Origin of the sequence: Streptomyces olivaceoviridis (assembly GCF_014650115.1) — a bacterium.
Classification (GTDB): domain Bacteria; phylum Actinomycetota; class Actinomycetes; order Streptomycetales; family Streptomycetaceae; genus Streptomyces; species Streptomyces olivaceoviridis.
On record NZ_BMUI01000001.1, the window covers coordinates 684,819 to 739,239 of the forward strand.

Here is a 54,421-nt window from a genome sequence, read left to right on the forward strand (position 1 = left end):
CGGCGCGGCCCGGCTGACCCAGAACTTCTCCCCGCGCCGCCGGCAGTCGCTGGACCCGGGTCTGCGGGAGATCTGCGCGCGGGGCGCCCGGACGAGCGCGCTGGAGTACCTGGCCGCGGTGGACGTCCGGATGGCCCTCGGCCGGCGGATGGGCCGCTTCCACGAGCGGTACGACCTGCTGGTGACGCCGACGCTGCCGCTGACGGCGTTCGAGGCGGGGCGGGAAGTGCCGAGGGGTTCGGTGTTCCGGCGCTGGACGGGCTGGACCCCGTTCACCTACCCGTTCAACCTGACCCAGCAGCCGGCGGCGACCGTGCCGGTGGGGGTGGACGGGGAGGGGCTGCCGGTGGGCATGCAACTCGTCGCCGCCCGGCACCGGGACGACCTGGTGCTGCGGGCCGCGCACGCGTTGTACGAAGCCGGCCTGCCCCTCTCGGGGAAGGGCCGTCCGGTGGGGGCCGTCGGCGAGGAGAAGTGACCGAGGCCGCCGGGGATCGGGGTGACCGTCGGGTTCTCCGGTGTGGGTTCCGTGGAGGCGGAGGGCGGGAAGAGGGCGCAGGTCTCGTCGCGCACGTACGTGACGTGGAGACCTCGCAGGTCAGGGGCGCGCGGTCGGTCGAAATGCCTGCCGTCGGCCGGCAAAACCAGGGTGCATAGCCCGATTTCGGTTGGGTAGCCGCGCCGCCATGGCTCCACCACTTGGCAACGACGTACACACCATCCGGCCGGAACACAGACACACCCGGCGCTCGGTGCTCGCGGGTCTCGCCGCGCTGGGCGCGGCGGGCTGCACCCGCGTGGCGTCGGCGTCCGGGAAGAACGGCGGCGATCTGCTGGAGCGGCTGCGCGCGCAGGGTGTCGTACGGCTCGGGATCGCCGGGGAGATCCCGTTCGGGTACATCGACAAGAACGGCGAGCTGACCGGGGAGGCGCCGGAGCTGGCGAAGGCCGTCTTCGAGCGGCTCGGCGTGGACCGGGTGCAGCCGGTGCCGACGGAGTTCGGCTCGCTGATCCCCGGACTGAAGTCGCAGCAGTTCGACGTGGTGGCCGCGGGCATGTACGTCACCCCGGACCGCTGCGAACAGGTGATCTTCGCGGACCCCGACTACCGGATGCCGGACGCCTTCATCGTCCGCAAGGGCAACCCGCTGGGCCTGCGCACCTACGCCGACGCGCTGCGGAGGCACGCCAGGGCGGCCACCGGCACCGGGTACGCGCAGATCCAGCACGCGGTGGAGGCGGGCTACAAGGAGAACGACCTCGTCATCGTCCCGGACCAGGTCGCCGGGCTGAACGCGGTGGAGTCGGGGCGGGTCGACCTGTTCGCGGCCACGGCCGTCACCGCCCGGCTCGTCGCCCGGGGCTCCGCCAAGGCCGAGTCGACCGAGCCGTTCGTCGCGCTCGTCGACGGAAAACCGAAGGTGGACGGCGGCGCGTTCGCGTTCCGGCCGACGGAGACCCGGCTGCGCGACGCCTTCAACGCCGAGCTGCACAAGCTGCGCCGCAGCGGTGAGCTGTACCGGATCGTGCGGCCCTTCGGCTTCACCAAGGCCGAGATGACGACCCTGACCGCGAAGGAGTTGTGCGGCTGATGACTGCGGGACTCTGGGAACTCGTCCTCCGGGGCACCGGCACCACGGTGCAGTTGCTGGTGTACAGCGGGCTGCTCGCCGCCGCGGTGGCGTTCGTCGCCGGTGCCGCCCGCACCCACCGGTCGCGGCTCGTCCGCTTCGTCGCGGCGCTCTACACCGAGGTGTTCCGCGGCACGTCGGCGCTGGTGATGATCTTCTGGGTGTTCTTCGTGCTGCCGGTCGCGTTCGGCTGGCAGCTGGTGCCGATGTGGGCCGGCACGCTCGCGCTGGGCCTGACCTACGGCGCGTACGGCGCGGAGATCGTGCGCGGCGCCCTGGTGGCGGTGGACCCGGCCCAGCGGGAGGGCGGGATCGCGCTCGGCTTCTCGCCCTGGCAGCGGCTGCGGCTGATCCTGCTGCCGCAGGCGGTGCCGGAGATGATCCCGTCCTTCTCCAACCTGCTGGTCGAACTGCTCAAGGGCACCGCGCTGGTGTCCATCACGGGCATGGGCGACCTGGCCTTCAGCGGCAACCTGGTCCGCCTCGCCCTCCAGCAGAGCGGCCAGATCTACGCGTACCTGCTGCTGATCTACTTCGTGATCGCGTTCCTGCTCACCCGCGGGATGCGGGGTCTTGAGCGCCGGCTGAAGGCGGAGGTGGCCCGATGACCTGGGACTGGGGAGCGGTCGCCGACTTCCTGCCGTACTTCTGGAAGGGCCTGGTCGTCACCCTGGAGGCGCTGGCCCTGGGGTCGCTGATCTCGTTCGCGCTGGGCCTGGTGTGGACGCTGCTGCTGCGGACGCCGACCCGGTGGGTGCGCTGGCCGGTGGGGGTCTTCACGGAGTTCGTGCGGGACACCCCGCTGCTGGTGCAGCTGTTCTTCCTGTTCTACGTGCTGCCCGAGACGGGCGTGACCCTGTCCCCGCTGACCACCGGGGTCCTCGGGCTCGGGCTGCACTACTCGACGTACACGATGCAGGTCTACCGGGCCGGCATCGAGGCGGTGCCGGCGGGCCAGTGGGAGGCCGCGACGGCGCTCAGCCTGCCGGTGCGGCGCACCTGGGCGGCGGTGATCCTGCCGCAGGCCGTCCGCCGGGTGGTGCCGCCGCTCGGCAACTACGTCATCGCGATGCTGAAGGACACGCCGATGCTGATGACCATCGGCGTGCTGGAGATGCTGGGCCGGGCACGGCTCGTCTCCCAGCAGCACTTCCAGTTCACCGAGCCCCTGACGGTGATCGGGATCGCCTTCATCGTCGTCTCCTACCTGGCCTCCCTTTGTCTGCGCACCCTGGAGCGACGCCTTGTCCGTTGAGACCCGCAAGCAGCCGGCCGTGACCGGCACCCTGCCGACCGAGCTGATCCGCCTGGAGGGCGTGACCAAGCGGTTCGGGGACAACACCGTCCTCGACGGCCTGGACCTGTCCGTGGACGCGGGCCGGCACGTCACCCTGATCGGCCCGTCCGGCTCCGGCAAGACCACGATCCTCAGACTGCTGATGACCCTCGCCAAGCCGGACGAGGGCACGATCACCGTGGACGGGCAGCGGCTGTTCCCGGCGCCGGAGAGGCAGGTCCGGGAGGTCCGCAAGAAGATCGGGATGGTGTTCCAGCAGTTCAACCTGTTCCCGAACATGTCGGTGCTGCGGAACCTGACCGAGGCGCCGGTCCGGGTGCTCGGCCTGTCCAAGGACGAGGCCGAGGCGCGGGCCCGGGAGCTGCTGGACCTGGTGGGCCTGGCCGACAAGTGCGACGCGAAGCCGACCCGGCTGTCGGGCGGTCAGCAGCAGCGGGTGGCGATCGCCCGGGCGCTGGCGATGCGGCCCCGGGTGCTGCTGCTGGACGAGGTGACCTCCGCGCTCGACCCGGAGCTGGTCGCGGGTGTGCTCGACCTGCTCCGGGACATCGCGCGCAGCACGGACATCACGATGCTGTGCGTGACGCACGAGATGGGTTTCGCCCGGGACATCTCCGACCAGGTCCTGATGTTCGACGCGGGCCGGGTCATCGAGGCGGGGCCGCCGGAGAAGATCTTCGGCGACCCGGAGCGGGAGCGCACCCGGGAATTCGTCAGCGCGGTGTTGTGAAACGCGGCCCTGGGCGCGCGGGGGCGCGGGGAAGAGCCGAGGTCCGCTCGCCGGGGAATGACCATGGCATATGCCAGCGGGTTGTCGTCCCGGTTGGCGGCACGGACAAGCGGGGCGCAATCTGGCAACCCCCTCTCCCCCGTGCCGCTTTGACGGCTATCGTGGACACGATCCGCCGACCCGGGTCGTGGCCGAGGGGGAACGACATGAGGATCGAGCCGACCGCCCCGTACCACTCCGCCCAGGACGCGCTGCGCGTGCTGGAGACCGTGGCCCGGCACCCCGCCGGCGCCACCGACACCGAGCTGGCCCGCCGCACCGGCCTCGGCACCGAGCGGCTCACCGCCCTGCTGCGCATGCTGCGCCGCGAGGGCTACGTCGAGCAGATCGCCGACGGGGCGTACGTCACCGGTGACACCCTGCGCCGGATCACCTCGGCGCACGACCGGGAGCGGGCCCTGCGCGAGAAGCTCCAGCTCACCCTGGACCGGCTGCGCGACTCGGTCGGCGCGGCCGTCTACCTCAGCCGGTACCTGGACGGCGAGGTCCGGGTCACCCAGTACGCCGCCGGACCGGCCGCCCCGGCGGTCAACGAGTGGGTGGACTTCCGCTACTCGGCCCATGCCACCGCCGCGGGCAAGAGTCTGCTGACCCAGCTGGACCACAACGCCCGCCGCGATCACCTCTCCCGGCACAAGATGGCCCGCCTCACCTCGCGCACCATCACGAGCGACAAGCTGCTGCTGTCCCGGCTGGAGTCGCAGCCGCCGACGGTGCCGGTGCTCGATCTCCAGGAGTACGCGGTCGGCACGGTCTGCGCGGCCGTACCGCTCACCGCGGGCTCCACGGTCGGCTGTCTGGCCGTCTCGCTCCCGCTGGAGCACGCGCACCGGCTGAAGCGGGCGGCGGAGACGCTGAACCGGAACGCGGCTCCGGTGGTCCTGTCGCTGACGATCTGAGGAACACATGGGTGGTCACGACCACCGCCCGGGACCAGGTAGTATTTTCTGTGTCGCCAGCCGCGGAAACAAAACCCACGGCGGGCGGGAGTCATGCGCCGCTAGCTCAGTTGGTTAGAGCAGCTGACTCTTAATCAGCGGGTCCGGGGTTCGAGTCCCTGGCGGCGCACAGATGAGGGGCCCTTCGCGGAAGCGAGGGGCCCTTCGGCGTCCTCCCTGGTCAGTCGGCGGTACGAGTCCTCGCCCGGTGGGCGCCACCACACCGGGTCGGGGCACGTGAAGCCCTCCCTGCGCAGCCGGGCCCGCTCGATCTTGTTCGTGGCCGTCACCGGCATCCGCTGCACCACCCGCACGAACCGGGGAGCCATCTTCGTGCCGAGGTCCGGCTGGGCCCGCAGGAACGCGGCGAACCCCGCGGGGTCGAAGGTCCCGGCGATGGTCGCCATCACCTGGTCCCCGGTGACCGGGTCCGGGATGCCGTACACGGCGACGGCGTCCGCGCCCGGGTACCGGGCCACGATGTTCTCGATCATCGCGGCGGCCAGGTTCTCCCCGTCGACGCGGATCCGGTCGTCGGTGCGGCCGGCGAAGTACAGATGGCCGGCCGCGTCCCGGTAGAAGAGGTCGCCCGTCCAGTACGCCCCTCCCCGGCGCCGCTCGGCCTCGGCGGCAGGGTTGCGCCAGTAGCCCTCGAAGGGGTTCGGGCCGCGGTTGACCAGCTCGCCGATCGCCTCCTCCCCGTTCAGCAGCCGTCCGGCACCGTCGAAGGCGGCGGGCGGGCACTCCCGCCCGGTGACCGGGTCCAGCACCACCAGGCCGGGCCCGGCCGGACCGACCGCACCCGCCGGGGTCCCGGGCGCCCACCGGATCGCCGCCCCGCCCTCCGAGGAGCCGTACCCCTCCACCAGCGGCACCCCGAAGCGCCGCTCGAAGGCCGCCGCGTCCACCGCGCCCGCCTCCGTGCCGAAGCCGAGCCGCAGGGTGTGGTCGCGGTCGTCGGGGCGCGGCTCGGTGGCGAGGAGGTACTGGACGGCCCGGCCGACGTAGGTGAAGTAGGTCACGCGGTAGCGGCGTACGTCGGGCAGGAAGCCGGAGGCGGAGAAGCGGCGGCGCAGCGCCACCCCGGCGCCGGCGGCCAGCGCGGGCGCCCAGTCCGCGATCACCGCGTTGCCGTGGAACATCGGCATGCAGAGGTAGTGCACGTCGTCCGCGCGGACGTCGAACTGGCGGACCAGGGCCTGCCCGGCCGCCGCCAGCCGCCCCTGGGAGCAGAGCGCGGCCTTGGGGGCGCCGGTGGAGCCGGAGGTGAAGTACAGCAGGAGCCGGTCGGCCGGGGACGCCCGGGAGGGGTCGGGTGCGGCACCGGCGTAGGGCGCGAGGAGGGCGGCGTACTCCGGGGTGTCCGTGACGAGCAGCCGTACTCCGGGCAGGTCGAGCCCGGCCAGCAGCGGCAGGTGGGCCCGCTCGGTGACCAGCAGCGCGCACTCGGTGTGCCGGATGTCCCGGGCCAGCTCGGGGCCGCGCCGGGTGGGGTTGATCCCGGCGACGGCCGCCGCCGCGAGGGCCGCGGCGCCGAGCCAGAGCGGGAACTCCTCGGTGTTGTCGAGCAGCACCCCGAGGTGCGGTACGGCACCGGGCGGGAGCAGGTCGGTCAGCAGCGCGGCCCGGGCGGCGGCACCGGCGGCCACCTCGTGGTGGGTCAGCATCCGCTCCTCGCACCACAGCCCCGGCCGGTGATCACCCCAGCGCGCCGCGACCAGCGCGGCGACCGTCGTGGACTCCATGGCGCGGCACGGTAACTGACATGGCGTCAGATGTGGAGGGCTACGGCAGCAGGCCGTCCGACTCGGCGAAGGCGACGTGGGCGAGGACGATGAGGCCGACGCAGAAGGAGCCGGCGACGCCGAGGAGGGCCAGCCCGAAGCCGGTGCCGACGGCGAGCCTGCCGGGCGTCGGCGGCAGCGCGGTGGCCCGCTGGGGAAGCTCCGGGAGATAGCGCACGGTCACGAAGTCGCCCTCCAGGACGGTCGCGGGACCGTCCTCCTCCTCGAAGCGGACGGTGCGGCCCTCGCGGGTGGTGAACTCGTAGACGTGGTGCACGGTCGTGCGCACGGAGGTGTCCCCGCCGCCCCCGCTGGTCGTGGTGAACATCCGCAGGCAGCGCGCCTCGGCGGTCAGCCCGTGCGTCCACGCCCTGCTCAGCCGTCGGGCACGGCGGACGAGCAGGTACGCGGCGAAGGCGAACCCCGCGATCATGAGGCTGGGCACGGCGTAGAACAAGAGCTCCATGAGATCCCCCGCGGTCAGGTACGCCGCCCCGCTCGGCCGGCGTGCGAGGAACGTACCCGGCGCGAGGCGCGGACCGCCTCAAGGGAAGCTCAGTATCAGAATCGGGACAATGTGATCCACTCGTGCGCGACGGGGACCGCGCAGCCCGCGAGCCGCTGCCGCGTCCATGGCGCCCGCCACCCGCCCGCACGGCCCCGGACCCGCGTGCGCCGGTGCCGGCGCACGCGGACCTTGCCCCGTGGGGGTCAGAAGGTGACGTCGGAGCAGGCGTAGAACGCGTTGCCCGTGTCGGCGATCGTCCACACCGCGAGGATGACGTGGTGTCCGCTCAGGCCGGTCGGCAGGGTGCCGCTGTGGCTGAGGGTGGCCGGCGGGCGCTGGCCGTTGTAGGGCACCGTCAGGAACGGGGTGAGGTTGAGGTCCGAGCGGGAGAGGTTGTGGTCCTGGTTCCAGCCCGGCTTGGTGACGTAGTACTTGAAGTCCGTCGTGGCGTGCATGGCGGTGAACTGCCAGCGGAACGTGTACGACTGGCCGCCCGTCACCTTGGTGGTGGGCCAGGCCGCGCCGGACGGCGTCCTGGGTGCGCTGAGCTGGGCGAACTGGCCCAGGCCCGCGTTGCAGAGCTGACCGTCGGCGGGGCCGCCGGCCGGGAAGCCCTTGGGGCCCTCGACGCTCTGCGGCTCCCACTGGATCTGGCCGCAGTTCGCCACGGTGCCGTTCTGGCAGAGCTTCTGCCTGCTGATGGGGAGGTCGGTGTAGCCGTGCCCGCTGGCGCCGCCGGTGGAGAGCGCGAACGCTCCGGCGGTCACCGCGCCCAGCACGACCGCGGACAACTTGGTCTTGGTGCGCATGCTGCCGCTCCTGGAGAACGTGGGGAGTTCGGTGAGCCGTGCAGATTAGGTCTAGACCAAGCCTCAGATTATTGCCGCGCGTTGAACATGTCCATACCAATCGCAGACCGGTCGCGCGCCCGCTCCGCACCGGCTCACCGCGCCCGCCCTACACCGGCTCTCCGCGCCCCGAGCAGAACGCCACCGTCAGGTCACGGACCAGCACCTTGCGTTCGTAGTCGTCCAGTTCGACCAGACCGCGCATGGTCAGCCGGGTCACCGTGTCCTCCACCGAGTCCACCACCGAGCTGAGCATGCCGGCCCGCTGCCGGGCGTCCAGCGCGGCGATCCGGCGCCGGTGCACCGCCCCGGCCACCTCGGGGGCGTACTCCACCCGGACCGGCCGCACCGAGAACACCTCCACGCCGACCGGCGCGGCCTCCGCCGCCACCAGCCGGGTCAGCGCGGCCCCGGCCGCCGTCGCCCCGCCCCGCGTCCCGCCCGCCGGCTCCACCGGCACCCGGGCCAGCGCGGCCTCCACGCACTCCCGCAGATACGTCTCGTGGTCGTCGATGGCGAGCAGGGCCCGCGCGGTGTCCCGCACCCGCCACACCACCAGCACCACCACCCGCAGCGCCAGCCCGTCGGGGTCCGCGGCCGGCATCGCCTCGCTGCGCCAGTGCCGCAGCCGCACGTCCACCCGGCGGCGCGGCACCAGCGGGTTCACCCACAGCAGCCCGGTGCGCCGGACCGTCCCCCGGTACCGCCCGAACAGCCCCAGCACCCAGGCCCGTCCGGTCCGTCCCCGGGCCAGCCCGCCGAAGCCGAACGCCCCGAGCAGCCCGGCCCCGGCGTACGCGGCCCACTGCGCGGGGCCGAGACCGCCGCCCGGGTCCGGCGGCAGGCCCAGCCCCCTCGCGGCGAGCGGCGGGAGCAGCCCCGCCCACCAGGTGGTGGCCAGGCAGCCGGTGACCCCGCAGACCCCGGCGACCACCCCGGCCGCCCCGGGCAGCACCCGCGCCGGGCGTTCCGCCAGCTCCGGGTCGACCTCCGGCAGCGGCCGTCCGCGCACCGGTGCCGGGCGCCTGAGGCGGGGCTGCTCACCGGTGCCCTGCCGGCGGGCCACCACGGCCGGCCGGAGCGGCACCTTCACCGGGTCGGGATCGTCCCGGAAGAGCAGGTGGACGGGGATCTCGGTGGTGGCCTCGTTGTGGATCAGGCGGGCCGGCCGGGTGCCGGGACCGGCGGTCGCGCCCTCCGACTGCCCCTCGGACTCGGGCGGCGTGTGGGATGCGGTCGTACTCATGCGTGCTCCAGCCTCCGCGCCAGACGCGTCATGAACAGGGGGGTGGGGGTGGGGGTGCCGGGCCGGTCAGGCGAACAGGCGGCGCCACGTCTCCGGGCCCGGGTAGCCGTCCGCCGCGCCGCCCCGCCAGCCCTGGGCGCGCTGGAACGCCTCGACGGCGCGCCGGTCCGCCTCGCCCCAGTGCGGCCCCGGGCCGAGGGCGTAGAACCGGCCGAACCCCTTCTTCACCAGCTGGGCGCCGAGCCGGGTGACGTGGTCGTTGCTCTGGCCGGGCCGGAAGTAGGTGCGGCCCGGGTAGCCGGGGACCCCGTGCGAGGCGGGTCCGGCGGCCGGGGACGCGATGTCCTTGCCCCGGCCCGTGCTCAGCAGCTCCCAGGTGCGCCGGCCGGGGATCCCTTCGGCGTCCGCGCCGGTCCAGCCCTGGGCCCGCTGGAACGCCTGGGTGGCCCGCCGGTCCGCCGCGTCCCAGACCGGCCCCGGCGCCTTGGTGTAGTAGGAGGCTCCGCCCCGGGCGATCAGCATCTCGCCGAGCAGGGTGACGTACTTGTTGTCGGCGCCGGGGCCGAAGTAGGCCGCGCCCGGGTAGGCCGCCACCGCCTTCGCTCCGGCCGCCGGCCCGGCGGCGGCCCCGGCCTTGGTCACCCCCTTGTAGCGGTAGGGGACGTACTTGTCGGCGTTGCTCCAGTACGGGTAGGGGGTGGTCTGGCTGCGGGTGCGCGGGGGCGTCTGCTCGTAGACCGTGTAGGAGGTGTGCGTGTGGTCCGTCCAGCCGCCGAAGATCACGACGTGGGAGCCCTTCTCGGGGTTGTCGGGGTTGTGGTAGAGCAGGATGTCGCCGGGTTGCAGCTCCTCCTTCTTGATCTTGACGCCGAACTCGCCGAGACTGCCGGTCCACTCGTTGTCCGGCAGCCCCCAGGCCATGGAGACATAGCCCGAGCAGTCCTGCCGGTAGCCGTCGGACCAGAAGTCGTACATGCTGTACGGCACCTTGGCGGCCACCCAGACCTTGGCCCGGTTGATGATCTGGGTCCGGGTGGTGGCGGGCGTCGGGACGCCGTCCGGCTCCGCGGGCTTGCCCGCCCGGCCGTGCAGGGGGGCCCTGGCGCCCTGCGGGGTGTCGGTCGCGCCGTCGCCGGGCAGGGCCTGGCGGTGCGGGGAGTGGCCGGGGGTGAGGGCGGCGGCGGGCGCGACCGTGCCGAGCGCGGCGGACGCGGCGGCCACGACGACGATCCCGCGGGCCGCCGTATGGCCGCGGGTGAGCAGGGTACGGGGGGCCGGCCGGCGTCCGTGGACGCAGCCGGGACAGTCACAGTCGCTCGCGGGGGGGATGTCCTCGAACAGCGGAGCGGTCATGCGATCTGCCTCACATTCGGGCGTGGTTTGTCCGCGAGTGTGCACGTTGATCAGTTTCCCAACTGGGTACGGAACGCGCATTTTGACGGTCCGAACGATGTACGCGGCTCCCCGCGCGGCTGCCGCGCCACCTCCCGGTGGTCGGAGGCACCCCTGGAGGTCGGGTAGAGTTTTCTCCGTCAGCAGGCGCCGCTAGCTCAGTTGGTTAGAGCAGCTGACTCTTAATCAGCGGGTCCGGGGTTCGAGTCCCTGGCGGCGCACCGACCGGAAGGCCCCTCGCGGAAGCGGGGGGCCTTTCGCATGCCCTCACCGCATGGCTTCGCCGTGTGCTCCCGCCGTATCCCCTCCGTCCGAATGGCCGGATACCCTCTGGCCATGGCAGCCCGGGACCTTCAGGAGCGGATCAAGAAGCTGATCGTGGACCAGCGGCTGCCCTCGGGCGCCCCGCTGCCCACCGAGCCCGAGCTGATGCGGCTCCTCGGGGCGAGCCGGAACTCCGTGCGGGAGGCCCTGAAGGCGCTCCAGGCGATGGGCATCGTGGAGATCCGGCACGGCTTCGGGACGTACGTCGGCTCCATGTCGTTCGCGCCGATGATCGAGGGGCTGGCCTTCCGCACCGTCGCCGGCCACTACCGCGGCGAGGACTCCCTGCTCCAGCTCCTGGAGCTGCGCGAGGCCGTCGAGACCGGGCTGGTCTCCCGGCTGGCCGGGCGGCTGCCGGAGGCGGACCTCGTGGAGCTGGACGCGCTCGTGGAGCGCATGGAACGGGAGGCCGCCGAGGGGACCGGGCTCGGCGAGACCGACCGCGCCTTTCACGCCACCCTCTACCGGGGACTCGACAACGTACTGCTCGGCGAGGTGCTGGAGGCGTTCTGGGACGCCTTCCACCGGGTGCAGCGGGACCTGGTGGACGTGCCGCAGGACCCCCGGGTCACCTGCCGCCAGCACCGGGAGATCCTGGACGCGGTGCGCTCCGGCGACTCCCTGCGGGCGGAGCGGGCCATAAGGGACCACTTCGGCAACATCCGCAGCCGGCTGTCCCCAGTGGCCGCGCCCCGACGGTGACGCCGTTCGGACGCTCGGCCGGCCGCCCCGGCGAGCCCGCGCCTCGGCGGTGACGCCGTCCGCGAATGCTCAGCCGGCCGCCCCGGCGAGCCCGCACCCCGACAGTGACCGCCGCGTGGACGCTCAACCGGTCCTCCCGGCGAGCCCTCGCCCAGCGCTGACCGCTCAGCCGGCCCTCCCGGCGAGCCCGCACCCGGCGCTGACCGCTCAGCCGGCCGCCCCGGTCAGCCCGCGCCCAGCCACGACCGCCATCCGAACCCTCAACCTGTCCTCCCGGCGAGCCCGCACCCCGACGGAGACCGCCGCACGAACGCTCAACCGGCCGCCCCGGCGAGCCCGCACCCGGCGCTGACCGCTCAGCCTGTCGTCCCGGTGAGATACGCCGAGACCACGACGTTCGCCGTGTAGCTGCGGCTGACGCGGTCGAAGGAGCCGCCGCAGGTGATCAGACGGAGTTCGGCGCGGCCCGGCTCGCGGGGGCCGTAGGCCAGCCGGGCGTCGAAGCCGTCCCGGGGCAGCACGCGGACGTCGTCGACGGTGAACTCGGCGACCTTGCCGTCCGCGCGGAACACCCGGACCCGCTCGCCGGGCCGGACGGCGCTGAGCCGGTAGAAGACGGCGGGCCGGGTCTCGGTGTCGACGTGCCCGACCAGCAGGGCCGCTCCGGCGGCACCGGGCCTGGGGCCGGCGCCGTACCAGCCGACCACGCCCGGCTGGTCGTAGGGCGGCGGGTCGATCGCGCCCCGCGCGTCCAGGCCGCGGGCCACCACCGGGGCCTGGACGCCCAGCCGGGGGATGTCGACGCGCTGGGGCACCGCGTCGGCCAGGGGTTTCGCCGCGCGCGGCAGCCGGGCGGGGTCGGAGGCACGGTCGAGGGCGAAGACATCACCCGTGGCGGGTCCGTCCGCGTCCCGCGGGACGCCGGTCACGCCACGCCCCCACAGCCACAGCCCGAAGAGCAGCAGCGCCCAGACCAGGCCGGTGACGAGCCGCCCGGTGCCGGTGGTGCGCCCGTGGTCGTCGGACATGGCGGCGCTCAGCGGGGGCCGCGGCTCCGGCGGGCGCGCAGCCCGACGGCGACCGCGGCGATCCCGGCGAGCGCCAGCCCGGTCGCCGCCTGGACGGCGTCGGGACCGGAGCCGCTGGTGGCCACCGTGGCGAAGTGGGTGGTTCCGCCGCCGCCCGCGGGGACCGGGGCGATCGGCGAGGGGGACTGGGCGGGCAGCCGGATGGGCTCCTCCGGCCGGCCGGCCGCACTGCCCGGTCGCGCGACCGTGACGCTGCCGGTGAGCACGGTGCCGGCGCAGGTGACCTTCACGGTGTAGGCGCCCGGCTCCAGGACGGACCGGACGCGGGTCTCGCCGCTCAGGCTGCCCTGGGCGCCGGTCAGCCGGGCGTCGGCGACGAAGGCGGACGAGGCGGCGCTGCCCTGTTCGCCCGAGCAGCCGCTGACCCGCAGGGTGACGTCGTCGCCCGGCGCCGGGCGCGCGGGGGCCACGGTGACCGCGCCGCCGTCCGCCGCGCGGGCCGACGGGGCGACCGCGGCCACGGCGGCGAGGGCGACCGCGGGGATAGCTGTACAGAACGTGAGGCGTAGTGAGCCCATCGTGAACCTCCAGTTATCAGGAGGCTCCCCCGCCCCGAGCGCCCCCGCATCCTCGGGAGGCGCCGGATTGCTCCGAACGGGTGAGGCCGTGTTTCGGCCGGCTCAGACCAGGTCGACCAGGTCCGCGATGGAGTCGACGACCTTGGACGGGCGGAACGGGTAGCGGTCCACGTCGGCGGGCTGGGTCACGCCGCTGAGCACCAGGAACGTACGCATCCCGGCCTCCAGGCCGGCGAGCACGTCGGTGTCCATCCGGTCGCCGATCATCGCCGAGGTCTCGGAGTGGGCGCCGATCGCGTTCAGCCCGGCCCGCATCATCAACGGGTTGGGCTTGCCGACGAAGTACGGCTTCTTGCCGGTCGCGGCGGTGATCAGGGCGGCGACCGAGCCGGTGGCGGGCAGGTCGCCCTGGGTGGACGGGCCGACGTTGTCGGGGTTGGTGGCGATGAACCGGGCGCCGTCGTTGATCAGCCGGACGGCCTTGGTCAGGGCCTCGAAGGAGTAGGTGCGGGTCTCGCCGAGGATCACGAAGTCGGGGTCGTGGTCGGTGAGGATGTAGCCGATGTCGTGCAGCGCGGTGGTGAGGCCGGCCTCGCCGATGACGTAGGCGCTGCCGCCGGGCCGCTGGTCGTTCAGGAACTGGGCGGTGGCGAGGGCCGACGTCCAGATGTTCTCCACCGGCACGTCCAGCCCCATCCGGCGCAGCCGGGCGTGCAGGTCACGGGCGGTGTAGATGGAGTTGTTGGTGAGCACCAGGAAGGGCCGGCCGGACTCGCGCAGCTTCTTCAGGAAGGCGTCGGCTCCCGGGATCGGGACGCCCTCGTGGATCAGGACGCCGTCCATGTCGGTGAGCCATGACTCTATGGGCTTGCGGTCTGCCATGCTGTGCGTCTCCTGGCGTACGTACGGTCGAGGAACGGGGCGCCGGAACCACGGCGTACCGACGCCCACAGCCTAGTCAGGACCGGCCGGTCCTGACCCCGTCGATCACCTGGTACCCACTGGTCAGCCGCCGACGACGGCCTCCCGGGCCTCGACGTACGACGCACGGTTCCTCTCGGCGGGACAGCTCCCGCGTCGGCGGGACGACCCCGCCCTCGGCGAGGGGGCGGGGCACGTCAGCGGCGACCGCGGGCCACGAGATGCGCGGTCGGCCCACGGCGACCAGCGCGGGGGGACGGCCCCGCCCTCCACGAGGGGCACCGCTCGCGTCAATGGCGGCCCCGGGCGACGAGGTGCGCGGTCGCGCCCACGACGACCAACGCGAGTGGGCCCCCCGCTCCTACGAGGGGCGCCACTCCCATGAGGGGCGCCACTCGCGTCAGCGGCGGCCCCGGACCACCACGTGCGCGGTCGCGCCCACGGCGACCAGCGCGGCGACCGCCGTGAGCAGACCGTGGACGAGTCCCGGACCGGTGCGGGCCAGCTCGCGCGCCCGCTCCCCGGCCGCCTCGTCCTGCGCGAGGGGCAACGAGGCGCCCGGGGCGTCGGTACCGGAGGTGCTGGACGCGGAGGGGCCGGCGGAGGCGGCGGGCGGTGTGCCGCCGCCGGACGGGGCTGCCGACAGGGCCCCGGTGTCCTCGCGCGCGCTGCCGGACGGCGCGGTCGGCAGGCCCTCGGCCGCCTGCGCGCCCGGCGTCTCCCGCACGCCGGCGGTCGCCCGCACCCCCTCCGACTCCGGGGAGTCCTTCTGCGCGGCCTCCTCGGCGTCCTCCAGGGAGCCGTCCGGGATGTCCTCCGCCTCCTCGCCGATCCCGAAGCGGTAGGCGTTGGACTGCCCGACCCAGTCGCCGTCCTGGCCCCGCCGCTGCACGACGGCCGCGTTGGCGGTGACCTGGCCGGATCGGGTGTCGGAGGTGAGCGCGAGCCGGACCCGGACGCTGACGGTCCGGCCGGGCGGCACGGTGAACCCACCGAACCCGGCGCCGTCCAGCACACCGACCAGCTCCTGCTCGTCGGTGCTCTCGAAGGTCACCGGCCGGGCCCGGGGGCCGTCGTAGAAGTCCAGCTGGGGCTGCCCCGGCCGCAGGGCGCGCTTGTCGTCGACGAGGACCACGACCGGGTGGATGCCGGCGCAGGTCCCGCGGGTGGTGTTGGTGAGGTCGATGTACCAGGTGCCGTATCCGCCGCCGGCCTCGTAGGAGGTGGGCCCGCCCCGGATCCGGGTGGCCAGCGGGAAGGCGTGCGCGTCGGCGGCGACGCACGAGGGGGTCGTACCGGCGGACACGGCGTGCGCCGACGCGGGGACGGCGGCGGGCACGACGACGGCGGCGGCTGCGGTGAGGCAGAGGGACAGGGACGTGCACAGTCGCATGAACACATGACCATGCCGGGTGCGGCGGGGTACCGACCGCGCCACTCCGGCGCCGGAGGCGAAGTCCGCCCGCCCGGCGCAGCGGTACCGCCCCGGACGGCCCTCCCGGTGCGGCGCCGTCGAGAGCCCTGCCGACGCCTGCGGATTGGCGGGCGGCGCCCAGCCGGTGGTGGGTCCGACAGCAGCCGGGTGCGCGGGTCACGGCGGCGGAGGAAGCACCGACACCGACACCCGCACCCGCACCGACGCCGGCACCCGCACCCGGCGGTGACGGACCCCGTCAGTCGTCCCCCCGCCCGAACAGCGGCGCCAGCAACAGCTGGGCGGCGCCCTCGGCGACGATCCGCTCTCCGCGCGGAGCGAGCCGTACCGGGACCGCGTCCCCGCCCGTGCCCTCCCGCCTGGCCCGGGCCCCGAGCACCTCGCCGACGCCGCTCACGTACGTCCCGGGGGCCCCGGCGACCGTCCGGCCCCCCAGCAGCACCACGTCGATGTCCAGCAGCCCGACCAGGTTCCCGGCCGCCACCCCCAGCACCCGCGCCGCCTCGGCCACCTCGCCCCGCGCCACGGCTCCGAGGCACAGCACCTCCACGCAGCCCCGGTTCCCGCACCCGCACAGCGGCCCGTCCAGCTGGATCACCTGGTGCCCGAACTCCCCGGCCCCGGTCCGCGCCCCGCGGTGCACGCTCCCGTCGATCACCAGTCCGGCCCCGAGCCCGGTGCCGAGGTGCAGATAGGCGAAGGACCGGCCCGCCGCGCCCTCCTCCCCCCCGACCGCCAGCCCGAGCGCGGCGGCGTTGGTGTCCTTGTCCACCACCACCGGCACCCCGAGCCGCTCCGCGAGCGCGTCCCGCAGCGGAAATCCGTCCCACTCGGGAAACCCGGTGACCCGGTGCAGGACCCCCCGCGCATGGTCCAAGGGGCCCGGCAGCGCGACGCCCACGCCCAGCAAGGAGCCCACCCCGGCAAGCCCCCCGCCACTGGCACCCGTACCCCCGCCACCGACATCCGCACCGGCCCCCGTACCAGCACAGGCACCGGCACCCAACCCCCCGACAACCCCCCGTACCGCCCCGCACACCGCCCCCAGCACAGCCTCGGCCCCCGCGCCCAGGTCCAGTTCCCCGCGCCGCTCCGCCACCACGGACCCGTCCAGATCGACCAGCGCCACCCGCAGTTCGTCGCGGTCGAGGTGGACGCCGACCGCGTGGCCCGCCTCCGGTACCAGCCGCAGCACGGTCCTCGGCTTGCCCCCGGTCGACGCCCGGCGCCCCGCCTCCGCCGCGAGCCCCTGCGCCCGCAGCCGCGCGGTGATCTTGCTGACGGCCTGCGGGGTCAGCCCGGTGCGCTCGGCCAGCTCCAGCCGGCTGATTCCCTCGGCCCCGGCGTCCCGCAGCAGCCCCAGCACCAACGCGGTGTTGTGACTGCGCAGCGCCCCCAGGTTCGCGCCCGCCACCCCGCCGCTCACCGGCCCCGCCGTCGTCGCCGTCCTCACCCGCTTCACACCCCCCATTGTCCTCACCGCTTGCACTTCCGCAACACTGTTGCCAAAGTGGAGGCATGACTGCTACCCCCCTCCGCGTCGGTCTGATCGGCTACGGCCTCGCCGGCTCGGTCTTCCACGCCCCGCTGATCGCCGCCACCGAGGGCCTCGCCCTGGACACCGTGGTCACCTCCCAGCCGGAGCGGCAGCAGCAGGCCCGCGCCGAGTTCCCGGACGTGCGGATCGCCGCCACCGCCGAGGAGCTGTTCGGCCGCGCGGACGAGCTGGACCTGATCGTCGTCGCCTCCCCGAACAAGACCCATGTCCCGCTGGCCACCGCCGCCCTCAAGGCGGGCCTGCCGGTGGTCGTGGACAAGCCGGTCGCCGGCACCGCGGCCGAGGCCCGCGAGCTGGCCGCCCTCGCCGAGGAGCGCGGCCTGCTGCTCTCCGTCTTCCAGAACCGCCGCTGGGACAATGACTTCCTGACCGTCCGGCGACTCCTCGCCGACGGCGGACTCGGCGACGCCTGGCGCTTCGAGTCCCGCTTCGAACGCTGGCGCCCCCAGCTCAAGGGCGGCTGGCGCGAGTCCGGCGACCCGGCAGAGATCGGAGGTCTGCTCTACGACCTCGGCAGCCACGTCGTCGACCAGGCCCTGGTCCTGTTCGGCCCGGTCACCGAGGTCTACGCCGAGTCGGACGTCCGCCGTCCCGGCGCCCAGGCCGACGACGACACCTTCATCGCCCTCACCCACGCGAGCGGCGTCCGCTCCCACCTCTACGTCTCGGCGACGACCGCCCAGCTCGGCCCCCGCTTCCGGGTGCTGGGCTCCCGAGCGGGCTACGTCAAGTACGGCCTGGACCCCCAGGAAGCGGCCCTGCGCGAGGGCAGCCGCCCCGGCAGCACCCCCGACTGGGGCGCCGAGGACGAGTCCCTGTGGGGCCGTGTCGGTTCCGGCGAGTCCCCGCTGACCGGCGGCGGCACCCCCGTACCGACCCTCCCCGGCGACTACCCCGCCTACTACGCCGCCGTCGCCGCCGCCCTGCGCGGCGACGGCCCCAACCCGGTGACCGCCCTGGAGGCGGCCGCCGCGCTCGACGTACTGGAAGCAGCCCACAGGTCCGCCCGCGACAAGGTGACGGTGACCCTCTGATGCAGCACCCGCAGATCACCCCGAGGACCACGCCCGAACTCACGCCGAGCCTGGAGGAGCTGGAGGCCCAGGAACGCCGGCTGGTCTTCCGGCGGTTCACCCACGACGACGCCTGGGCGCTCGGCTCCCTCCTGGTCGGGCTGGCCCGGGAGCGCCAGGCCCCGGTCGCCATCGACATCCACCGTGCCGGCCAGCAGCTCTTCCACGCCGCGCTGCCGGGCTCCACCCCGGACAACGACGCCTGGATCGCCCGCAAGCGCCGGGTGGTGGAGCGCTACGGCGCCGCCTCCTACCTGGTCGGCGCCCGCTTCCGCGCCAAGGGCACGACGTTCGAGGACTCCTCCCGTCTCGACCCGGACGTGTACGCGGCCCACGGCGGCTCCTTCCCGATCACGGTCGAGGGCGTCGGCGTGATCGGCGCGGTGACCGTCTCCGGACTGCCCCAGCTCCAGGACCACCGGTTGGTGGTGGAGGCGCTGGAGGAGTTCCTGGGCCGTTCGGCCGACTGAGCGAACGGCGGGAATCCCGCCGGGACGCCCTCCGGTTGGCAGTCAGAGAGGCCGTGGGATCACGGCGCGGACCACCACCGGAGGGCTCACATCCGATGACCGCTTCACTGCAGGAGACCGTCGGCCGCCACGGCGTCTGGAGCGTCGAGCTGCGCTCGGAGGACGCGTCCCGGCGCGGCGAACTGGACGAGGCCGCCGCCGAGCTGGAGGAACTCGGCTACGGCGCCGTCTGGCTGGGCGGCAGCAGCACCGTCGACCACGCGGCCCCGCTCATCGGCGCCACGCGACGCGTCGTCGTCGGCACCAGCATCCAGAGCGTCTGGCAGCGGGACGCCGCGACGACGGCGGCCGGCTTCGCCGAGGTGGAGGCGGCACATCCCGGCCGGTTCGTGCTGGGCCTCGGCGTGAGCCACGGCCCGCTGGTGAAGGACTACCGCCGCCCGTACGCGGCCATGGTCGGCTACCTCGACGAGCTGGACGCCGCGGGCGTGCCCGCCGACCGCCGTGTGCTCGCCGCGCTGGGCCCGAAGATGCTGGGGCTGTCCCGGGACCGCGCGGCCGGCGCGGTCCCCTACCTGGTCACGCCCGAGCACACCGCGCAGGCCCGGGAGATCCTGGGCGACGGACCGCTGCTGGCACCGGAGTTGAAGGTGGTCCTGGAGACCGACCCGGCCCGCGCCCGTGAGACGGCCCGCGCCTACCTGGCCCGCTACCTGCGGTTCCCCAACTACACCGGCAACTTCCTGCGCATGGGCTTCACCGAGGCCGACATCGCGGACGGCGGCAGCGACCGTCTCGTGGACGCGGTCTTCGCCTGGGGCGACGAGACCCGTATCCGCGAGCGCGTCACCGCCTTCCACGAGGCGGGCGCGGACCATGTGGCCCTCCAGGTGGTCCGGGCGGACGCGGGCGACTCCCTCCCGAGGAAGGAATGGCGCACCCTCGCTTCGCTGCTGGCGTGAACCGACCGAGCGCCGCGGCGTGAGCCCGCCGGTGTCGGAAGCGTGGGGCCGTGTCGCCGGCTCACGGCCCCACGGCCCTACGGCACACCACGGCCCCGCCACGCGGGCGCGACCGGCCCGAACCACCCGGCGCCGAGGGCGGATTCACGTCCCCGGCGCTCTCCAGCTCCCCAGCGGAGCGTCTACGCGTCCTTCAGTTCCTGCCGCTGCCGCCCGAGCCCCGCGATCTCCAGTTCCACCACGTCCCCGCCCCGGAGGTACGGCTTGGGCTCGGGCTGCCCCAGGGCCACCCCCGCCGGCGTCCCCGTGTTGATGACGTCACCGGGGTACAGCGTCATGAACCGGCTCAGGTACCGCACGACCTCTCCCACGGGGAAGATCTGCTCGGCCGTCGTACCGTCCTGCTTCAACTCCCCGTTCACCCAAAGCTTGAGCGACAGCCGCTGCGGGTCCGGGACCTCGTCGGCCGTCACCAGCCACGGCCCGAGCGGGTTGAACGTCTCGCAGTTCTTGCCCTTGTCCCAGGTCCCGCCCCGCTCGATCTGGAACTCCCGCTCGGAGACGTCGTGCGCGAGCGCGTACCCGGCGACGTGCGCGAGCGCCTCCTCGGCCGAGTCCAGGTAGCGGGCCGTACGGCCGATGACGACCGCGAGTTCGACCTCCCAGTCGGTCTTCGTCGAGCCCCGCGGCACCAGCACCGTGTCGTTCGGCCCGACGACCGTGTCCGGCGCCTTCATGAAGACCACCGGCTCGGCGGGCGGCTCGGCGCCCGTCTCGCGGGCGTGGTCGTGGTAGTTGAGCCCGATGCACACGATCTTGCCGATGCGGCCGAGCGGGGGCCCGATCCGCAGACCGGTGGCGTCCAGCGCGGGCAGTTCACCGGCCTCGGCCGCGGCCCGGATCCGGCCGAGCGCGGTGTCGTCGGCGAGGAGCGCGCCGTCGATGTCGTCCACGAGGCCCGACAGGTCCCGCAGGGTCCCGTCGGTGTCGAGCAGTGCGGGGCGCTCCGCCCCTGCCGTACCGACTCGCAGCAGCTTCATGGTCACCATCTCCCTCGATCGGCGGCGCCCGGCCGATGTGTGCAGCCATCGGAGGACTGGCCGATCCTCCAATCACGCCGTCCAGTCCACAAGACCCTGTTCACGTACTGGACTGTGACCAGGGACACAGGGTCGGCGTCGACCGGTCAGCGGGACAGCAGGGACTGTTCCGCCGCGCTCCAGGCCGTACTGGTGACGACGTACAGCGCGGCGGCGAGCGGGACGACCGCCACGGTGACGAGCGTGAAGAAGGACAGGAACGGTACGGCCCGGTTGACCGCGCCGAGCCCGGACACCTCGCCCCCGCCGCCGGCCGGTGCCGGCTGCTCGGCCAGTGTCCGCCGGGCGCGCCGGTAGTTGACGGTGGCGACGGCCGCGACGACGGCGAAGAGAGCGAGGTAGACCAGTCCGGCCGGGCCGAACACCCCGCCGTCCGCCAGCGCGTCGGTCCAGTGACCGCCGAGCGGGGCCGTGAGCAGCCGGTGGCCGAGCAGGCCGTTGGTCTCGCCGCCGATCGTGGTGCTGGAGAAGAGGTGGTAGAGGAGGAAGAACGCGGGCAGTTGGAGCACGCTGGGCAGGCAGCCGGAGAGCGGTGAGACCTTCTCCTCGGCGTGCAGGTCGAGGACCGCCCGCTGGAGTCGCCGCGGGTCCTTGGCGTGCTTCTCGCGCAGTGCGGCGATTCTCGGCTGGAGCGCGGCGCGGGCGCGCCGGCCGCGGGCGGCGGCCCGGGACAGCGGGTGGACGAGGAGCCGTACGAGCGCGGTGAACAGGACGATCGCGGCGGCTGCCGCGGAGGCGTGGAAGAGCGGGGCCAGCAGGTCGGCCAGGTGCTCGACCAGGCGGGCGAAAACGGACATGGGTGAGCCCTCCGGGGGTCTCGTCGTGCCGGGAGCGACCGGAAGCAGCCGGCCATGAGGAACCGGAGCGACGGGTCATCAGGGACCGGGAACAGCCGGTCCTGTGGGGAGATCGGCAGGACGACCCGCGCGGGGTCACGCGCTGACGTGTGTGCGGACGTGCCCTACGCGGCGGTCGCCGGACCGGCGTGTCCGGGGGCTCTGGGCCGCCGCCGGCCGGGCGCGTCGGGATCACGCTGGGGCAGGAAGGCCGTGCGGCGGGCCCGGTCGCGTATCGCCGTGCGGACGCGCGTGGGCGGTACGGCGGGCACGCTGCGCGCGGCCAGCAGGGCGCAGGCGGCGAGCGTGGCGGCCGTGGTGGCGGTCGCGGCGAGGGCGACGGCGGTGGTGAGGCCGCCGGTGCCGAGCAGCGCGGCCTGGAGCAGCAGCAGGTGCGCGAGGAGCAGCAGGAGGGCGAGGGGACGCGCGGCGGCGACACGACCGGACATCAGCACTCCCCCCTCCGCGCCACTCGTCTCGCGCGCACCACTGGTCAGTGTGCCGGTTGCGGCGGCTCGGTCTCCAGGGGCTCCAGCAGCCGCTTGGGCCGCAGCAGCGCCCTGCTGACGGGGTCCGCCGGCGCGGAGTCGAGTTCCGGCCCCGGCACCATGACAACGTCCGCGACCGGCACGAGAGTTCCGCACGCCGCGCACTTTCCGTACGGCTCGACCTCCCCGCCGCAGTCCGCGTGCAGGAAGAGCCGCAGCCGGTGGGCGTCGACGTGCTCGCGCCCCCAGCGGCCGAGGGCGCGCAGCACGGGCCACAGGGCGGCGCCGCGCTCGGTGACGACGTACTCGTCCCGGGGCGGGCTCTCCTGGTACCGGCGCTTTTCGAGGATCCCCTCCTCGGTGAGCGTGCGGAGCCGGGCCGAGAGGACGGCGCGCGGGATGCCGAGGTGGGCCAGGAAGTCGTTGTAGCGCCGGACGCCGTAGATCGCGTCGCGGACGACGAGCAGCGTCCATCGCTCGCCGACGACCTCCAGCGCGCGGGCGATCGAGCACTCCTGCGTCACATAGTCCTTGCCCAGTGCCATGCCCTCCACTGTAACCACCGGCCAGACATAGGTTCAATGAACGAACTTACGATGCTACGGTGGTCGAGAGGGGTCGGTTCACCGACCGAACCTAATGATCGGACCCCATGACCTCACGACAGGACAGGCCATGCCCCGGCTAGACTCCGCCACCTCCCCCGCCTCCCTGCGCCGGGCCAGTCCCCGGGACGCCCCCGCACGCCCCCGCGCCACCCTCGCGCTGACCAGCGCGGCCACCGCCGTCGCCCTCATGACGTACACGGCCCCGATGGTCACGCTGCCGGACACCGCAGCCGCCCTGCACACCCCGCTGTCCGCCCAGGCATGGCTGCTCAACGGCGCCCCCCTCGGTCTCGCCGCCCTCCTGCTGGTGGCCGGCAGCCTCGCCGACGACTACGGCCGCCGCCGGATCTTCCTCGCCGGCACCCTGGCCCTCGGCCTCACCACCGCACTCGGCGCCTTCACCACGTCGACCTGGCAGTTCACCCTGGCCCGCGTCGCCCAGGGCGCGGCCAGCGCGGCCCTGCTGGCCAGCGCCCTCGGCCTGATCGTGCACGCCTTCCCCAGCCCGCGCGGCCGGCTGCACGCCACCGGGGTGTGGGGCGCCTTCGTCAGCGGCGGCATCGCCGCGGGCCCGCTGCTCGCGGGCGCGCTGCCGACCTGGCGGGTGGCCTACGGCGTCCTGGGCGCCGCCGCCCTCGTCGTGGCCGCGCTCGGCACCCGGACGCTGGCCGAGTCACGCGCCCCGCGCGGCGGCCGGCCGGACGCCCTCGGCGCGCTCACCTTCGGCCTGGCGCTGGTGGCCCTGGTCGCCGCCCTGACACTGGGCCGGGACGGCTGGCTGCGCGCGCCGGTCGGGCTGCTGTTCGCCGCGGCCGTCGTCCTGGTCGCCGTGTTCGTCGTGGTGGAGCACCGGACCGGCACCCCGATGATCGACCTCGGGCTGCTGCGCCACGCCCCTTTCCTGGCCTCCTCGGCGGGCGGCCTGTTCACCGGCCTGGCCGTGATCGGCCTGTTCAGCTTCCTGCCGGCGCTGCTCCAGCAGTCGCTCGGGCTCTCCCCGTTGGCCACGGCCGGACTGTTCCTGCTCTGGTCCGGCCTGAGCTTCGTCGTCGCCCTCCAGGTCAAGCACCTGGCCGGCCGCGTCACCGCCCGCACCCAGCTGGCCCTGGGCTTCGCCCTGCACACGATCGCCATGGTCACGATGCTCGGCGCCGTCGGCGCCGGCTCCTGGACCCGGCTGCTGCCCGGCCTGATCGTCGGTGGCGTCGGCAGCGGCCTGCTCAACGGCGCGCTGCCGCTGCTCGCCGTCGATTCGGTGCCGCCGCAGCGGGCCGCGATGGGCTCCGGCGCCCAGCAGACCTTCCGCTACATCGGCTCCTGCGCCGGTGTGGCCCTGACCATCGCCATCGCCACGTCGGGCGGCAGCCTGGCCCGGGGCACGAACGTCGCCCTGCTGGTGTCGGCGGGGCTGGCGGTGGCGGGCGCGGTGAGCGTGCTGGCGCTGCGGGAACGGGCGTGAGGAGCGTGCTGGCGCTGCGGGAACGGGCGTGAGGAGGCGTGAGCGGGCGTGAGTGGGCGTGAGCCGGCGTGAGGACCTGCGAGCCAGGCGTGACCGGACGTGAGTGGACGCGAAGGACGCGAGCAGGCGTGAGCAGGTGTGGGTCGGGTCGGAGTGGGCCGGTTCGGAGTGGGCCGGTTCGGAGTGGGCCGGTTCGGAGTGGGCCCGGCGAACCGGTGCGCTTCGGCGGTCCCCGCTCACCTGGGCCGCATCGACACCAGCTTCCCCCAGACCACCAGCCGGTAGCGGGAGGTGAACTCCGGGGTGCAGGTGGTCAGGGTGATGTAGTAGCCGGGTTCGTCGTACCCGTACCCCGGCCGGACGAGCGAGCGCGGGACGGGCCGGACGACCGCGGAGTCCGTGGGCGAGGTGCGCGGCAGGATCCGGTCGACGTCGTAGGTGTACGTCGCCGTCCGCGTCTCCACCTCGATGGCGTCCCCGCGCCGCAGCCGGGGCAGGTACCGGAACGGCTCACCGTGCGTGTTCCGGTGCCCGGCGAGCGCGAAGTTACCGGCCCGGCCCGGCTGTGCCGTCCCGCGGTAGTGGCCGACGTACCCCTTGTTCAGCACGTCCGCCTTGCTCACGCCCTCGGCGACGGGGACGCGCAGACCCAGCCGGGGGATGGTGAGCACGGCGTACGCCTGGGAGCGCCGGGGCAGCGCCGCGGGGGTGTACGGGCGCCGGGGCCCGCGGGAGGCGCCCGCGGCCCCGGACTCCGCGGATCCCACGGCGGAAGGCGCACCGGAACCGCCGGGAGGACCGCCGTCACCGGCCGCCGTACCGCCGTCCGCGCTCGTCGTACCGTCGTCGCCGGCCGCCGTACCGCCGCGCCACTCCCGCTCCAGCGCCGCCACCTTCCGCTCGGCGCCGCGCCGGGCCTCCCGGTTGGTCCACCACATCTGGTGCGCGACCAGCAGCAGGAGGACCAGCCCGGCGGTCACGAGCACCTCGCCCCCGCCCCACAGCACCCGCCCGTACCGGGCGCGCCTGCGCCGATCGACGTGCCGTACGACCCGCACACCCGCCGCAGCCCGCATCCGCGCCCACCTCCACCGGAGCCGCCCGCACGATAGGCGCAGCGCCTCCAACTGGCCAGAGAGAGAAGGGCGGCAGCCCGGAGCCCGGCTTCTTCCACTGGTTTGAGAAAGGCTCGTCGCAACCCTCGACAACACCGTCCGGCGCCCCGATGCTTCCTGTGGCACGCCGGGGGGACGAGGAGGCGGCACCGCTTCCGGGAACGCGGTGCCGGAGCCGCACGGAGAGGCGGCGAACGGCCCATGATCCGACGCAGAACACTGCTGGCCGCCGCGGGCGGCGGTCTCCTCGGCGGCGTGCCGGCCACGGGCGGCGGTCTCCTCGGCGGCGTGCCGGCCACGGGTACGGCCCGGCGGACGCGGCGATCGCCGTCGACCCGTCCACGACCTACGGCACCTGGGAGGGCTGGGGCACCTCCCTGGCCTGGTGGGCGAACGCCTTCGGTGCGCGGGACGACTTCGCCGACATCTTCTTCACGACCAGGAACACGACGTACAACGGCACGTCCCTGCCCGGCCTGGGCCTGAACATCGCCCGCTACAACCTGGGCGCGTGCAGCCGGAACAGCGTGGACGGCGCCTCGATGGCCGTCTCCCCGAACATCCCCTCCTTCAAGCAGATCGAGGGCTACTGGCAGGACTGGACGAACGAGGACCCGGCGTCCGCGGCCTGGAAGTGGACGGCGGACGCCACCCGGCGGGCCATGCTCGTGAAGGCGACCCAGCGCGGCGCGGTCTCGGAACTCTTCGCCAACTCCCCGATGTGGTGGATGTGTTCCCACCACAACCCGTCCGGCGCGGCCGACGGCGGCAACAACCTCCAGTCCTGGAACCACCGCCGGCACGCCTCCCACCTCGCGTCGGTCGCCCTGTACGCGCGGCAGCACTGGGGCGTGGACTTCGCGACGGTGGAGCCCTTCAACGAGCCCTCCTCGTCCTGGTGGACGGCGACCGGCACGCAGGAGGGCTGCCACATCGACGCCGGCGCGCAGGCGTCCGTACTGCCGTACCTGCGCAGCGAGTTGGACAAGCGCGGCCTGACGGGCACGCGGATCTCCGCGTCGGACGAGACGAGCTACGACCTGGCGCGCACCACCTGGAACTCCCTGCCGGCCACCGCGAAGGGCTGTGTCGACCGGGTCGACGTCCACGGCTACCAGGGCTCCGGAGGCCGCCGCGACCTGCTCCACACGGACGTGGTCACCACGGCCGGCAAGGCCCTGTGGAACTCGGAGACCGGGGACGGCGACGCCACCGGCCTGACGACGGCGAGCAACCTCCTGTACGACTTCCGCCGGCTGCACCCCACCGCCTGGGTGTACTGGCAGGTGATGGACCCGAGCCCGGGCTGGGCGACGATCGCCTACGACCCGGGCGCCCTCCAGCCGGGCGCGGTGCAGACGAAGTACTACGTCCTGGCCCAGTTCACCCGCCACATCCGCCCCGGCATGACGATCCCGGACACCGGGGTGAGCCATGCGGCGGCGGCCCTGGACCGGCCGGCGAAACGCCTGGTGATCGTCGCCGCGAACACCTCGTCCTCGGCCCGGACCCTGACCTTCGACCTCTCCCGCTTCACCGCCGTGACCGGCGGCCCCGGCGGCCTGGTCCCCCGCTGGAACACGGTCACGACGGGCGGCGACCGGTACACGGCCCGCTCGGACACCCGCCTGAACGGCACGTCGGTGTCCGTCCCGTTCGCGGGGAAGTCGGTGCAGACGCTCCAGATCGACGGCGTCACCATGTGACGGTCATGGCAGGGAAGGGCGTCCCGGCAGCCGTCCGGATACGCGTACCGGCGGGACGGCCCCCTCCCCCGCGGCCCACCGCGCCTCACGTTTGTCACGTCCCGGCAGTACGGTGTCCCCCATGCGCCCCGACACGCCTGCCGAGTACGTCGACCACTCCGCCGAAGCGGCACGCCTGGAGCGGACCGCCGGCCTGTACCCCGAGGACGCCGAGACCCTTCTCCTGCGGGCGGCGGCCCACCTGGAGCTGTCCGGCGACCGCCCCGCGGCGACCGCGCTCTACGACCGCCTGCTGTCGTCCGCCGACGGGCTGGACAACCCCGCCCTGGTCCGCGCCCTGAAGGCGTCGAACCTGTGGGAGTACGGCCATGAGGCCGAGGCGAGGGCGATCATCGAGGGCATCCGCACGACGGCGCCCCGGGACCCGGCCCCGTGGGTGATCGTCGCGGAGGCCCTGGAGTCCCACGACGAGCTGGAGGCGGCGGCGGAGACGTTCGGCGAGGCCGCGGACCTCCTGCTGCCGCACTCGCCGGAGGAGCCCCCTCCCGCCACCCACCCCCTCCTCTACGGCCGCCACCGCGTCCGCCGCATGCTGGGCCTGCCGCACGACGACCGGGACACCCTCGCGGACACCCTGCACACGTCCCCGGTCTCCCTGGACGAACTCCACGACCCCAAACGCGTGTGGTCCCTGGGCTCGGACAACCCGGCGGAACTGGCGGCGGAGATCTCCCGCCTCCGCGCCGAGCTGGGCGCCTACCGCGAGGCCCTCTCCCGCCCGTTCCCGGTGGCGGTCCTCCACTGGCCGGCCCCGGAACTCTCCGAGCTCCTCTCGGCGTACCCCACCCTCTCCTCGGAGTACCCGTCCCACACCGACCACTTGTCGACCATAGAGTCCTCCCTGCGCGAGCTGTCCGCCTCGGGCACGCCCAACCTGGGCATCGTGACGGGCACGGTCCCGTCGTACGAGGCGTTCGCGGCGTCGGAGGGCACGTCCCCGACGGACCCCACACTGCTCCCCCAGTACGCGACGACGCTGGCGGCACGGGGGCGGGCGGTGGGGTGGCCGCCGGGGCGGGGGGCGTCGTGCTGGTGTGGGTCCGCTGAAGGCTACGCAAACTGCCATGGGAATGACGCCTAAGGCGCGCAAGGAACTGATCCGCTAGCACTGCCGAGAGGGTGGGGGTCTTTGTTCGCCCCACCCTGCCCAAATTCCAGCCCTGCTCAGATCACCCCATCACAGTTCAGGAAAAACTTCCTCGATGATCTGAACCAGTTTACGGACCCCTTCAGCGTCAAGCTGGATGCTCTGGCTGACCTTATTGAGAATTTGCCGTTCGGTAGATCCGTAAGTGTCAAGTTGAAGTACACGTCGACCCTCGACAACAAACGACCGAAATCCGCAGACTACCGGACCATGCAGTCTCTACACGTCAGCAGAGACCGACTGAAACTCGTTGATTAAAGCCATGAGAGTCCCTCCTACATACCACCTCGGCGATAGGAAACGAAATCCGCCGAAGGCTAATTTCTACTTCTTGGCCATCTGTTCGTCCAGATCGCGAAACCCTTCGAGGACAAGATTCACGACCTTTACTTCATTCTGCGGATCGGGTTGCACCTGCATTTTGGCTCCCTTATGCGCAGCATCCCCCCTGGCCGTAGCCCAAGTCTCCGTTGCACTCAGCCAGGCGGAATCGATCTCAACTTCCTGAATGCCAAGCGGAAGGAGCAAACGCAGGAGATTCTTTTCTTTTATCCCATGGTTTTGGTTTCTCGCATAGCGATGGAGATCAGTCCGGGCTGCGTCTACTCGCGCTTCCAGTGATGGGAATTTGGCGGGCTTTGCTGCGGCCTCGCTTAGAGATTCAGGTATGGCAGGCGCGGACTCCCGGTATGCCACAACCGCCAACAGGCTCGTAGATACTGACCCAGCAGCCTTCCAAATCGACACAGCCTGGTCGACGACTTCGATCACACGATCCTCTATAAAAGATTCGAATTCGGCGTGCGCAAGAACCCTGAACGCTCGTGTATGCTCATACACCGACTCTTCGTATGAGCCCGTGGGATCGAACTCCTTCGGCAGAAAGCACTGACGAAGCTCCTCTATACGCTTCGCCAACTCCTCGAATCGTGAAGACGCCATCTCGCCTCTATGGAATAAGTCGATTATCGCGCAGTTCCGGCACACGCAGCTTGGCCCCGATAGCCTCACCAAGCGCTTCGCCCCAGAGGGAAAGGCGTCGATGCGTCGCGAGGGGCGTCTTGGTCGTCGTTTGAATCGACTCAACAAATCGCTGATTAGTGTCACAGAGATTACGGAAAGCCCATTCCACGATTTCTGCGCGAGAGACAGCAGCGGATCGCACATTGGCGTCGGAGAAGTAGTAGGTCATGACATCGAACACAGCTCGATTGAAACGTCCTTCATATTTTCCGCCGGCCCAGCGGTAGAAGGAGTTATCGCCGAACACCTTAAAAGTTGCCTCGATAGAACGGTTACAGTTCTCTCCTACTTGCTTGATCCGTTCCTCTTCTTTCGACCATTGAGCATTGAGGACGTTGACGGTGTCATCGAGGAACTTTTTGAGATTTCCTGTGTACTCATCCAAGGTGAACTGGAACCCAAAGTACCGCAGAAGCACCTCGACATCCCTCATGCGAAAATCGGGTTTGTCGATTCGGAGGGCAGCCCGAAGCCGCTCACTGTCCGATGCGCAGTCGTCCAAGAAGTCCGTAAATGGGCCAGGGTGGAGAGCTTGCCGCAGCTCTTGCGGTGACAGCTTGACACTGCCAGTGTTCAAGCGGAGGAACACGAGATTAAGGAAGTCCTCATTGGGCCAACGGCGAACGACGACGGTTCGAATGGTCTCGTTGAGAAGTGAATTAAGGTCGTCTACATAACTATCGTCACTCTCCATCTTCTTAAGAGTGACGAGCCTGAGGTCTTCGCGAACCTCCAGTCCGGTGAGCGAGAAACCTTTGAAGTTCTCTTCTTCGGTCGACGCCGCAAAGGACGAACCGGCTGCAAACTGCCTTAGTGCCAGAAGTCGTTGCTTTCCATCCAAAACGATGAACTTGCCTCGCCGATTCTTGTCTTCAGCGAGGACAATTTGAGGAATAGGTAGACCGAGAATCAGAGATTCAATGAAGCGACTCTTTCTAGGCTTATTCCAGGCGTCTCGCCGTTGAAATCGAGGATTTAGCTGAATATTGCCACGTCGCAGCTGACTCAGAATAGTCTCAGCTGTCCAGTCTGTGTCTGTGACAACGGCCCGTGTGACCTCTTCAGAGGTGACTGACGCGGCAGCGTCCTCTTCTTCACCATCTACGTCGTCCCAGTCAAGCCCGTCGTCGTTTGCCACGCCGCTCCCCACTTCCCGGTTCGGAACCTGATGATACTTCAGCTTATCAACCGGACCAGTTTTACAGACTAGATCGCGGATCGGTACCGGCGGGCACCTTTTTACGCTGAGGCATGGACGCTCTGCGCTACATGTCTCATTAACTCCATATACACCATAAGTGGCGGATGGGTCCGGCTACCCTTCTCCCATGGTTCGCGCAGTCGTCTTCGACGGCGGGGAGTGCTTGGTAGACGAGGCTCGGAACCTGGGCGGACTGGCTGGGGCTGCCCGCGGCACACGTTCCATGCGATGTTCGACACTGTGATAGCTCGGGGGCGGGACTACAGGGACAACTTCCAGGAGTTCCGGCCGAGGTTCGACCTCTGCGAGGAGCGGGAGAAGAGAGCCCGTCGCGGAGCAGCTTGAGACTTTTGAGGAAGAGGACCTGTACACCGATGTGTGCCCGGCGCTCGCACGGCTCCGAGCGAGCGCCGGGGTGCGGCTCGGTACCTCCCAGAACCAAACCGTACACACGGGCGGATACTGCGTGAGCTGTTCTCAGCCTTGGACAGAGCGATGGGCGAGTGGTTCGCCCGCGCTCACCCGACGCTCCACCAGGTACAGGCCGAGGCAGTGCTGTGCGAGGAGTCGCCGAGGGCCCGCTCATGACCGTGCGCCTCTCAAAACTCGGGCAGACCTGGAGTTCTCACAGATAATCTTCCGCCACTGATCACCGCGGAGTGGCCGCCGTGTCAGTGCCGTCGCTGCGAGGGGCACGGTAAGGACCCCGCGCGCTGAGATCTCTCCCATGAACTCCTGCCTGTCAGGGCGGCGGTGGTCAGTCGTGGCCGTGATCAGTTGAGCAAGAGGTGTGTGACGCTCGCGCGGTTCGGCGACTACGCCTGGGCGCAGGGTGACAGCAAGTGCTGGAGGGGGAGCCGCTGTGGTTCACGACGGAGGAGTTCACCGTGGCCGGCATCCACCCTGCTTGGTTCGGCTGTCCGTCTGCCCCTCACAGCCCCGCTCATCCTTCGATGCCCGACAGGAATGACTTGCGCACGACCACAGCTATTTGTGGGCCGCCCCATAAGAACGTTTCGCCCAGGAGGCGCTACGGCGGCCTATCATCTCAAGCCACCACCCGCCAGATGTGAGCCTGAGTTGATCGAACGCCACCGGCAAGGCGGCGATCTTTCGCACCGTGGGTCTTTCCCCTGGAGACCACTTACTGACTGGTGAAACCGCGTTCCCTGGTGCGTGGCACGCGGGACGAGGCCAAAGACGCTGCCGGGTGGATCGCGGTGTGCGCGGCCGGATACGCGCCCCGGATTGCCTCCGCGTGGGAGCGGGACCTCTACCTTGGCCGGCCCTCGTATCTGTCGCTCGCGGTGGTGACCTGTTCTCCGAATCGTTCGAAGACTGAGCCGCCGTATCCAGTCCTGGAAGGAGAAACCATGTGATCAACGGCCGCAGCGAGCTTGACGTCGGTGGTTACTGTAGCGCGGCCGACAGGGTGAGAGGGGCGAGCGGGCGCCGCGTGTGGTGGGCGGCGCCCGGGGGCTCGTCGTTGTTATGCCATCGCCGCCAGATCCGCCCGCCCGAACAGCAACGCGTACCCCGGAGGGAGTTGGGCGAGGACTCGGGTCGTCAGGGGTTCGCCGATGTGGTCGGACAGGACGCTCAGGACCGAGCTGACGTCCCAGCGGGCCGTCGCGGGGGTCGAGCCCTCTATGCGGGTGGCCACCGACTCCACGAACTCGCGGGCCGTCAACGGGTGGGTCGCCGGGATCTGGGAGGCGATGACTCGGCCCGCCTCCCGGGGGAGGGCCTGGGCCAGGGCCACGCGCTCGTCGCCGGTGACGTGGCCGCCGAGGGCCGACAGGACGATGCGGGTGACTCGTTCCGCCTCCACCCTCGTCGGGTACTGACCCGCGTCACGCACCGCCTCGGTCAGCGCAAGCCAGTCGGCGTTCTCCGCCTCCTCCTTGGCGCGCGGGCGCAGGGACGGGGTGGGGATGGTGGTTCTGGGCTGCGGGGTCGTCACGGTCATCGTGCTGGCTCCTCCTCCGGGACGCTTCGGGGCACCGGATGCCCGGTACCCCGTAATGCAGCGGACATGGGCGGGAGTTCGGCCATGTGCGGCATGGAACCCACGGAATGCATGGGATGCATGGGATGCACGGGATGCATGGGATGCACGGGACGCATGGGATGCATGGGCCCCACGGACACATGGGCTGCTTGAGCTGTCTGGACTGCCTGGGCCCCCTGAACTGCCTGGGCCCCTGAACTGCCAGGGCCACCCGGCCCCCCTGCGCGTGACGTGCGTGTGCGTGCCCCGCCTGTCCTGCGCGGCATGCCGGTCACCCAGGTCATGCCGCGAGCGGCACGCGGGGCACGCGGTCGGGTGTCGTGGGCTGCGTCCGTGCCATGCGCGTCACACGGCCTGTGCGGCGCGGGCTCAGCCGCTGATCTCCTTGCGGTCGCCGCCCCCGCCGGTGATCTGGATGCGGCGCGGCTTGGCCTGTTCGGCCACCGGGATGCGCAAGGTCAGGACGCCGGCCTCGTACGAGGCGTCGATGCGGTCCGTGTCGAGCGTCTCGCCCAGGAACAGCTGGCGGGTGAACGTACCCGTGGGCCGTTCGGCGACCAGCATCTCCGCGTCCTCGGGAGCGGGGCTGCGGCGCTCCGCGCGGACGTTGAGGACGTTGCGCTCGACGTCGAGTTCGATCGTCTCCGGGTCGATGCCGGGGAGATCGAAGTGGACCAGGAACTCTTCTCCGGAACGGTAGGCGTCCATCGGCATCGCGGACGGACGGGGGTTCGCGCCGAAGAGCTGCTGCGTGAGCCGGTCGAAATCCCGGAACGGGTCCGTACGCATGAGCATCACGGGTCACTCCTTCCCTCAAGGACTGGGATGCGATGCCCTACGACTTCTTATATAACTCTCCGCCGAAAACTTGACAAGCTTCGACTCAGGTACGGCTCGGGTCCGACTCGGGTTGAGGGTTCGATCCGGGCTCCATACGCCCACCCACCTGCGCGTCGGCCTCGGGACGGCGTTAGCCTCGGGCCAGACCCAACGGCAGTGAAACGGACACGAGGAGGCCACCATGGCCCGAGTTCCCAGCGCGGTCGTCGCCGCCACCGGGCTCGTCGGCGGTTACGGCGTCGCCCGCTGGACCAAGAAGCGAGAGCTCGGCGGGGCCGTGCTGGCCGTCGCCGGCGCCGCGGCGGCCCAGCAGTGGCGCGCCCGGGCCGGCGGGAAGGCCGCGGGCGCGCTGAGCGCCGCCTACGTCGCCGCGTTCGCCGGCTCGCACCCCCTGGCCAAGAAGGTCGGCGCCTGGCCGTCCGTCCTCGGTGTCGCCGGTGCCGTCGCCCTCGCCTCCTGGGCCGTCGCCGACCGCAGGGCCTGACAGCGGCAGTAGCGAGTAAGCCGCAGTAGCGAGTAGCAGTAGCAGCACAACGGCTACGGCTACGGCGGCTGCTGCTGCTGCTGCTACGACACCCCCTCCCCCGCCCGGAACGCCCTCCGGTACGCCTGCGGGCTCGTCCCCACCACCCTCCGGAACCGTTCCCGGAACGCCGTCGGTGAGCCGAAGCCCGTCTGGACGGCGATGCGTTCGACCGGGTACGCAGTGGTCTCCAGCAGGTACTGGGCCCTGCGCACCCGCGCCCGGTGCAGCCACTGGAGGGGTGTCGTACCGGTCTGCTCCCGGAACCGGCGGTTGAGGGTACGGGCGCTGATGCCGGCCTCCGCCGCGATCCCGGCCAGCGTCAGATCCCGGTCGCAGTGGTCCTCCAGCCAGGCCAGCAGGGGCTCCAGGGTGGTGCCGGCCGGGGCCGGAGGCAGGTCGTGGACGATGAACTGGGCCTGTCCGCCCTCCCGTTCCAGCGGCATCACGGACATCCGGGCCGCGTGCGCGGCGACCGCCGAGCCGAAGTCCTTGCGGATCATGTGCAGGCACATGTCCAGGGCCGCCGCGGCGCCCGCGGACGTCAGGAACTGGCCGTTGTCGACGTACAGGACGTTCGGGTCGACCGTCACCGCCGGGTGGCGCCGGGCCAGGTCCGGGGCCGCGACCCAGTGCGTCGTCGCGCGCAGACCGTCCAGCAGGCCCGTCGCCGCCAAGAGGAACGCGCCCACGCAGATCGACGCGATCCGGGTGCCGTTCGCCGCCGCGGCGCGCAGGGCCTCGGCGACCCCGGGCGGCAGCGTGTACGGGGGCTGCGCCACCCCGGGCAGGATGATCGTGTCGGCCTCCGCCAGCGCCTCCAGGCCGTACGGCGCCCGGACCGTGAAGGCGCCCGCGCTCACCTCCTCCCCCACCGAGCAGACCCGCACCCGGTACGGCTCCCGGCCGTCGGGCAGCCGCGCCCAGCCGAAGGTGTCGATGGGTGCGGAGAGATCGAACGGGATGACGCCGTCCAGCGCCAGTACGGCCACCGTATGCATGGCAAGAAGGTAGCTGTACGACGGGTTCCCGCCAACCAGCCGTACGAAGGGTCCCGCCAACCAGCCATATGACGAGTTGCCGCCAACCGGCCCACCACGGGTTCCCCGCCGCCGGCCTGACCGGCGCCACCCAGGGATGAGCAGCGGAGAAGGGCGCGGGACCACCCGCTGGCCGGAATTCGTCGATCACTGGCAATCCCGCCACTTCTGCGGGATCCCGGCGCCCTCTACCGTCCCCCCGTGACCAAGTTCCTGCTCTCCGTCCACGTCATCGCCGCGATCCTCGCCATCGGACCCGTCGCCGTCGCCGCCAGCATGTTCCCGCCCGCCGCCCGCCGCGCCCTGGCCACCGGACCCGGCGACGACAGCGGCCACGGCGGCGACGACCCCGACCCCACCGGCACCCTGCGCCTGCTGCACCGCATCTGCCGCGTCTACGCCGTCGTCGGCGTCGTCGTCCCCGTCTTCGGGTTCGCCACCGCCAGCGAGATGGGGGTGCTCGGCAGCGCATGGCTGATCGTGTCGATCCTCCTCACCACCCTCGCCGCCCTCGTCCTCGCGGCGCTCGTGCTGCCCGCCCAGTCCGCGCTCCTCGACGGGAGCGCGGGGGCTGAGCGGGCCGCGCGGCTCGGCATGGTCACCGGGCTGTTCAACCTGCTGTGGGCCGCGGTGACCGTCCTGATGATCGTCCGGCCGGGCTCCACGACCGGCGCCTGACGGTCACGGCCTGCTCGCCGCCGGCGGTGCCGTGGGACCACGGCCCTGCGAACCCGGCGTGCCCCGGGACGGCCGGGTGCCCTGGGCCGCGGCCTTGGCCCGGCCGGCCACCGCCGTCAGCGGGCGGGCGACGTCCTCCAGGGAGCGGCGTTCGGCCCGTACCGCCAGGAACGCGGCGACCAGCCCGGCCGCGCACATCAGCGCCGCGCCGATACAGAAGGCGAGGACCGTGTCACCCACCCGGCCCGTGCCCGTCAGATCGGCGAACAGCAGCGGGCCGCTGATACCGCCGGCCGCGGTGCCGAGGGCGTAGAAGAACGCGATGGACATCGCCCGCGTCTCCATCGGGAAGATCTCCGACACCGTGAGGTAGGCGCTGGAGGCGCCCGCCGAGGCGAAGAACAGCACCGCGCACCAGCAGGCGGTCAGCGTGCCCGCGCTCAGCGAGCCCCGGTCGAACAGCCAGGCCGTACCGAAGAGCAGCAGGCCCGACAGCAGGTACGTCGAAGAGATCATCACGCGACGGCCGACCGTGTCGAAGAGCTTGCCCAGCAGCAGCGGGCCGCAGAAGTTGCCGACCGCGATCACCGCGAAGTAGTAGCCCGTGTGACCGGAGGGCACGTCGAAGAACGTGGTCAGGATCGCGCCGAAGCCGAAGGTGATCGCGTTGTACAGGAACGCCTGGCCGATGAAGAGGGAGAAGCCGAGCACCGCCCGCCTGCGGTAGCGGCCGAACACCGTGCGGGCGATCTCCAGGAAGGACACGCTCTTGCGCTGGTGGATCTCCAGCTCGCCCTCGGCCGCGGGGAGCGGCTCGCCCCGCTCCTCCTCCACCCGCCGTTCGATGCCGGAGACGATCTCCTCCGCCTCCCGGTCCCGGCCGTGGATCAGCAGCCACCGCGGACTCTCCGGGACGTGCCGCCGTACCAGCAGGATGACCAGGGCGAGGACGGTGCCGAGCGCGAAGGTCAGGCGCCAGCCGACGTCCTTCGCCAGCAGCCCGGTGTCGAGCGCGACGATCGACAGCAGGGAGCCGCCGACCGCGCCCAGCCAGAAGCTGCCGTTGATGATCAGGTCGACCCGGCCGCGGTAGTCCGCCGGGATCAGCTCGTCGATCGCGGAGTTGATCGCCGCGTACTCACCGCCGATGCCGAAGCCGGTCAGGAAGCGGAACAGGAAGAACCACCAGGCCTCCCAGGAGACGGCGGTGAGCGCCGTCGCCGCGAGGTACACCGCCAAGGTGATCATGAAGAGGTGCTTGCGGCCGAACCGGTCGGTCAGCCGACCCCAGAACAGGGCGCCCAGGCAGGCGCCCGCCACGTACAGCGCGGCGGCGACACCGGTGACCTGCCCGGAACTGATGTGCAGGCCGCTGCCGGGCTCCGACAGCCGACTGGCGATGTTGCCGACGACCGTGACCTCCAGGCCGTCCAGGATCCACACGGTTCCCAGGCCGATGACGATCGTCCAGTGCCAGCGGGACCAGGGCAGGCGGTCGAGTCGCGCGGGGATGTCGGTGGTGAGGGTCCGGCCGGTGCCGGCCTCGGCTGTGCTCATGGGCGCTCCCTCCACGTCGAAGGACGGGACTACCGGGTGCCCTGGCCTGCGCGGAACAGTCCGGTCAGGCCCCCAGCCAGCGCGAGAGGGTGTAGATCAGCAGTCCGGCCAGGGAGCCCACCACCGTGCCGTTGATACGGATGAACTGGAGGTCCCGGCCGATGTGCGCCTCGATCTTGCGGGTGGTGTGCTCGGGATCCCAGCCCGCCACCGTGTCCGTGATCAACGAGGTGATCTCCGCGCGGTACGTCGTCACGACGTGCACCGCGGCGCCCTCCACCCAGCTGTCGACCTTGTCCTGCACCTTCGGCTCGGTCGCCATCCGCGCGCCCAGCGACAGCAGCGCGGCCCGCACCCGCGTCCGCAGCTCGCTGCGCTCGTCCTCCGCCGCCGCCACGATCATCGACCGTACGGCCGTCCACACGGACGCGATCAGATCCTGCACCTCGCCCCGGCCCAGCACCTCGCCCTTGAGCCGCTCCACCCGCGCCCGGGTGTCCGTGTCGGACTGGAGATCGGAGGCGAAGTCGGTGAGGAAACGGTCCAGCGCGCCACGCGCCGGGTGCGACGGCATGTCCCGCATCTCCGTCACGAACCGCAACAGCTCCTTGTAGACCCGCTCACCCACCTTCCGGTCCACGAACCGCGGGGTCCAGCCCGGCGCACCACCCTCCACGGCCACCATCACATCGTCCCGGTGCAGCACCAGCCAGTCGTGCGCCCGGGCCACCACCAGGTCCACCACCCGGCGGTGCCCGCCGTCGGCGACGATCCTCTCCAGCGTCTTGCCGATACCCGGCGCGATCTCCTGCGCGTTGGCCCGCCGGGTGATCGCCTCGCCGACGACCGCCTGCACATCGGAGTCCCGCAGCACCGTCAGCGCACCCCGCAGGGCCGTCGCCAGCTCCGCCGTCACCCGGTCCGCGTGCTCCGGCTCGGCCAGCCAGGCCCCGAGCCGGCTGCCGATCCCGACCGCGTGCAGCCGCTGCCGTACGACGTCCTCGGAGAGGAAGTTCTCACCGACGAACTCTCCCAGCGAGACCCCCAGCTGATCCTTCTTCGTGGGGATGATCGCGGTGTGCGGGATGGGCAGCCCCAGCGGATGCCGGAAGAGGGCCGTGACCGCGAACCAGTCGGCGAGCGCGCCGACCATCCCCGCCTCGGCCGCCGCCGCCACATAGTCCGTCCACGCCCCGGCACCCGCGTTACCGGCCGTCTTCGCCAGCACGTAGACCACCGCGACGAACAGCAGCATGCCCGTCGCCGTGGCCTTCATCCGCCGCACCCCGCGCCGGCGCTCCTCATCGGCCGGGGTGAACGCCGTCATCGTCTTGTACGACACGACCCGCCCCGGTGTTCCCGTCTCGGTAGGTTCCATCAGCTCCACCCGTTCGGTGATCCCGCACACAATTGTCCCTTCCTGACCGACTCCCGGAACGAAACAGGAGTTCCCGGCGTCTGTCTGGAGGGGAGTAATGGCAGGGTCCTGTCACATCTCCCCGGCCCATGACCCATCATGGGCGAGCAAGATCGGAGCCTCGGGCTCCCATCTGTCGAGGAGAACAACACAAGCGTGACCAAGCGTCATGGTTATGCCGTCCTGAGCGCGCTCATCGCGCTGGTCGCGGCCCTGTCCGCCGCCATATACGTCACCGTCGCCGCCGACGACGGCACCCCGCGCGGCGCCCTCGGCGACAACCGCCCGCGCCACGACTCCCACGCCGCCCCCGCCTCCACCGGCACCTGGGTCGGCGCCTGGGCCACCGCCCCCGTCGGCGGCGAACCCGGCACCGAGACGGCCGGCCTCGCGGGCCGCTCCGTCCGCAACGTCGTCCACACCAGCGTCAGCGGTACGAGTGCCCGCGTCACGCTCTCCAACCTGTACGGCCAGTCCGCCCTCACCATCAGCCACGCCTCCCTCGCCCTCGCCCTCGGCGACGGCAGCGCCGCCGCCGACGCGGAAACGATGCGGCGCCTCACCTTCGACGGCGCCCCCGGCGTCGTCATCCCCGCCGGCGGCCAGACCGTCAGCGACGCCGTACACCTCACCCTCCCGCACGGCGCCGACGTCCTGATCACCACCTACTCCCCCACCCCCTCCGGGCCGGTCACCTACCACCCGCGCGCCCGGCAGATCTCCTACCTCGCCACCGGCGACCGCACCGAGGACACCACCGGCACCCCCTACACCGGACAGACCCCGTACTGGCGGTATGTGACCGCCCTCGACGTGCTCAGCAACGAGGCCACCGGCACCGTCGTCGCCTTCGGCGACTCCCTCACCGACGGCGTCACCTCCACCACCGGCGCCAACCACCGCTGGCCCGACATCCTCTCCGGCCGGCTCCGCAGCGCCCTGGAAAGCGGGCGGCAACTGCCCCGCTACGGCGTCGTCAACGAAGGCATCAGCGGCAACCAGGTCCTCGCCGACGGCCTCGGCCGGCCCGCCGAGAACCAGAGCGGCCTCGGCCGCTTCGGCCGCGACGCGCTCGACCGCCCGGGCGCCAAGGTCGTCGTCATCGACCTCGGCATCAACGACATCCTGCGCAACCCCCGGCTCGCCGACCCCGACCGCATCGTCACCGGCCTGCGCACCCTCGTCCGCCAGGCCCACGCCCGCGGCCTGGAGGTCGTCGGCGCCACCCTGATGCCGTTCCAGGGCCACCACGGATACACCCCCGCCCGGGAAGCCGTACGGCAGCAGGTCAACGCACGGATCCGGGCCGGCGCGGTCTACGACGCCGTCGTCGACTTCGACAAGGCCCTCCGGGACCCCTACGACCCGCGCCGGCTGCGCCCCGAGTACGACTCCGGCGACCACCTCCACCCGAGCGACCTGGGCTACCGCACCATGGCCGAGGTCTTCGACCTGCGCACCCTGAAGGGCGCGGGCCAGACGGAGCTGTGACCGGGCGGAGCTGTGACCGGGCGGCGAGGAATACTGGCGGGCATGACCCGCTTGATCCTCGCCACCCGCAACGCCGGAAAGATCACCGAGCTGAGGGCGATCCTCGCCGAAGCCGGACTCCCCCACGAACTCCTCGGCGCGGACGCCTTCCCGGACGTCCCCGACGTCAAGGAGACCGGCGTCACCTTCGCCGAGAACGCCCTGCTCAAGGCGCACGCCCTCGCCCAGGCCACCGGCCTGCCCGCCGTCGCCGACGACTCCGGCCTGTGCGTCGACGTCCTGAACGGCGCCCCCGGCATCTTCTCCGCCCGCTGGGCCGGCCGCCACGGCGACGACAAGGCCAACCTGGACCTGCTGCTGGCCCAGCTCTCGGACATCGCCGACGAGCACCGCGGCGCCCACTTCGCCTGCGCGGCGGCCCTCGCGCTGCCGGACGGCACCGAGCGGGTGGTGGAGGGACAGCTGCGCGGCACCCTGCGGCACGCCCCCGCCGGCACGAACGGCTTCGGCTACGACCCGATCCTCCAGCCGGACGGCGAGACACGGACGTGCGCCGAGCTGACCCCCGAGGAGAAGAACGCGATCAGCCACCGCGGCAAGGCGTTCCGGGCACTGGTGCCGGCGGTGCGGGAGCTGTTGGGCTGAGTTCGCGAAGAGGCCCGGCACCTTTGGAACGAAGGTGCCGGGCCTCTCCGCCGGCGTGCGCCCGGTCGGATTTGAACCGACAACACCAGGCTTCTAAGGCCTGTCTCTCTGCCGTTGGAGTACGAGCGCCTGCTGTGCCCCACCTTACTGGGCGGAAGTATGCCGTTGCCGACCACCTCGGCACCAGGTGCTCGTCGTCGCGTGGCAGTTGGGACAGAGCAGCCGGAGATTCTCACGCCGGTCGTCGCTCCAGTCACCGTTGATGTGGTCGACCTCCAGCGTCATCGGCTGCCCGCCCCACTCCGGGCCGACGCCGCACCCGGCGCACTCCTCCGGTACGCCCACCTCGCGGAGCGCACGGCGCAGCAGCTGGGTTCGCGTCCGGCGTCGACCGTCGTGCCTGACCAGGATGTCCTCGGGACGCCTGACGCGATCCGCGCGAGTCTTGCCACGTTTGTGCGCCTGCCCCAGGAAGTGCGCGGTCGAGATGCCCTCTTCGGCGACCCGCTGACGCAGGAGCGCGCGCTGCGTGCCGGTATCCGGCCGCCCGAGACGCCGTAGCGTCTCCGCGATGGAGATCGACTCGGCCACGGCCGTACGCAGTTCACCGGTAGCGGAGCCGCCCAGTCCGCCGGAGTCGGAGAAGCGGGAGATGTCGATGCCGAAGCACGCAAACCGCCGCGCGAGGTACCGGCGCAGTTTGCCGTAGGGACGAGTGCCGAAGAAGGCGATGACCTCGTCGAGGCTCGCACACCGCTCGGCGGCCTCCGCCAACCGCTCACGCGTGTACCGCACCCCGCTGCTCATACGGCGCCGCCCCGGGAACGGCCCTTGCCGCGTCCTCGGTAATGGTCCGTGACCGAGTGACAGTTGGGGCAGAGGAAGCGCAGGTTCTCGATCCGGTTGTTCCGCCAGTCGCCGTCGATGTGATCGACCTCCAGCCGGAGCGGACGGCCCCGCCACTGAGGCCCGGTACCGCAGCGAGCGCAGCGCTCCGGCAGGCCCAAGGCGGTCATCGCCCACCTGAGCCGGTCGCTGGGGATGCGCCGAGCCTGGCCGGCCGGTTGCTGGACGAGCAGGGCCTCCGGCGTCCTGGCGCGCCAGGGTTTCCCGCGCTGCGTCGGCAGCTGGAAGTGCGAGGTGTCGATCCCGTACGCCTTGATCCTGCGGCTGATGTGCGTGTGATGGCCGCCGACGATCTCCAGGCCGAGGTGGCGCAGCACCTCGCACATGTTCGTGGAGGCGGCCACGGCCCCCTCAAGCACTTCCCTTGTCCACTTCACTCCCTCCCGCTCGAAGTGCGAGACGTCCACTCCGAGCTTCTTCATCCGCCCGAGCAGATACCGCCGCCTCGCACTCCGCGGATCCACCCCCAGCCTCTCCAGCGCCTCCGACAACGTCCTCGCCCCGCGAGTCGCCGCCTCCAGGCGTTCCTTCGTGTAGGTGCCGGCCCCCACCGAGCCCCCTCCGTCCCGGGCGTCCGTTCGGTGCCCGTACGGAGTAACGAACCGGCTGTCGGACAGTCACGTCCGGGAGCACGGAAGACGGCCCGCACCGGGGGCTTCCGGGGCGGGCCGTTCGTGCGGTGGGCGGGTCAGATGCCCAGGTCCTTGATGATCTTTGCCACGTGGCCGGTGGCGCGGACGTTGTAGAGGGCCCGTTCGACCTTGCCCTCCTCGTCCACGACGATCGTGGAGCGGATGACGCCCAGGTACGTCTTGCCGTAGTTCTTCTTCTCGCCGTAGGCGCCGTAGACCTCGGTGACCTTCTTGTCCGGGTCGGCGAGGAGGGTGATCCTCAGGGACTCCTTGTCGCGGAACTTCGCCAGCTTCTCCGGGCTGTCGGGGGAGATGCCGATGACGTCGTAGCCGGCGCCGGCCAGCAGCTCCAGGTTGTCCGTGAAGTCGCAGGCCTGCTTGGTGCAGCCCGGGGTCAGGGCGGCCGGGTAGAAGTAGACGATGACCTTGCGGCCCTTGTGGTCCGAGAGGGACACCTCGGTGCCGTCGGCGTCGGGGAGGGTGAAGGCGGGGGCCACGTCCCCCGGCTGGAGTCGCTCGCTCATCGGGCCAGCCTAACCGGGGGGCCTTGCGGTGCGGCGCGGCCCGGAGCTGACAAACTGTTCGGAACAGCATCAGCAGATTTCGGAGGCCGTACGGTGGCGGACACGTCGGACACCAGAACCCCGGCGCAGATCGAGGCGGACATCAAGCGCCGCCGTGAAGTGCTGGCCGAGACGCTCGACGAGATCGGGGTGCGGGTGCATCCGAAGACCATCGTCGGCGATGCGAAGGCCAAGGCCATCGCCCATGTCGACCATACGGTCGGGCGGGCGTACGTGCAGGTCAACCGTGTCGTGAGCGAGGTACGGGCACAGCTCGTGAACGATCAGGGGGCACCGCGCCTGGAGCGGGTGGTGCCCGTCGCGCTCGTCGTCGTGGGGGTCGTGGGGCTGCTCGCCCTCGGGGCCCGGCGGCGCAGGGACTGACCGGGACAGGTAGGTTCGAGCCGTGAGCGCCAACAGAAACGAGCACAGCACCCCCCACCACGACAAGCTGCCCATCCGGATGCTGCACGACCGGGTTCTCGTGCGGCAGGAGACCGGTGAGGGCGAGCGGCGGTCGGGGGGCGGCATCCTGATTCCCGCCACCGCGGCGGTCGGGCGGCGGCTGGCCTGGGCCGAGGTCGTCGCCGTCGGTCAGAACGTACGGACGGTGGAGCCCGGCGACCGGGTCCTGTTCGACCCGGAGGACCGGGCGGAGGTCGAGGTGCGGGGCGTGGCGTACGTCCTCATGCGCGAGCGTGACCTGCACGCCGTCGCCGCGGACCGGTTCGAGGGGTCGGAGGACTCCACGGGGCTGTACCTGTAGGAACCTGTAGGAACGAAGAGCGAGAGGGCCGGTGACCATCGTCACCGGCCCTCTTTGCCGTGCTTTTGCTATGTTCGGAAGGAGCCCGACGAGACGCGTCGTACCGGGCGAAGGCAAAGACGACGCACCCCGAAGAAGAGTCACCGTGTCTCGGAGGTGCCTGTCATGGCCTGGGTCCTGCTCGTCGTCGCCGGTCTGCTGGAAGTGGGCTGGTCGATCGGGATGAAGTACAGCGAGGGGTTCACCCGGCCCCTCCCGAGTCTGTTCACCGGCGCCGGCATCGTCGCGAGCATGGTCCTGCTGTCGTACGCCGCGAAGTCCCTGCCCATCGGTACGGCCTACGGCGTGTGGGTGGGCATCGGCGCGGCCGGTGCGGCGGTGCTCGGCATGGTGGTGCTGGGTGAGCCGGTCACCGCCGCCCGGATCTTCTTCGTGTGCCTGCTGCTGGTCGCCGTGGTGGGGCTGAAGGCGACCAGCGGTCACTGAGGCGTCGGGGGCGCGCCGTCAGCGGTGGTGTCAGGCGTGGTGTCAGGTGCCGGGAAACCCTCCGGCGCCCGTGTCCGTGCCGGTGGTTCCGCCGCCGGGTGTGCCGCCGCCGGTGGTCCCGCCGCCGGTGGTGGCGCCCCCGTCGGTCGTGCCGCCGCCGTCCGTGGTCCCGCCGCCGGTGGTCGCCCCTCCGCCGGTCGTGTCGCCGCCGGTGGTGGCGCCCCCGTCCGTGGCCGTGCCGCCGTCGGTCGGGGTGCCGCCCGTGGTGCCGGTGCCGCCGTCGGTCGGGGTGCCGCCGCCCGTGGTGGCGCCGCCCGTCGGGGTGGCGGTCGCGCCGCCGGTGGTCGGGGTGGCGGTGGTGCCGCCGTCGTTCCGGCCGCCGTCGGTGCCGGGCTGGGCGGTGCTGGTGGCGGGCGGCTCCTGGACCTGGTCGGCGCCCTGCTGGAGCTCCAGGTCGAAGTCGCTCGCCGGCTTGCCCTGCAACGCGTCGCGCGTGTACTGCGCCCAGATCTGGGTGGGCGGGCCGCCACCGTTCATACGCGCCTGGCCGAGCGCCCCGTACAGCGGCTGGTGCTTGGCGGTCACCGGGTCCTGGCCCATGACGGAGACCACCGTGGCCAGGTCGGGGGTGTAGCCGGCGAACCAGGCGGCGGTGTCGCTCTCGGCGGTACCGGTCTTGCCGGCCGCCGGACGGCCCGCGGCCTGGGCGGCGGTCGCGGTGCCGTTCTCGACCACGCTCTGGAGGACCGAGGTCGTGGTGTCGGCGGCCTCCCGGCTGACGGCCTGCTTGACCGGCTGCTCGGGCAGCTTGACCTCGTCGGTGCCGTCCTTGGTGATCTTCTCGACCAGGGTGTACGTGCCGTGCTTGCCGTGGTTGGCGAGCGTGGCGTAGGCCTCCGCCATGTCCAGGACGCTGGCGGTGGCGGTGCCGAGGGCGATGGACGGGTACGGCTGGAGGTCCGGGGTGTCGGAGGGGACGCCCAGGTCGACCGCGGTCTGCTTGACCTTGGCGGGGGTGACGTCGACGGCCATCTGCGCGTACACCGCGTTCACCGACAGGTCGGTGGCCTTGCGGACGGTGATGGGGCCGTACGACTTCTGGTCCTCGTTCTCGGGGGCGTAGGCGCCGCCGTTCCAGCCCTGGACCGGGCGCTGGTTGGTGCCGTCGTAGACCGTGTTCGGGGTGATGGCGCGGCCGTCCTGGGTGGTGGACCCGTTCTGCACGGCGGAGGTGAACACGAACGGCTTGAACGTCGAGCCGACCTGGAAGTCACCGCGGGTGGCGCCGTTGGTGTACTGCTTCACGTAGTCGATGCCGCCGTACATCGCGACGACCTTGCCGGTCTTGGGGTCGACGGAGGCTCCGCCGGCCCGGACGAAGGTGTCCGCCTTGCGGTTCTTCTTGTCCAGCTTGGACATGAGCTGGTCGTCGACCGCCTTGACGAAGGCGTCCTGCCGGTCCTTCTGGATGGTGGTGGTGATGCGGTAGCCGCCGGCCGTGAGGTGGTCGGAGTCGATGATGTTGTTCGAGGTGAGGTACTGCTTGACCGCCTCCACGAGGTAGCCGCGCTGGCCGGACATGCCGGTGGAGATCGTCTGCTCCTTCGGCATCGGGAACTTCATGCCGGCGCGCTTGGACTCGCTGAGCCAGCCCTTGGTGACCATGCCGTCCAGGACGTAGTTCCAGCGGGCGACGGCCGCCTTGCGGTTCTCCGGGTGGGCGACGACGTCGTACTCGCTGGGCGCGTTGACGAGCGCGGCGAGGTAGGCGGCGCGGGCCGGGTCGAGGTCGGAGGCGTCGCGGCCGTAGTAGGCCTGGGAGGCGGCCTGGATGCCGTAGGCGTTGCGGCCGAAGTAGCTGGTGTTGAGGTAGCCCTCCAGGATCTCGTCCTTGGACTTGTTCTGGTCGAGCTTGATCGCGATGAAGAATTCCTTGGCCTTGCGGGTGACCGTCTGTTCCTGGGCCAGGTAGTAGTTCTTCACGTACTGCTGGGTGATCGTCGAGCCGGACTGCTTGCCCTTGCCGGTGGCGGTGTTCCAGCCGGCGCGGAGCATCGCCTTGGGGTCGACGGCGGACTCGGTGTAGAAGTCCCGGTCCTCGGCGGCCAGTACGGCGTGCTGGGCGTCCTTGGAGACCTGGGCGAGGGTGACGTTCTCGCGGTTGACCTCGCCGTCGCGGGCGAGCTGTGAGCCGTCGGCGTACAGGTAGACGTTGCTCTGCTTGGTCGCGAACGCGTTGGCCGGGGGGATCTTCACCAGGGAGTACCCGACGAAGAACAGGCCGACGAGCAGCAGCACGCCGACGAAGAAGGTACCGAGCACCATCCGCCAGGTCGGGATGATCCGCCGCCAGCCGGTCCGCTTGGGCCGCTTGTTCTTCTTGCCCTTGCCCTTGCCGTTGCCTCCGGCGGTCTGGCCGTCGGTGGCGGGGAGGGCGGTGGTGGAGGCTTCGGAGGCGTTGTGGGAGGTGGTGCCGGCGCCGACCGCTGAGGCGGCCGAGGCTGCTGAGGCGGCTGCCGCACCGGTCGCTGACCCGGCGGCGGCCTTGGCGGCCTGAGCACCGGCTCCCGCACCGGCACCGGCTCCCGCCGCGGCGGTGCCGGCCGCGCGGGCGGCGCGGGCGGCCCGGGCGGCGGCCGGGGAGGAGGGAGCGGCAGCACCGGCCGGTCCGGCGCCGGAGGTCTGGGCAGGGCGGTCCTCCCCGGCGGGGCGGGGGACGGTGGGACGGGGGGTGCTGTCCGGCTCACCGGAGCGGGGCGCGTTGACCCGGCGGAGCACCTGCGTGGTCTCGGGCGCCGGGGCGGCGTCGGCCTCCTGCCGGGCACCGGACTTCGGCTCCCGGGGCGGGGTGATACGGCGGAGCACCTGGGTGCTCTCGGCCGGCGGCTCCTGTCCGGAACCGAGCGGAGCGCCCGGCTTCCCGCCGCCGGCTCCCTCACCGCTGCCGGACGCACCGGCACGCGAGCCACCTCCGGCGGCGGAGGCACCACCGGCACCGCCGGCACCGCCGGCAGCCGAACCCACACCGTCAGCCGCGGCCCCACCGGACACCGGTGCCCCACCGGACTCCGCGCGCCGGCCGGGCACCGAACCGCGACCGGACTCCGGACCACGGCCGGGTGCCACGCCGGCACCACCTGCCGGCGTCCCACCGGACACCGGGCCGGACCCGGACCGCGCACCACGACCAGCGGCCGGCCCGCGACCGGACCCCGAACCGTCGCCGGACTCCGGACCACGATCAGCTGCCGGGCCACCGCCGGTCCCCTGCGCACGCCCGGACTCCGGACCGCGACCGGTCGCCGGGGAGTTCCCGGACGCCGGGCCGCGGCCGGGCTCCTGAGCGCCGCCGGAGGACGCGGTTCCGCCGGCCCCCGCAGCACCCGTCTGTTCCGTGCGGGCGCGGGCCGCCTGGCGGGCGCGGGCGATGGAAGCCGTCCGGTCCCGGTCCTGTCCGGCCGAGTCCGCGGAGCGGGAGCCGTCCTGCGAGGACGCGTCGCCCGTCATGCCGGAACGGTTCCGGGACGCCGATCCCGGCGTGCCGGAGCCGGCCCGGGACGGGGAGTCCGCCGGGCCGTCGGTCCCGGCCGTCCGACCCGCGCCACGCTCAGCAGCCGCCGGGCCTCCCGCGCCGGCGCCACGGGTGCCGTCGGCCCCCCGCTCGCCGCGCTGCGGCCTGCCCGCGCTCCCGGGCCGGCCGGCGCGCGGGAACCCCCCGGCGCCCTCGGTACCGTCAGCCCGATCGGCACCGTCGGCACGCACGCCATCGCCGCCCCTCCGGGCACCCTCGGCACGCTGACCATCGTCGCGGCCCCCGGCACTCTCGCCACCCTCTCGGCCCCCGGGCCCCCCGGAGCCTGCGTTGGTGTCGCTTCTCGTGCCCCCCGTGGGATCCGGTGGTGTGCTGCTCGGGTCGCGGCGTCCCGGGTTTCCGGGCCCTTCAGCCGGCAGCGGCTTTTTCGGTGCCACGCCTTCGTTCCGCTGCTGCGGCTGCGGCTCGTCGCTCATGTCGTGCACGGACTCCTGTTTCGCGTCGTACGTTCCCGTACGCCTCGTACGCTTCTGCGCTCCCCCTGTTTGAAGACTCTCGCACCTGGCGTTCCGTTCCCGGATTCCGGCACGCTTCCGACCGGAAATCGCGTGGCCGGCCGCCGGGCCTCCGGACTAGGCTCCTGCGCTTCGGTGTCGAGCAGTCCGAGGAGGTCGACTGACGTGGGCGCGGGACGGTTGTACGCGGCCGTGGCGACAGGGGGATTCAGACGGTACGCGACCTACCGGGCCGCCACTGCGGCAGGGGTGTTCACGAACACCGTCTTCGGGCTCATCCTCGTCTACACGTACCGCGCCTTGTGGGACGAGAAGCCGCATCTCGGCGGGTACGACCAGGCACAGGCCGTGACGTACGTCTGGCTGGGGCAGGCGTTCTTGTCGACGCTCGCGATCGGGGGTGGCGGTGTCGAGGACGAGTTGATGGAACGCATCCGTACGGGAGACGTGGCGATCGACCTGTACCGGCCCGCCGATCTCCAGCTGTGGTGGCTGGCGGCGGACCTCGGCCGGGCGTTCTTCCAGCTGCTGGGCCGGGGCCTGGTCCCGTTCGTGTTCGGCGCGCTGTGCTTCCCGGTGTACCTGCCGGCGGACGCCGGCACCTGGGTGGCGTTCCTCGCCGCCGTCGTCCTCGCCATGCTGGTCGGCTTCGGCATCCGCTATCTGGTGGCACTGAGCGCGTTCTGGCTGCTGGACGGCGCCGGTGTGGCGCAGATGGCGTGGCTGCTGGGCTTCTTCTGCTCGGGCATGCTGCTGCCGCTGAACGTGTTCCCGGGCGCGCTGGGTGACGTCGTACGGGTCCTGCCGTGGTCGTCCCTGCTGCAAGCGCCGGCGGACATCCTGCTGGGGCACGCGGACCCGCTGCCCACCTATCTCTTCCAGGCCGCGTGGGCGGTGGCGCTGCTGGGGGCCGGGCGGCTGGTGCAGTCGGCGGCGACGCGCCGGGTGGTGGTTCAGGGTGGCTGAGAGCCATGCGCCCCGCCAGGCCCCGCGCCAGGTCCCCGGCCCGGCCCGCCGGCTGGCCGAGGGCGTGCGGGCGTACCGGCTGATCGCGGGGATGTGGGTGCGCTCCACGATGGCCTACCGCGCGTCCTTCGCCATGACCACGTTCGGGAACTTCGCGGCGACCTTCCTCGACTTCGTCGCGATCATGCTGATGTTCTCCCGGGTCGACGCCCTGGGCGGCTACCCGCTGCCCGAAGTGGCGTTCCTGTACGGCCTGTCGGCGACCTCCTTCGGTCTGGCGGACCTGGTGATCGGGTCGATGGACCGGCTGGGCCGGCGGGTCCGGGACGGCACGCTGGACACCCTGCTGGTGCGGCCGGCGCCGGTGCTCGCGCAGGTGGCGGCCGACCGGTTCGCGCTCAGGCGGCTGGGCCGGGTGACGCAGGGGGCGCTGGTGCTGGGCTGGTCGCTGACCCGGGTGGACATCGACTGGACGGCGGACAGGCTGCTGCTGATGCCGGTGATGGTGGTGAGCGGCTGCGGCATCTTCTGCGCGGTGTTCGTGGCGGGCGCGGCGTTCCAGTTCGTGGCGCAGGACGCCTCGGAGGTGCAGAACGCCTTCACCTACGGCGGCACGACGCTGCTCCAGTACCCGCCGACCGTGTTCGCGAAGGAGCTGGTGCGCGGGGTGACCTTCGTGCTGCCGCTGGCCTTCGTCAACTGGCTGCCCGCCACCTATGTGCTGGGGCGGCCGTATCCGCTGGGCCTGCCGGAGTGGACCGCGTTCACGCCTCCGCTGGTGGCAGTGGCCTGTGGCGCGCTCGCGGGGCTGGCCTGGCGGGCGGGACTTCGTTCGTACCGCAGTACTGGGAGCTAGCGTGAGCGACTTGATCACAGGGGACGACGGCACCGTGGGGAGCGACGTCGTCGCGGGGGACGGCTTCATCGCGTTGGAGGGGGTCGAGAAGGTCTTCGAGGTGCGCCGGAAGACCGGGTTCCTGCGGCGGGAGCGGCGCGAGGTGCGGGCGGTGGACGCGCTGTCGTTCACCGTGGGGCGCGGCGAGATGGTCGGGTACATCGGGCCGAACGGCGCCGGGAAGTCGACGACGATCAAGATGCTGACCGGGATCCTGACGCCGAGTGCCGGGCGGCTGCGGGTGGCGGGCATCGATCCGGCGCGGGAGCGGTCGCGGCTCGCGCACCGGATCGGGGTGGTGTTCGGTCAGCGGACCACGCTCTGGTGGGACCTGCCGCTGATCGACTCCTACCGGCTGGCGCACCGCATGTACCGCATCCCGGACGCCCGTTACCGCGAGAACCTGGACCGGCTGGTGGAACTGCTGGACCTGGGCGCCCTGTTGGACGTACCGGTGCGGCAGCTCTCCTTGGGCCAGCGGATGCGCGGCGACATCGCGGCGGCGCTGCTGCACGACCCGGACGTGCTGTACCTGGACGAGCCGACGATCGGCCTGGACGTCGTGTCGAAGGCCAGGGTGCGGGAGTTCCTGCGGGAGGTGAACGCCGAGCGCGGCACGACGGTGCTGCTCACCACGCACGACCTCCAGGACATCGAGCAGTTGTGCTCCCGGGTGATGGTGATCGACCACGGGCGGCTGGTGTACGACGGCCCGCTCGCGGGGCTGCACGAGGCCGGCGAGAGCGAGCGGACGCTGGTGGTGGACCTGGAGCGGGAGCTGCCGCCGGTTCAGGTGCCGTCGGCCCGGGTGGTGCGGGTGGAGGGTCCCAGGCAGTGGCTGGCGTTCCCGGCGGGGCAGTCGGCGGCGCCGGTCGTGGCGCATCTGGCCGCCCGGTACCCGCTGGTGGACCTGTCGGTGCGGGAGCCGGACATCGAGGCCGTCATCGCCAGGATGTACGCCGAGAAGGCGGTCTCGTAGGCTGCCGGCCTGAGCGGCGACGCGGTCCCGGACCTCCGTGCGTCCGACGCCGACCGTGACCGGGTCGCCGAGATCCTGCGGGACGCCCTGGCGGAGGGCCGCCTCGGCATGGGGGAGTTCGACGAGCGGCTGGAGGCGGCCTACAAGGCGCGGACGTACGGCGAGCCGGCGCCGCCGACCCGCGACCCGGCGCCGTCGCACCGGTCCTTGCCGTCTCCTTCGCCAAGGCCCCGGTGGCGGACGGTGGCCGGGCGCCCCCCGCGTGGTCATCGGTGGTGTCGCGTTCCGGGGTGGCGTGGGCGTGGGGCGCGAACTCCCGCGTGGGCAACGGAAACGTCTGAGGAAGCCGCGCTGAGCGCGCCCCTGCCGGCGACCCCTACGACGTGCAGACCTTGGTCAGCTCCCCCGCCGCGTCCGTCACCGGGCTGACGTCCGGCGTCTCGTCCCCGTTCCTGATGGCGGTGCGCACGTTGCCGACCGCCTTCTCCAGGTCGTCCACGGCCTTGTTCACATCGGTGTTGTCCGTCTTGTCGCCGATCTTCCGCAGACTCTTCTCGATGGAGTCGAGGGACTCGTCGGCCTGGGAGGGGTCGTTCGCCGCGTTCTCCACGGCCTGCTGGAGATCGGTGACGTTGTCGGCGATGGCGTCGGCGGTCTGCACGCAGTCCAGCGCCTTGTCCACGGCGTCGCAGCCGGTCGTGAGGCCGGCGGCGAGCGCGGCGGTCGCTACGGCGGCGACAACGGTGAGTCGGCGTCGACTGGCGGCCATGGTGGTGTCCCTCCCCTGGTACGGCTGGCCGGGCGCACGCTGGTGAGCCGTGCGCCCGTACCCACTGGGACGCCGCCTGGGTCCGCCGGGTTGCCCCGCGGCCTTGGTGACTTCTTTACGCGCGCGTGGCCGCGAGTGCCGCCTGCTGGATCACGGCCAGTTCCCGGCAGCCGGTGACGGCGAGGTCGAGCAGGGCGTCGAGTTCCTCGCGGGCGAACGGCGCGGCCTCGGCGGTGCCCTGGACCTCGACGAAGCGGCCGTCGCCGGTGCAGACGACGTTCATGTCGGTGTCGGCGCGCACGTCCTCCTCGTAGCAGAGGTCGAGCAGCGGGACCCCGCCGACGATGCCCACGGAGACGGCGCTCACGGTGCCGGTGAGCGGCTGCCGGCCGGCCTTGATCAGCTTCTTGCCCTGGGCCCAGGCGACGGCGTCGGCGAGCGCGACGTACGCGCCGGTGATGGCCGCCGTACGCGTGCCGCCGTCGGCCTGGAGGACGTCGCAGTCGAGGACGATGGTGTTCTCGCCGAGCGCCTTGTAGTCGATGACGGCGCGCAGGGAGCGGCCGATGAGCCGGGAGATCTCGTGGGTGCGACCGCCGATCTTGCCCTTGACGGACTCGCGGTCGCCGCGGGTGTTGGTGGCGCGGGGCAGCATGGCGTACTCCGCGGTGACCCAGCCTTCGCCGCTGCCCTTGCGCCAGCGCGGGACGCCCTCGGTGACGGAGGCGGTGCAGAAGACCTTGGTGTCGCCGAAGGAGACGAGGACGGAGCCCTCGGCGTGCTTGCTCCATCCGCGTTCGATGGTGACGGGGCGGAGCTGTTCGGGGGTACGGCCGTCGATGCGAGACATGGCGACGAGCCTAGCCGCACACGGGGAAGGGGCTCCTCCGGTATCGGGAAGAGCCCCTTCGGGGTGAACCGGTGCGGCTCACATCATGTCTTCGATCTCCGCGGCGATCGGGTCGGCGTCGGTGCCGATGACGACCTGGATGGCCGTGCCCATCTTGACGACGCCGTGGGCGCCGGCGGCCTTCAGGGCGGCGTCGTCGACCAGAGCGGGGTCGGACACCTCGGTGCGCAGCCGGGTGATGCAGCCCTCGATCTCCTCGATGTTGTCGATGCCACCGAGTCCGGCGACGATCTTCTCAGCCTTGCTGGCCATGTTCCCTCTCCCTGCTCCGAACCGCTTTGTCGCAGTAACCCACAGTTGGCCCATCTTCGCGAGCGGTCTTGCCGTCCGTGCCGAATGATGGCGATCACGACAGCGGAACCGTCCGTCGACTGGTCTACACCACCGTGGGGAAGGTCGCCAAACCCATGAGTGCAGAGAGTACGGCGCGTCCCGCCGGGGCCCGCTGGAACCGTCTGTTCCAGGGCATGCAGAAGATGGGCCGCAGCCTCCAGTTGCCCATCGCCGTGCTGCCGGCGGCGGGCATCCTGAACCGGCTGGGGCAGCCGGACGTGTTCGGCGCGGACGGCCTGGGCTGGACCGACGTGTCCAAGGTGATGAGCGGGGCGGGCGGTGCGCTGCTGGACGGCCAACTGGGGCTGCCGCTGCTGTTCTGCGTGGGCGTCGCGATCGGCATGGCGAAGAAGGCCGACGGTTCGACGGCGCTCGCCGCGGTGGCGGGTTTCCTCGTCTACTACGGCGTCCTGCGGCAGTTCCCGGAGACCTGCCCGGCGGGCGCGAAGGTGGTCGCCACGGGCTGCCAGGCGGCGAACGGCACGGTGTCCGCGTACACCTACCAGAACCCGGGTGTCTTCGGCGGCATCGTCATGGGCCTGCTGGCCGCCTTCTTCTGGGCCCGCTACCACCGCACGAGGCTGGTCGACTGGCTGGGCTTCTTCAACGGGCGCCGACTGGTGCCGATCATCATGGCCTTCGTCGCGATCCTGTTCGCCGTGGTGTGCCTGTTCGTCTGGCCGCCGGTCGGCGGCGCCTTGGAGAGCTTCGGCGAGTGGCTGCGGGACGCCGGCTCCTGGGGCGCGGGCGTCTTCGGGGTCGCGAACCGGGCGCTGCTGGTGGTGGGCCTGCACCAGTTCCTGAACGTGCCCATCTGGTTCCAGTTCGGCAGCTACACCAAGCCCGACGGCACCGTGGTGCACGGCGACATCAACATGTTCCTCCAGGGCGACCCCGCCGCCGGACAGTTCACCTCGGGCTTCTTCCCGATCATGATGTTCGCGCTGCCGGCCGCCGCGCTGGCCATCACGCACTGCGCGCGGCCGGAACGCCGCAAGGAGGTCGGTGGCCTGATGCTGTCGGTCGCGCTGACCTCGTTCGTGACCGGCATCACCGAGCCGCTGGAGTACGCGTTCCTCTTCATCGCGCCCGGCCTGTACGCCGTCCACGCGCTGCTGACCGGTGCGTCGATGGCGGTGACCTGGGCGCTGGGCGTGCACGACGGGTTCAGCTTCTCGGCGGGCCTGATCGACTACGTGATCAACTGGAACCTGGCGACGAAACCGTGGGCGATCATCCCGATCGGCCTGTGCTTCGCGGCCGTGTACTACCTGGTGTTCCGCGTCGCGATCACGCGGTTCGACCTGCGGACGCCGGGGCGGGAGCCGGCGGACGAGGTGGAGGACGTCACCAGGGTGTGAGGACACACGGCGTGTAGTCCGACGACAGCGGATTCGCGGGTTCCTTACGCCGCCTTCATCGTGCTACAACAGGTCTACACCACAGGTGGTGTAGACCAGAGACGCTGCCGTCCCCTTCCATGGTTCCCGGGCGGCGCCTTGCCCGATGGAGGAAGTATGAGCACCGCCACCGAGACGGCGGCCCCGGCGGCCAAGCCGGGGAAGAAGCGGGGAGCAGGCCTGTTCCAGGGCTTGCAGAAGGTCGGTCGCAGCCTACAGCTCCCGATCGCTGTCCTGCCCGCGGCAGGCATCATGGTGCGCCTCGGCCAGGATGACATCTTCGGCAAGGACGGCCTGGGCTGGGACAAGGTCGCCGCCGTGTTCAACAACGCGGGCGGC

General features: G+C 71.9%; 53 protein-coding genes, 3 tRNA genes, 4 pseudogenes and 1 riboswitch (2 of these 61 only partly in view). Of the genes and pseudogenes, 29 read left to right on the plus strand and 31 right to left on the minus strand.

What is annotated here, in order from left to right:
• On the plus strand, window positions 1-478 hold the final stretch of the coding sequence (locus IE273_RS03070) for an amidase (protein WP_189813544.1). 944 nt of this gene lie to the left of the window's left edge; only the last 478 of its 1,422 coding nucleotides appear in the window; its start codon lies off the left edge, out of view; its stop codon occupies window positions 476-478.
• A 38-nt stretch (window positions 479-516) separates the two neighbouring features.
• On the opposite strand, the pseudogene IE273_RS45045 reads toward IE273_RS03070, so the two are convergent.
• Window positions 517-699 (minus strand): annotated as a pseudogene (locus tag IE273_RS45045) (hypothetical protein); the annotation flags it as partial.
• Between IE273_RS45045 and ehuB the strand changes: the two are divergent.
• From ehuB to IE273_RS03105, 6 genes are all read left to right on the plus strand, one after another.
• Window positions 687-1,592 carry an ectoine/hydroxyectoine ABC transporter substrate-binding protein EhuB gene (gene ehuB / locus IE273_RS03080; RefSeq protein WP_229887045.1) on the plus strand — a complete coding sequence of 302 codons (906 nt, stop codon included), beginning with the start codon at window positions 687-689 and terminating at the stop codon, window positions 1,590-1,592. The pseudogene IE273_RS45045 and the gene ehuB overlap by 13 nt on opposite strands.
• A complete protein-coding gene (gene ehuC, locus IE273_RS03085; RefSeq protein WP_189813545.1) occupies window positions 1,592-2,239 on the plus strand; it encodes an ectoine/hydroxyectoine ABC transporter permease subunit EhuC in 648 nt (215 codons plus the stop codon). Before ehuB ends, ehuC begins: the two co-directional genes overlap by 1 nt.
• The gene (gene ehuD / locus IE273_RS03090; RefSeq protein ID WP_014672927.1) at window positions 2,236-2,886 is read left to right on the plus strand and encodes an ectoine/hydroxyectoine ABC transporter permease subunit EhuD; all 651 of its coding nucleotides are present in this window, start codon (window positions 2,236-2,238) and stop codon (window positions 2,884-2,886) included. Before ehuC ends, ehuD begins: the two co-directional genes overlap by 4 nt.
• Window positions 2,876-3,658, plus strand: a complete 783-nt coding sequence (ehuA, locus tag IE273_RS03095) for an ectoine/hydroxyectoine ABC transporter ATP-binding protein EhuA (protein WP_189813546.1) — start codon at window positions 2,876-2,878, stop codon at window positions 3,656-3,658. Before ehuD ends, ehuA begins: the two co-directional genes overlap by 11 nt.
• A gap of 206 nt (window positions 3,659-3,864) precedes the next feature.
• The gene (locus IE273_RS03100) at window positions 3,865-4,617 is read left to right on the plus strand and encodes an IclR family transcriptional regulator (protein ID WP_189813547.1); all 753 of its coding nucleotides are present in this window, start codon (window positions 3,865-3,867) and stop codon (window positions 4,615-4,617) included.
• 95 nt (window positions 4,618-4,712) lie between these two features.
• A tRNA-Lys gene (locus IE273_RS03105) sits at window positions 4,713-4,786 on the plus strand.
• On the opposite strand, the gene IE273_RS03110 is transcribed toward IE273_RS03105, so the two are convergent.
• The 5 genes from IE273_RS03110 to IE273_RS03130 all read right to left on the minus strand — a co-directional run bounded on the left by IE273_RS03110 (window position 4,752) and on the right by IE273_RS03130 (window position 10,395).
• Window positions 4,752-6,401: an AMP-binding protein gene (locus IE273_RS03110; protein WP_189813548.1), complete on the minus strand. Its 1,650-nt coding sequence runs from the start codon at window positions 6,399-6,401 to the stop codon at window positions 4,752-4,754. The two genes, IE273_RS03105 and IE273_RS03110, sit on opposite strands and share 35 nt — an antisense overlap.
• 40 nt (window positions 6,402-6,441) lie before the next feature.
• A complete protein-coding gene (locus IE273_RS03115) occupies window positions 6,442-6,906 on the minus strand; it encodes a DUF3592 domain-containing protein (protein WP_189813549.1) in 465 nt (154 codons plus the stop codon).
• Between the two features lie 245 nt (window positions 6,907-7,151).
• On the minus strand, window positions 7,152-7,757 hold the full coding sequence (locus IE273_RS03120) for a lytic polysaccharide monooxygenase auxiliary activity family 9 protein (protein ID WP_189813550.1): 606 nt from the start codon (window positions 7,755-7,757) through the stop codon (window positions 7,152-7,154).
• A gap of 148 nt (window positions 7,758-7,905) precedes the next feature.
• Window positions 7,906-9,042 carry an SPFH domain-containing protein gene (locus tag IE273_RS03125; protein WP_189813551.1) on the minus strand — a complete coding sequence of 379 codons (1,137 nt, stop codon included), beginning with the start codon at window positions 9,040-9,042 and terminating at the stop codon, window positions 7,906-7,908.
• Window positions 9,043-9,108: 66 nt separating this feature from the next.
• The gene (locus IE273_RS03130; protein WP_189813552.1) at window positions 9,109-10,395 is read right to left on the minus strand and encodes a peptidoglycan-binding protein; all 1,287 of its coding nucleotides are present in this window, start codon (window positions 10,393-10,395) and stop codon (window positions 9,109-9,111) included.
• 186 nt (window positions 10,396-10,581) lie between these two features.
• Here IE273_RS03130 and IE273_RS03135 point away from each other — a divergent pair.
• Both IE273_RS03135 and IE273_RS03140 read left to right on the plus strand, forming a co-directional pair.
• Window positions 10,582-10,655 (plus strand) — tRNA-Lys (locus IE273_RS03135).
• A gap of 115 nt (window positions 10,656-10,770) precedes the next feature.
• Window positions 10,771-11,460, plus strand: a complete 690-nt coding sequence (locus IE273_RS03140; protein WP_189813553.1) for a FadR/GntR family transcriptional regulator — start codon at window positions 10,771-10,773, stop codon at window positions 11,458-11,460.
• Window positions 11,461-11,816: 356 nt separating this feature from the next.
• Here the strand turns inward: IE273_RS03140 and IE273_RS03145 are convergent, their stop codons facing one another.
• From IE273_RS03145 to IE273_RS03165, 5 genes are all read right to left on the minus strand, one after another.
• The gene (locus IE273_RS03145) at window positions 11,817-12,488 is read right to left on the minus strand and encodes a class F sortase (protein WP_189813554.1); all 672 of its coding nucleotides are present in this window, start codon (window positions 12,486-12,488) and stop codon (window positions 11,817-11,819) included.
• A gap of 8 nt (window positions 12,489-12,496) precedes the next feature.
• A complete protein-coding gene (locus IE273_RS03150; RefSeq protein ID WP_189813555.1) occupies window positions 12,497-13,066 on the minus strand; it encodes a hypothetical protein in 570 nt (189 codons plus the stop codon).
• A 102-nt stretch (window positions 13,067-13,168) separates the two neighbouring features.
• A complete protein-coding gene (locus IE273_RS03155) occupies window positions 13,169-13,948 on the minus strand; it encodes an HAD-IIA family hydrolase (RefSeq protein ID WP_189813556.1) in 780 nt (259 codons plus the stop codon).
• A gap of 439 nt (window positions 13,949-14,387) precedes the next feature.
• Window positions 14,388-15,386 carry a hypothetical protein gene (locus IE273_RS44890; RefSeq protein WP_189813557.1) on the minus strand — a complete coding sequence of 333 codons (999 nt, stop codon included), beginning with the start codon at window positions 15,384-15,386 and terminating at the stop codon, window positions 14,388-14,390.
• 274 nt (window positions 15,387-15,660) lie between these two features.
• A complete protein-coding gene (locus IE273_RS03165) occupies window positions 15,661-16,893 on the minus strand; it encodes an ROK family transcriptional regulator (RefSeq protein ID WP_229887046.1) in 1,233 nt (410 codons plus the stop codon).
• A 47-nt stretch (window positions 16,894-16,940) separates the two neighbouring features.
• Between IE273_RS03165 and IE273_RS03170 the strand changes: the two genes are divergently transcribed.
• From IE273_RS03170 to IE273_RS03180, 3 genes are all read left to right on the plus strand, one after another.
• On the plus strand, window positions 16,941-18,014 hold the full coding sequence (locus IE273_RS03170; protein ID WP_189813559.1) for a Gfo/Idh/MocA family protein: 1,074 nt from the start codon (window positions 16,941-16,943) through the stop codon (window positions 18,012-18,014).
• Window positions 18,014-18,523, plus strand: a complete 510-nt coding sequence (locus IE273_RS03175) for a heme-degrading domain-containing protein (protein WP_189813560.1) — start codon at window positions 18,014-18,016, stop codon at window positions 18,521-18,523. Before IE273_RS03170 ends, IE273_RS03175 begins: the two co-directional genes overlap by 1 nt.
• Window positions 18,524-18,618: 95 nt before the next feature.
• A complete protein-coding gene (locus IE273_RS03180; protein WP_189813561.1) occupies window positions 18,619-19,485 on the plus strand; it encodes an LLM class F420-dependent oxidoreductase in 867 nt (288 codons plus the stop codon).
• A gap of 182 nt (window positions 19,486-19,667) precedes the next feature.
• On the opposite strand, the gene IE273_RS03185 is transcribed toward IE273_RS03180, so the two are convergent.
• The 4 genes from IE273_RS03185 to IE273_RS03200 form a co-directional block, all read right to left on the minus strand.
• Window positions 19,668-20,525 carry a fumarylacetoacetate hydrolase family protein gene (locus IE273_RS03185; RefSeq protein WP_189813562.1) on the minus strand — a complete coding sequence of 286 codons (858 nt, stop codon included), beginning with the start codon at window positions 20,523-20,525 and terminating at the stop codon, window positions 19,668-19,670.
• 146 nt (window positions 20,526-20,671) lie between these two features.
• Window positions 20,672-21,382, minus strand: a complete 711-nt coding sequence (locus tag IE273_RS03190) for a YidC/Oxa1 family membrane protein insertase (RefSeq protein WP_189813563.1) — start codon at window positions 21,380-21,382, stop codon at window positions 20,672-20,674.
• A gap of 164 nt (window positions 21,383-21,546) precedes the next feature.
• Window positions 21,547-21,870 (minus strand): DUF6412 domain-containing protein, encoded by a 324-nt coding sequence (locus IE273_RS03195; protein ID WP_189813564.1) that lies wholly within the window; start codon window positions 21,868-21,870, stop codon window positions 21,547-21,549.
• Between the two features lie 44 nt (window positions 21,871-21,914).
• Complete coding sequence (locus IE273_RS03200) at window positions 21,915-22,454, minus strand: winged helix-turn-helix transcriptional regulator (RefSeq protein ID WP_373309287.1); 540 nt, start codon at window positions 22,452-22,454, stop codon at window positions 21,915-21,917.
• A 130-nt stretch (window positions 22,455-22,584) separates the two neighbouring features.
• On the opposite strand from IE273_RS03200, the gene IE273_RS03205 reads away from it, so the two are divergent.
• Complete coding sequence (locus IE273_RS03205) at window positions 22,585-23,976, plus strand: MFS transporter (protein ID WP_189813565.1); 1,392 nt, start codon at window positions 22,585-22,587, stop codon at window positions 23,974-23,976.
• Between the two features lie 236 nt (window positions 23,977-24,212).
• On the opposite strand, the gene IE273_RS03210 is transcribed toward IE273_RS03205, so the two are convergent.
• Window positions 24,213-25,052, minus strand: a complete 840-nt coding sequence (locus tag IE273_RS03210) for a class E sortase (RefSeq protein WP_189813566.1) — start codon at window positions 25,050-25,052, stop codon at window positions 24,213-24,215.
• 240 nt (window positions 25,053-25,292) lie between these two features.
• Between IE273_RS03210 and IE273_RS03215 the strand changes: the two are divergent.
• Both IE273_RS03215 and IE273_RS03220 read left to right on the plus strand, forming a co-directional pair.
• Window positions 25,293-26,797: pseudogene (locus IE273_RS03215) on the plus strand (glycoside hydrolase).
• A 121-nt stretch (window positions 26,798-26,918) separates the two neighbouring features.
• Entirely contained in the window at window positions 26,919-27,938 is a 1,020-nt protein-coding gene (locus IE273_RS03220) for an SEC-C metal-binding domain-containing protein (RefSeq protein WP_189813567.1), read from the plus strand.
• Window positions 27,939-28,328: 390 nt separating this feature from the next.
• Here the strand turns inward: IE273_RS03220 and IE273_RS03225 are convergent, their stop codons facing one another.
• Both IE273_RS03225 and IE273_RS03230 read right to left on the minus strand, forming a co-directional pair.
• Complete coding sequence (locus IE273_RS03225) at window positions 28,329-28,946, minus strand: HEPN domain-containing protein (protein ID WP_373309288.1); 618 nt, start codon at window positions 28,944-28,946, stop codon at window positions 28,329-28,331.
• Window positions 28,947-28,953: 7 nt separating this feature from the next.
• Window positions 28,954-30,165: a DUF262 domain-containing protein gene (locus tag IE273_RS03230; RefSeq protein ID WP_189813569.1), complete on the minus strand. Its 1,212-nt coding sequence runs from the start codon at window positions 30,163-30,165 to the stop codon at window positions 28,954-28,956.
• Between the two features lie 190 nt (window positions 30,166-30,355).
• On the opposite strand from IE273_RS03230, the pseudogene IE273_RS43305 reads away from it, so the two are divergent.
• A pseudogene (locus IE273_RS43305) lies at window positions 30,356-30,708 on the plus strand (haloacid dehalogenase); the annotation flags it as partial.
• Between the two features lie 1,009 nt (window positions 30,709-31,717).
• On the opposite strand, the gene IE273_RS03235 reads toward IE273_RS43305, so the two are convergent.
• The gene (locus IE273_RS03235) at window positions 31,718-32,197 is read right to left on the minus strand and encodes a DUF2267 domain-containing protein (RefSeq protein WP_189813570.1); all 480 of its coding nucleotides are present in this window, start codon (window positions 32,195-32,197) and stop codon (window positions 31,718-31,720) included.
• Window positions 32,198-32,608: 411 nt separating this feature from the next.
• Window positions 32,609-33,034, minus strand: a complete 426-nt coding sequence (locus IE273_RS03240) for an Hsp20/alpha crystallin family protein (protein ID WP_189813571.1) — start codon at window positions 33,032-33,034, stop codon at window positions 32,609-32,611.
• 226 nt (window positions 33,035-33,260) lie between these two features.
• On the opposite strand from IE273_RS03240, the gene IE273_RS03245 reads away from it, so the two are divergent.
• Window positions 33,261-33,563: a hypothetical protein gene (locus tag IE273_RS03245; RefSeq protein WP_189813572.1), complete on the plus strand. Its 303-nt coding sequence runs from the start codon at window positions 33,261-33,263 to the stop codon at window positions 33,561-33,563.
• Window positions 33,564-33,646: 83 nt separating this feature from the next.
• Here the strand turns inward: IE273_RS03245 and IE273_RS03250 are convergent, their stop codons facing one another.
• On the minus strand, window positions 33,647-34,603 hold the full coding sequence (locus IE273_RS03250; RefSeq protein ID WP_189813573.1) for a GlxA family transcriptional regulator: 957 nt from the start codon (window positions 34,601-34,603) through the stop codon (window positions 33,647-33,649).
• A 240-nt stretch (window positions 34,604-34,843) separates the two neighbouring features.
• Between IE273_RS03250 and IE273_RS03255 the strand changes: the two genes are divergently transcribed.
• Window positions 34,844-35,320, plus strand: coding sequence for a hypothetical protein (locus IE273_RS03255; protein ID WP_189813574.1), 477 nt, complete (start codon window positions 34,844-34,846; stop codon window positions 35,318-35,320).
• Window positions 35,321-35,323: 3 nt separating this feature from the next.
• On the opposite strand, the gene IE273_RS03260 is transcribed toward IE273_RS03255, so the two are convergent.
• Window positions 35,324-36,877: an MFS transporter gene (locus IE273_RS03260; protein ID WP_189813575.1), complete on the minus strand. Its 1,554-nt coding sequence runs from the start codon at window positions 36,875-36,877 to the stop codon at window positions 35,324-35,326.
• Between the two features lie 64 nt (window positions 36,878-36,941).
• Window positions 36,942-38,255 carry a DUF445 domain-containing protein gene (locus IE273_RS03265; protein ID WP_229887047.1) on the minus strand — a complete coding sequence of 438 codons (1,314 nt, stop codon included), beginning with the start codon at window positions 38,253-38,255 and terminating at the stop codon, window positions 36,942-36,944.
• A 195-nt stretch (window positions 38,256-38,450) separates the two neighbouring features.
• Between IE273_RS03265 and IE273_RS03270 the strand changes: the two genes are divergently transcribed.
• Both IE273_RS03270 and rdgB read left to right on the plus strand, forming a co-directional pair.
• Window positions 38,451-39,785 (plus strand): SGNH/GDSL hydrolase family protein, encoded by a 1,335-nt coding sequence (locus IE273_RS03270; RefSeq protein WP_189813576.1) that lies wholly within the window; start codon window positions 38,451-38,453, stop codon window positions 39,783-39,785.
• Between the two features lie 42 nt (window positions 39,786-39,827).
• Window positions 39,828-40,430 carry an RdgB/HAM1 family non-canonical purine NTP pyrophosphatase gene (gene rdgB / locus IE273_RS03275; RefSeq protein WP_189813577.1) on the plus strand — a complete coding sequence of 201 codons (603 nt, stop codon included), beginning with the start codon at window positions 39,828-39,830 and terminating at the stop codon, window positions 40,428-40,430.
• A 56-nt stretch (window positions 40,431-40,486) separates the two neighbouring features.
• Here the strand turns inward: rdgB and IE273_RS03280 are convergent.
• The 4 genes from IE273_RS03280 to bcp all read right to left on the minus strand — a co-directional run bounded on the left by IE273_RS03280 (window position 40,487) and on the right by bcp (window position 42,492).
• Window positions 40,487-40,559 (minus strand) — tRNA-Leu (locus IE273_RS03280).
• A 15-nt stretch (window positions 40,560-40,574) separates the two neighbouring features.
• Window positions 40,575-41,237 carry an HNH endonuclease signature motif containing protein gene (locus tag IE273_RS03285; protein WP_189813578.1) on the minus strand — a complete coding sequence of 221 codons (663 nt, stop codon included), beginning with the start codon at window positions 41,235-41,237 and terminating at the stop codon, window positions 40,575-40,577.
• Window positions 41,234-41,887 carry an HNH endonuclease signature motif containing protein gene (locus IE273_RS03290; protein WP_189813579.1) on the minus strand — a complete coding sequence of 218 codons (654 nt, stop codon included), beginning with the start codon at window positions 41,885-41,887 and terminating at the stop codon, window positions 41,234-41,236. Before IE273_RS03290 ends, IE273_RS03285 begins: the two co-directional genes overlap by 4 nt.
• A gap of 137 nt (window positions 41,888-42,024) precedes the next feature.
• Complete coding sequence (gene bcp, locus IE273_RS03295) at window positions 42,025-42,492, minus strand: thioredoxin-dependent thiol peroxidase (RefSeq protein ID WP_189813580.1); 468 nt, start codon at window positions 42,490-42,492, stop codon at window positions 42,025-42,027.
• A 93-nt stretch (window positions 42,493-42,585) separates the two neighbouring features.
• On the opposite strand from bcp, the gene IE273_RS03300 reads away from it, so the two are divergent.
• From IE273_RS03300 to IE273_RS03310, 3 genes are all read left to right on the plus strand, one after another.
• The gene (locus IE273_RS03300; RefSeq protein WP_058080705.1) at window positions 42,586-42,915 is read left to right on the plus strand and encodes a DUF3618 domain-containing protein; all 330 of its coding nucleotides are present in this window, start codon (window positions 42,586-42,588) and stop codon (window positions 42,913-42,915) included.
• A gap of 22 nt (window positions 42,916-42,937) precedes the next feature.
• Window positions 42,938-43,297 carry a GroES family chaperonin gene (locus IE273_RS03305; protein ID WP_014672972.1) on the plus strand — a complete coding sequence of 120 codons (360 nt, stop codon included), beginning with the start codon at window positions 42,938-42,940 and terminating at the stop codon, window positions 43,295-43,297.
• A gap of 57 nt (window positions 43,298-43,354) precedes the next feature.
• A riboswitch (guanidine-III (ykkC-III) riboswitch) is annotated at window positions 43,355-43,426 on the plus strand.
• A gap of 36 nt (window positions 43,427-43,462) precedes the next feature.
• Entirely contained in the window at window positions 43,463-43,783 is a 321-nt protein-coding gene (locus IE273_RS03310; protein ID WP_014672973.1) for a DMT family transporter, read from the plus strand.
• A 42-nt stretch (window positions 43,784-43,825) separates the two neighbouring features.
• On the opposite strand, the gene IE273_RS03315 is transcribed toward IE273_RS03310, so the two are convergent.
• Complete coding sequence (locus IE273_RS03315; protein ID WP_189813581.1) at window positions 43,826-46,648, minus strand: transglycosylase domain-containing protein; 2,823 nt, start codon at window positions 46,646-46,648, stop codon at window positions 43,826-43,828.
• Window positions 46,649-47,995: 1,347 nt separating this feature from the next.
• Here IE273_RS03315 and IE273_RS03320 point away from each other — a divergent pair.
• The 4 genes and pseudogenes from IE273_RS03320 to IE273_RS45050 form a co-directional block, all read left to right on the plus strand.
• Window positions 47,996-48,796 (plus strand): ABC transporter permease, encoded by an 801-nt coding sequence (locus IE273_RS03320; protein WP_189813582.1) that lies wholly within the window; start codon window positions 47,996-47,998, stop codon window positions 48,794-48,796.
• Window positions 48,789-49,652 (plus strand): ABC transporter permease, encoded by an 864-nt coding sequence (locus tag IE273_RS03325; protein WP_229887048.1) that lies wholly within the window; start codon window positions 48,789-48,791, stop codon window positions 49,650-49,652. Before IE273_RS03320 ends, IE273_RS03325 begins: the two co-directional genes overlap by 8 nt.
• Before the next feature lies 1 nt (window position 49,653).
• On the plus strand, window positions 49,654-50,670 hold the full coding sequence (locus IE273_RS03330) for an ABC transporter ATP-binding protein (protein ID WP_373309289.1): 1,017 nt from the start codon (window positions 49,654-49,656) through the stop codon (window positions 50,668-50,670).
• A gap of 9 nt (window positions 50,671-50,679) precedes the next feature.
• Window positions 50,680-50,889: pseudogene (locus IE273_RS45050) on the plus strand (DUF1707 SHOCT-like domain-containing protein); the annotation flags it as partial.
• Window positions 50,890-51,046: 157 nt separating this feature from the next.
• On the opposite strand, the gene IE273_RS03340 reads toward IE273_RS45050, so the two are convergent.
• The 3 genes from IE273_RS03340 to IE273_RS03350 all read right to left on the minus strand — a co-directional run bounded on the left by IE273_RS03340 (window position 51,047) and on the right by IE273_RS03350 (window position 52,601).
• On the minus strand, window positions 51,047-51,439 hold the full coding sequence (locus IE273_RS03340) for a hypothetical protein (RefSeq protein ID WP_014672979.1): 393 nt from the start codon (window positions 51,437-51,439) through the stop codon (window positions 51,047-51,049).
• Window positions 51,440-51,554: 115 nt separating this feature from the next.
• Window positions 51,555-52,289 (minus strand): ribonuclease PH, encoded by a 735-nt coding sequence (gene rph, locus IE273_RS03345; protein ID WP_014672980.1) that lies wholly within the window; start codon window positions 52,287-52,289, stop codon window positions 51,555-51,557.
• A gap of 78 nt (window positions 52,290-52,367) precedes the next feature.
• A complete protein-coding gene (locus tag IE273_RS03350) occupies window positions 52,368-52,601 on the minus strand; it encodes a PTS sugar transporter subunit IIB (RefSeq protein ID WP_189813583.1) in 234 nt (77 codons plus the stop codon).
• A gap of 155 nt (window positions 52,602-52,756) precedes the next feature.
• Here IE273_RS03350 and IE273_RS03355 point away from each other — a divergent pair, with 155 nt between their 5' ends.
• Together IE273_RS03355 and IE273_RS03360 are read left to right on the plus strand one after the other, a co-directional pair.
• Window positions 52,757-54,043, plus strand: coding sequence for a PTS transporter subunit EIIC (locus IE273_RS03355; protein ID WP_189813584.1), 1,287 nt, complete (start codon window positions 52,757-52,759; stop codon window positions 54,041-54,043).
• A 156-nt stretch (window positions 54,044-54,199) separates the two neighbouring features.
• Window positions 54,200-54,421 carry the 5' end (the start) of a PTS transporter subunit EIIC gene (locus IE273_RS03360; RefSeq protein WP_059261448.1) on the plus strand. The gene runs 1,041 nt beyond the window's last position, so only the first 222 of its 1,263 coding nucleotides appear in the window; its start codon is at window positions 54,200-54,202; the stop codon falls past the right edge of the window.

Excerpts from the sequence above, each read along its gene's own strand:
- IE273_RS03185 (WP_189813562.1), bottom strand. The coding sequence starts at position 20,525 with ATGAAGCTGCTGCGAGTCGGTACGGCAGGGGCGGAGCGCCCCGCACTG.
- ehuD (WP_014672927.1), top strand. The coding sequence starts at position 2,236 with ATGACCTGGGACTGGGGAGCGGTCGCCGACTTCCTGCCGTACTTCTGG.
- IE273_RS03165 (WP_229887046.1), bottom strand. The coding sequence starts at position 16,893 with ATGGGGGGTGTGAAGCGGGTGAGGACGGCGACGACGGCGGGGCCGGTG.
- IE273_RS03205 (WP_189813565.1), top strand. The coding sequence starts at position 22,585 with ATGCCCCGGCTAGACTCCGCCACCTCCCCCGCCTCCCTGCGCCGGGCC.
- IE273_RS03210 (WP_189813566.1), bottom strand. The coding sequence starts at position 25,052 with ATGCGGGCTGCGGCGGGTGTGCGGGTCGTACGGCACGTCGATCGGCGC.
- IE273_RS03285 (WP_189813578.1), bottom strand. The coding sequence starts at position 41,237 with ATGAGCAGCGGGGTGCGGTACACGCGTGAGCGGTTGGCGGAGGCCGCC.
- IE273_RS03180 (WP_189813561.1), top strand. The coding sequence starts at position 18,619 with ATGACCGCTTCACTGCAGGAGACCGTCGGCCGCCACGGCGTCTGGAGC.
- IE273_RS03155 (WP_189813556.1), bottom strand. The coding sequence starts at position 13,948 with ATGGCAGACCGCAAGCCCATAGAGTCATGGCTCACCGACATGGACGGC.
- IE273_RS03140 (WP_189813553.1), top strand. The coding sequence starts at position 10,771 with ATGGCAGCCCGGGACCTTCAGGAGCGGATCAAGAAGCTGATCGTGGAC.
- IE273_RS03250 (WP_189813573.1), bottom strand. The coding sequence starts at position 34,603 with ATGCATACGGTGGCCGTACTGGCGCTGGACGGCGTCATCCCGTTCGAT.
- IE273_RS03235 (WP_189813570.1), bottom strand. The coding sequence starts at position 32,197 with ATGACCGTGACGACCCCGCAGCCCAGAACCACCATCCCCACCCCGTCC.
- IE273_RS03200 (WP_373309287.1), bottom strand. The coding sequence starts at position 22,454 with ATGGCACTGGGCAAGGACTATGTGACGCAGGAGTGCTCGATCGCCCGC.
- rph (WP_014672980.1), bottom strand. The coding sequence starts at position 52,289 with ATGTCTCGCATCGACGGCCGTACCCCCGAACAGCTCCGCCCCGTCACC.
- rdgB (WP_189813577.1), top strand. The coding sequence starts at position 39,828 with ATGACCCGCTTGATCCTCGCCACCCGCAACGCCGGAAAGATCACCGAG.
- IE273_RS03260 (WP_189813575.1), bottom strand. The coding sequence starts at position 36,877 with ATGAGCACAGCCGAGGCCGGCACCGGCCGGACCCTCACCACCGACATC.
- IE273_RS03100 (WP_189813547.1), top strand. The coding sequence starts at position 3,865 with ATGAGGATCGAGCCGACCGCCCCGTACCACTCCGCCCAGGACGCGCTG.
- IE273_RS03110 (WP_189813548.1), bottom strand. The coding sequence starts at position 6,401 with ATGGAGTCCACGACGGTCGCCGCGCTGGTCGCGGCGCGCTGGGGTGAT.
- IE273_RS03130 (WP_189813552.1), bottom strand. The coding sequence starts at position 10,395 with ATGACCGCTCCGCTGTTCGAGGACATCCCCCCCGCGAGCGACTGTGAC.
- IE273_RS03170 (WP_189813559.1), top strand. The coding sequence starts at position 16,941 with ATGACTGCTACCCCCCTCCGCGTCGGTCTGATCGGCTACGGCCTCGCC.
- bcp (WP_189813580.1), bottom strand. The coding sequence starts at position 42,492 with ATGAGCGAGCGACTCCAGCCGGGGGACGTGGCCCCCGCCTTCACCCTC.
- IE273_RS03115 (WP_189813549.1), bottom strand. The coding sequence starts at position 6,906 with ATGGAGCTCTTGTTCTACGCCGTGCCCAGCCTCATGATCGCGGGGTTC.
- IE273_RS03195 (WP_189813564.1), bottom strand. The coding sequence starts at position 21,870 with ATGTCCGGTCGTGTCGCCGCCGCGCGTCCCCTCGCCCTCCTGCTGCTC.
- IE273_RS03310 (WP_014672973.1), top strand. The coding sequence starts at position 43,463 with ATGGCCTGGGTCCTGCTCGTCGTCGCCGGTCTGCTGGAAGTGGGCTGG.
- IE273_RS03340 (WP_014672979.1), bottom strand. The coding sequence starts at position 51,439 with ATGGCCGCCAGTCGACGCCGACTCACCGTTGTCGCCGCCGTAGCGACC.
- IE273_RS03125 (WP_189813551.1), bottom strand. The coding sequence starts at position 9,042 with ATGAGTACGACCGCATCCCACACGCCGCCCGAGTCCGAGGGGCAGTCG.
- IE273_RS03350 (WP_189813583.1), bottom strand. The coding sequence starts at position 52,601 with ATGGCCAGCAAGGCTGAGAAGATCGTCGCCGGACTCGGTGGCATCGAC.
- ehuC (WP_189813545.1), top strand. The coding sequence starts at position 1,592 with ATGACTGCGGGACTCTGGGAACTCGTCCTCCGGGGCACCGGCACCACG.
- IE273_RS03225 (WP_373309288.1), bottom strand. The coding sequence starts at position 28,946 with ATGGCGTCTTCACGATTCGAGGAGTTGGCGAAGCGTATAGAGGAGCTT.
- IE273_RS03150 (WP_189813555.1), bottom strand. The coding sequence starts at position 13,066 with ATGGGCTCACTACGCCTCACGTTCTGTACAGCTATCCCCGCGGTCGCC.
- IE273_RS03265 (WP_229887047.1), bottom strand. The coding sequence starts at position 38,255 with ATGGAACCTACCGAGACGGGAACACCGGGGCGGGTCGTGTCGTACAAG.
- IE273_RS03220 (WP_189813567.1), top strand. The coding sequence starts at position 26,919 with ATGCGCCCCGACACGCCTGCCGAGTACGTCGACCACTCCGCCGAAGCG.
- IE273_RS03355 (WP_189813584.1), top strand. The coding sequence starts at position 52,757 with ATGAGTGCAGAGAGTACGGCGCGTCCCGCCGGGGCCCGCTGGAACCGT.
- IE273_RS03240 (WP_189813571.1), bottom strand. The coding sequence starts at position 33,034 with ATGCTCATGCGTACGGACCCGTTCCGGGATTTCGACCGGCTCACGCAG.
- IE273_RS03190 (WP_189813563.1), bottom strand. The coding sequence starts at position 21,382 with ATGTCCGTTTTCGCCCGCCTGGTCGAGCACCTGGCCGACCTGCTGGCC.
- IE273_RS03245 (WP_189813572.1), top strand. The coding sequence starts at position 33,261 with ATGGCCCGAGTTCCCAGCGCGGTCGTCGCCGCCACCGGGCTCGTCGGC.
- ehuB (WP_229887045.1), top strand. The coding sequence starts at position 687 with ATGGCTCCACCACTTGGCAACGACGTACACACCATCCGGCCGGAACAC.
- IE273_RS03120 (WP_189813550.1), bottom strand. The coding sequence starts at position 7,757 with ATGCGCACCAAGACCAAGTTGTCCGCGGTCGTGCTGGGCGCGGTGACC.
- IE273_RS03175 (WP_189813560.1), top strand. The coding sequence starts at position 18,014 with ATGCAGCACCCGCAGATCACCCCGAGGACCACGCCCGAACTCACGCCG.
- IE273_RS03145 (WP_189813554.1), bottom strand. The coding sequence starts at position 12,488 with ATGTCCGACGACCACGGGCGCACCACCGGCACCGGGCGGCTCGTCACC.